The sequence below is a fragment of the Synechococcus sp. 1G10 genome (assembly GCF_002252625.1).
Classification (GTDB): Bacteria; Cyanobacteriota; Cyanobacteriia; order PCC-6307; family Cyanobiaceae; genus Regnicoccus_A.
Window position 1 is genome coordinate 52508 of the sequence record NZ_NQKW01000002.1, and the last position, 55566, is coordinate 108073.

The window sequence follows — 55566 nt, forward strand, 5'->3', positions numbered from 1 at the left end:
CGCCGTCGATCGCACCGGCAACGTCTGGCTGGTGACCGATCGCGGTGGCGGCAAGCCCGAGCTGGATCTGTTCGGCAACAACTCCTGCTGGGTGCTGCCCAGCCAGGGGGCCGCGGCGGGAAAGCCTTTCTGCTTCGCCACCGGGCCGATGGAGTGCGAGCTCACCGGCCCCTGCTTCGATGCGCCGGAGGCCACCCTGTTCCTCTCGGTGCAGCACCCGGGAGAGAGCAACGGCACCCGCTCCAGCGGGGCCGGTGAATGGCAGGCCATCCGCCTGCGTGACCGCGACGGCCAGGAGTTCGAGCAGCTGCGCTGGGTGCCCCTGGGCTCCAACTGGCCCTCGGGGGTGCCGGGGCGCAGCCCCCGCCCGGCCGTCGTGGCGATCCGACGCAGTGGGGGCGGCCCGCTGCTGTAGGCGAGTCGCCAAGGGCGCACCCACTTCATGCGTGGCCCGGCATACTTAAAAGAGTGTCAACCAGTCGCCATGGGCGCTTTCGCGGGTGGAGCCAGGCCCAGCCCGGAGCTGATGGAGGAAATCAGCCGCTTCTTCCGGCTGCTGAGTGAGCCGGCTCGCCTGCAGCTGCTCTGCCTGCTGCGCTCTGAGCCCACGGATGTCTCCAGCCTGATCAAGACCACCGGATTCAGTCAGTCGCACATCAGCCGCCAGCTGGGGCAGCTGCAGCGCGCTGGCCTGGTGCGCTGCGAGCGCGACGGCTCCCGCCTGATCTACTCCGCCGATGACGAGCTGGTGGAGGAACTCTGCGCTCTGGTGCAGGGACGCCTCAGGCAGCGGCTCGAGGCCCAGCTTCTGCAGCTGCAGGCGGCCTGAGCCGGCGGTTTCCTGCGCCGTTCGTGGCCAGACTGAAGCCATTCCCTGCACTGCACGCATGGGCAGGTCGCTGCCGCAACGACTCCAGGCCTGGGGTTTCAGCTGGCCAGGGCTGCTCGACAACCGCCACGGCGAATGGTGGCTGCTAGCCCAGATGGCCCTGATCACGGCTCACCTGCTGCCGGCATTCCCCAGCCCCGCCGCCCTCGGCTTCAGCTGGCCGCCCGTGTTGCGGGTGGTGGGTCTCAGCCTGTTTGCCGCCGGCCTGCTGCTGGCCGGCCAGGGAGCGCTGAACCTGGGCGAGAGCCTCACCCCCCTGCCTGAGCCCATGGCCGGCGCGCCCCTGGTGACGGCCGGGGCCTACGGCCGCTGCCGCCATCCCCTCTACCAAGCCCTGCTGGTCTGCTCCCTTGGGGTGACACTGGCGCGGGGAAGCCTGCTGCACCTGGCTCTGTTGCTCGCCCTGGCGCTGGTGCTGGGCTTTAAGGCCCGCCGCGAAGAGCTGAGCCTCTGCGCCGTCCATGTGGATTACGCCGCCTACCGAACCGCAACGCCGGCGATCGTGCCCCGCCTGCCCTGGCTCGACTGGCGCACAGGTCCCACCGCCCCAGCGACGGGCTGAGCTGAGCGGTGGATGATCGTGCTGGGCCCCACAGGCCCATAGTTCTGGCGGCGCAGCGCCTCGAAGCCGGTGAGCAGGGCCGAGCCGATCAACAGGCCGGCGAAGCCGAGCCGCAGTCTGCGCTCACTCAGGTGCTGGGACAGCCGCTGGCCCAGCACGGCACCCAGGGCGCCGCCGGCCAGCAGGGGCAGCATCAGAGCCAGGCTGGCGGCGGGCCAGTGGCCCAGCGCCAGCAGGGCCACCAGGCTGTTGGTGCTGATCAGCAGCAGGCTGGTGCCGCTGGCGAGATGCATCGGCAGGCCGGCCAGCAGCACCAGGGCGGGCACGATCGCGAAGCCGCCGCCCACCCCGGCGATGCCGGTGAGCAGACCCACCAGCACCCCCTGGGCCGCGAGGGCCTGGGGTGATCCGCCCCGGCCGGGTCTGGGCGGCCGCGTCAGCAGCCAGGAAGCCACCAGGGCCGCCACGGTGAACACCCCCAGTTGAACCGCCTCGGGGATCAGCCCGGCCTTCACCAGGCTGCCGCCGATCCAGGCACCTGCCAGGGCCGGCACCCCCAGGATCAACGCCGGCCGCACAGCCACCTGGCCGCGGCGGATGTAGGGCCCCACATTGCCCAGGGCCAGCAGGGTCACCACCAGGAGCGAGAGCGGAACGGCCTCCTTGGCGGACAGGCCCGCTCCGCTCACCAGCAGGGGCAGCAGCAGGATTGAGCCACCGGCACCAAGCACGGCGAGCAGAACACCGATCACGAGTCCGCCGCTGAGCATCAGCAGCACCGTGCTGATGCCGATGCCGAGGATCACGCCCGCACCCGGTTCCAGGGCATGGCCCCCAGCAGGCGGGCCATGCCGCAGAAGCCGCTGATGCCGGCAAAGATGAGGCCAGCCCCCACGAAGCCCGCCAGCCAGATCCAGCCCGGCGCCACGGTCTGGCTGAGGATCGCCCCCAGCAGCACGAGGCTGCCGGCGGCGATCTGCACCTGGCGCATCAGCGGCAGGGGTGCCCCCTGGCGTCGCGTCATCGGCAGGCCTGCCTGCTGCCAGGCACTCATGCCGCCGTCGAGGTCGGCGAGGGGATGGGGATGGCCCCTGCGCAGCAGGTCGGCGAGGCCCTTCTCGCTGCGGATGCCGCTCTGGCAGACCAGCACCAGCGGCCCTGAGGGGAGGGTGGCGCTGGCGAGGCGGGAGAGCGGGATGTTGTGGCTGCCGGGAATATGGCCGCCCACGTATTCCATCGGCTCGCGTACATCGATGACGCTGATCCGGCCGCTCTGAATCTGCTCGGCGAGTTCTCTGGCGTTGAGGTGTGCGCTGTTGGTGATAGCCATGGTTCAGGCCGGGGTGACGGTGACCAGCGGATACCCGGCGGCCTGCCAGCTCAGCAGCCCGCCGTGCAGGTTGGCCACCTGCTGGCGACCCGACCGCAGCAGTTGCTGGGTGGCCAGGGCCGAGCGGCTGCCGGAATGGCAGAGCACGACCGTGGGGGTGTCCGCCGGAATTTCGCCGGCCCGCTCCTCCAGCTCCGGAAGCGGAATCAGCAGGCTGCCGGCGATGTGACCATCCGGGCCTTGAAACTCCTCCACCGAGCGCACATCCACCAGGGTGAGCTCACCCTGGTGGGCGGCGACCCAGGCCGGGGCAAGTTCCGGCAGCCCTGCGTAGCTGCGCCGGGTCGGCGCCCAGGCGGCTGCCCCTTGGTCTGCGTCCTCCCGGGGCTTGCCGCTGCGCATGTTGGCCGGCAGGGCCTCGGCAATCCTGTGGGGATGGGGCAGCTTCATGGCCTGCATGTAGATCACGAAGTCGTGCTCATCGGCCTCTCCGCCGAGGCGGGCGTTGTAGGCCTTCTCCTCGGTCACGGAGGTGACGCTGCGGCCGGTGTAGTCGTGGGCGGGGTAGAGCAGACAGGAGTCGGGCAGCGAGAGAATCTGCCCAGTGATCGATTCGTACAGGGTCTGGGCATTGCCCTGCTGGAAATCGCAGCGGCCGCAGCCCCGCACCAGCAGGGCGTCGCCGCTGAAGGCCAGGCTGTGGTCGTCGAGCACAAAGGTGAGGCAGCCGTCGGTGTGGCCGGGGGTGGCGCGTACCTCCAGCGTGCGGCCGCCGAAGGCCACCCGATCACCGTGTCGCAGGGGCAGGGTCACGTTCTTTGCGCCGACAGTGGCGGCCAGGCCAATGGCGCTGCCGGTGGCGGCGTGCATCAGCCAGCTGCCGGTCACGTGGTCGGCGTGGGCGTGGGTGTCGAGGCAGGCCACCAGTTGCAGGCCCAGCTCCTGGATCAGGGCGAGATCACGGTCGTGCTGCTCGAAGACCGAATCGATCAGCAGGGCCTGGCCGCTGGCCACCTCGGCGATCAGGTAGGTGAAGGTGCCGGTGTCGGCATCGAAGAGCTGGCGGAACAGCAGGGGGTTGCCTCCAGCTGCGGCAGCGAGGGAAAAGGAACTGGCGGGAGCGACGGCCATGGGTGGGCTCGATCGACAACTTATATGAGCATAGCCGCATAGCAGGACGCAGGTCAGGGGGCCAGCCGCTCGATGCTCCAGGCCCCGCCGCTGCTCCCGCCCGCCTGCGGGTCAGCGGGCCTGTAGCGGAAGCGATCGTGGAGGCGGTTGGTGCGGCCCTGCCAGAACTCGAACTCGAACGGCACCACCCGCAGGCCGCCCCAGGACGGCGGCAGCGGCACCTCGCCATCGGCGAAGCGGCGCTTCATCGCCTCCCACTGCATCTCCAGGATCGAGCGGGAGCCGATCACGGCGCTCTGCTGAGACACCCAGGCCCCCAGACGGCTGCCGATCGGGCGCGAGAGGAAATAGCTGAGTGATTCGGCGGCGCTGATCCGCTCGGCCCGCCCCAGGATCGCCACCTGGCGCTCCAGTCCGTACCAGGGAAACAGCAGGCTCACCTCCTGGTGGGCGGCGATCTCGGTGGCCTTGCGGCTCTCGTAGTGGGTGAAGAACACGAATCCCCGAGCGTCGAACGCCTTGAGCAGCACGGTGCGGGCGCTGGGGCGCTGGCCGTTGCTGGTGCCCAGCACCATGGCGTTGGGCTCATCCAGCTGGGCGGCCACGGCCTGGTCGAACCAGCGCCGGAACTGCGCCACCGGATCGGCCGCCAGATCGGCCCGTCGCAGGTCCTCCCGGCGATAGTCGCGGCGGAGCTGGGCGGGGTCAGTGGAATCCATCAAGATCCTGCCGGCAGGCACAGGGTTTCTGGTTCCCTCAGGATCCTGTATCGGCAGTCGGAGACCAGCGCACTGACCAGGCACCACACCGAGCAGGAGGCATCGCCGTAGAGCAGGTGCAGGCTCAGAACAGCGCTGAGGACCGTTGCACAGAATCAGCGGCTGAGACGCCGGTGGCACTGGTCTGTGCAGCTGCTCCCTCCGCCTTGGCCACCCGCGCCGTCTACTCCTTCACCGGCTTTCCCGGCGCCGCCGTGCGCCATCTCTACCTCCACCACGACGGCTACCCAACCGGCGCTGCCTGGCGGTTCGCGTCCGCCCTGCGTCTGGGTGGTGATGCCGCCGACTTTCTGGCCTCCTTCCTGAGCAGCCAGCCCAGGGCGGAGGCCCTGACCCGAGCGGAAGAGGCCGCAGACGCCGACTATCGCTACGGGGTGCATCTGGTCGGAGGCGCGGATCCCCACCACCAAGTGGAGTGCTGGCGGCGGTTGCCGGGTGACACCTGCTGGCAGCACCGCTGCGGACCGATGACCCTTGAGCTGTTCATCCGGCGTTTCCTGCCCGGTGATCCGCTCTGAAGGCAGTCATGTCGGGGCAAGGGGGCGATCGGGTTCTGTCCCCGCGGGCCCTGCCAGCGCCCAAAAAAAAAGAGGTGGACCCAAGCCAGGCCCGCCCCTCGGAACGTCTAACAAAATGTAACGTCTCCGGCGGGTCCAGCGTGGATTTCCCTATGGGGATTTCTACTCAACTTTTTCGGCCTTAACCGGCAGCGCGCCCCCACTCAGACTGCGGCACCGGGCTTCAGGTCTAAATTGGGGCGGTTGCATCGGGCGCTCGCCTTGCCCTGGTTCGTGAAGCTGGAGCAGGGTCTGGTCGACCGTGCCCATTTTGATGAGCACCTGCGCGACCACCTCGACTGGGTGGCCGAGCTGCAGCGGCGCGGCCACCAGGCCAGCAGTGGCTACTGGCGCGAGCGCAAGGGCATGAACGGTGAAGGCGCCGGTGGAATGTTGCTGTTCCACGCCAGTGACTGGCAGGAGGCCGAGGCGATCGTCCAGAGCGATCCCCTGATTCGCTCCGGTTGCGTCAGCTGGGTGCTGCACGAGTGGCGGGTGGTGGCGGGTGCGGTACCGGCGGTTGCTCCCTCTCAGGCTCCCGCCCCATGGTGATCCTCTCGATCGCCAACACGATCAGCGACCTGATCCAGGGGGACGTGAACGAGCATCTGCCCCTGGAGCGGATTCCGCTCGAGGGCGATGTGCTCGGCCTGGGCACCACCACCAGCCTCGACAACGGCGAGCTCACCTTCCTGCACCAGCCCGGTGCTGCCCGCACCCACCTCTACAAATGCCAGGCCCTCGATGGCGGCATCCGGCGGCTGCGCCCCGGCGACGGGGCCTCCCACTTTCCCTATGTGTGCTTCAGCGGTGATGCCAGCGCCCTGCGCCAGCCGGTGGACCTTGCCGGGCTGGGCCCCAGCGCCGGGGTGCCGCTGCAGGAGCTGGTGGGGCAGGCGATCGCGGATTCGATCGCGTCGGGCCGGATGGAGCCTGCGCCGATCGTGGGGGTACGCCTGCGGGCGACCTGGAGCAGCCTGCTGATCACCGTAGCCTCCAAGCTCTGCATGGGCCAGCGCCGCCGCAACACGGACTCCGTGGATCCGGACGCGGGGGCAAGTCTCTACGCCAGCCTTCAGCACTACCGCCTGGCCCCGCGGGATCCAGGCGACCCCGCCGATCCGATCCATTACCTGGGCCGCAGCCTGGAGTGGGACTGCTGCGGCTTCTGGGACACCCGGCCCGAGAGCGGGCGCGTCACGGTGCCTCAGGCGGACGCCCATCTGCATCTGCACGGCTGCAGCAGCGACCTGCTCCACGGCGGCCATCTGCACCATGAGCACCCCGGCACCCAGCTGCTGCGACTGGAGTCCCTGGCCCTCTATCCACTTCAGGAGCTGCGCCACCTGGGCGCCGACCTGGCGGTGGAGCGGGCCAGCTACGATGCTGGCTTGCTGCGGTTTGCCATCACCAACCGGGGTACGCTCGATGTCAGCGATGTGGGAGTGGCGGTGGTGATCGACGACCGCTACGCCGGCCACCGCTACCTGCGCCTGCCCTGGCTGGCCGCCGGCGCCGAGGAATCCTTTGCCCTGACGCTCGAGCTGGCACCTGGAGCCCATGAACTCCTGGTGCTGGCGGATCCGGAGCGTCAGGTGCTCGAACCCCTCGCCCTGCAGGAGAACAACAGGGCCCGGTTGCAGGTGGTGGCTTGAGCAGCAGCATGGGTCCCTCAGGTCTGCGCCGCTGGTTGATTGGCGAGCCCCTGCCCACCAGCGCCCACGCCGAGGAGAGGCTGAGCAATGGCGAAGCCCTGGCGATCCTCAGCTCCGACGCCCTCTCCTCGGTGGCCTATGCCACCCAGGAGATCGTGTTGGTGCTCAGCCTGGCGGGTGCTGCCGCCCTCAGCGAAACGGTGCCGATCACCGGGCTGATCGTGGCGCTGATGCTCGTGGTGGCGATCAGCTATCGCCAGACCATCAAGGCCTATCCCCAAGGCGGCGGCTCATACCGGGTGTCCCACGACAATCTGGGGGTGGTGCCCGGTCTGATCGCTGGGGCCTCACTGGCCATTGACTACGTCCTCACCGTCTCGGTGAGTGTGGCGGCGGGTATTGCCGCCATCACCTCTTACTTGCCGGCCCTGGCCCCGGAGCGAATACCGCTCAGCCTGCTGGCAGTGGGTGTGCTGATGCTGGTGAACCTGCGCGGGGTGCGCTCCAGCGCACGCCTGCTCAGCCTGCCCACATTCCTGTTCATGGGAATGGTGGTCACCCTGGTGGTCCTGGGACTGGTGAAGCTCAGGCTTGGGCTGCTGCCACCGCTCGACGCCGCTGCCCAGACCCGTCAGCTGGCGGAGGTTCACGGCGGGGAGCTGGCGGCCCTGGGCCCGGTGCTGCTGATGCGTGCCTTCAGTTCCGGTTGCGCCGCGCTCACCGGCATCGAGGCCATCAGCGACAGCGTGATGGTGTTTCAGCCTGTGGAATGGCGCAATGCGCGTCGGGTGCTGACTGGGATGGTGATCGTGCTGGCAGTGATGTTCAGCGGCATCAGTGTGCTGGCCAGTCAGTTGGGCTTGGTGTATGTGGAAAACGGCCCCACGCTTCTGTATCAGCTGGGGGCCCGGGTGTTCAACAACGGCCCTCTGCTCACGGTGCTGCAGCTCAGCACGCTGTTGATCCTGCTGCTGGCGGCCAATACCGCCTACGCCGATTTCCCCCGCCTGGCTGCTTTCCTGGCCCAGGACGGCTACATGCCCCGCCAGCTCGCCTCTCTGGGCGACCGGTTGGTGTTCAGCAACGGCATCGCCCTGCTCAGCGGATTCGCCACGGTGCTCCTGGTGTTGTTCGAGGGGAGTGTCACCCGTCTGATTCCCCTCTACGCCGTGGGGGTGTTCACCAGCTTCACCCTGTCCCAGGCGGGCATGGTGATGCACTGGTGGAAGGAGCGAGGTGCCGGCTGGTTGGGCAAGGCCCTGATCAATGCTCTGGGCTGCCTGGTCACGGCGGTGGTGTGCGGAGTTCTGCTCTACAGCAAGTTCAGCCACGGCGCCTGGGTGATCGTGGTGGCGGTGCCCCTGCTGGTGGCGCTCCTGCTCACGATCAAGAGCCACTACCGGCTGGTGGCCCGCCGCTTGCGGTTGTCTGCGGAGGTGCGTCTGAAACTGCCGGAACCCCTTCGGGAGGGTGGCTCGCCCGTGGTGGTGCTTGTGGGACAGCTGCACCGTGGCAGTTTTGAGGCCCTGCGCTACGCCCGCACCATCGCCGACACCCTGGTGGCGGTGCATGTGGACCTCGGCGACGGCCGGGCCGAGGCTTTTCAGGAGCAATGGAAGCGCCAGCTGCCGGGAGTGGAGCTGGTGATCCTGGCTTCGCCATATCGCTCCTTGATCGATCCTGTCAAGGACTTCATTCACCAGTTCGAGCGTGATAACCGCAAGGATGGGGAGCACTTCTGCACCGTGGTGCTGCCGGTGTTCGTGACCCGGCACCGATGGCAGAACCTGCTGCACAACCAGTCCACCTACTTTTTGCGTAATGCCCTGCGCCGGGAAGGAACACGCGTTGTGACAACAGTCGGTTTCTATCTATGAGTTGACGCGGTCCCATAACCTAACTGCAGTTAATCAGTCCCTCCGTGGCTTTGTTGCTTCGTGAAATATACGCACAAAGTTTCTTGCTCGATTGAGTTCGAATTTGAGTCAGATCTGCAAGACTGGCGCTCCGCTCTTGATGAGGTCATTGTCGAGGAAATTCCCTTGAAAGATCTCACCACTGCCTAAAAATGGGAGTGGTTTGAAGAGCAGGCGCCTGGCAGTCTTGATGATTATCTTGTTTAGGTCGAAACCAGGCCGATGTCCGACTGATCGGGCTCAGATCAGTCGCGACCCACTGGCCTGGCGGCGCTGGCTGGGGTCGAACACCGCCGCGATCGTGCGGATCAACCAGCGGCCCACGTCTGTCACCTCCAGGCTGTTGGCCCCCAGCCGCACCAGGCCGTCGGCTTCGAGAATCTGCAGATCGGCCCACTCGCTGGCGAACTGGCGCTTCGCCTCAAGGGGTTGCCCCAGGGCGATGGTGTCGAAATCCACCGCGAAGTGGCACATCAGGCTCTGGATGATCGAGCGCCGCAGCAGCACCTCGGGATCCCGCACCACCAGGCCCCGCTCCACGGGCAGATGGCCCTCGTCGAGGGCCTGGACATAGCCCTTCAGTGAGCGCTGGTTCTGGCTGAACAGATTCTGGAACTGGCTGATCGCCGTCACGCCGATGCCGAGCAGGTCGCGCTCGCCGCCGGTGGTATACCCCTGGAAATTGCGGTGCAGCCGCTCCTGCCGCGCCGCCACCGCCAGGCTGTCGCTTGAAAGGGCGAAGTGGTCCATGCCGATGGCGTCGTAGCCATCGCCGGTGAAGGCGGTGAAGGCGTGCTGCAACATCCGGATCCGCTCCCGCTGGCTGGGGAGGTCGTCGGCGGCGATCTTGCGCTGCATGGGCAGCTGCTCGGGCAGGTAGGCGAAGCTGAACAGCGACACCCGGTCGGGCCTCAGCTCCCGCACCAGGGCGATGGTTTTGGCGAACCGCTCGGGGGTCTGCAGAGGCAGCCCGCAGATCAGATCGACGTTCACGCTCTCGAAGGCCGCCTCCCGCATCCACTCCATCACCCGCCGGAGCTGCTCCACCGGCACGATCCGGTTCACGGCCGCCTGCACGTGCGGGTCGGCATCCTGGATTCCGAAGCTGATCCGGTTGAAGCCCAGACGGCGCAACTCCAGCACCTGATCACGGCTGAGGAACTCCGGATTCACCTCGATCGAGGCCTCCAGGTCGGGCGCCAGATCCAGCTGCTCCCCGATCAGATCCCAGAGTTGGCCCTGCTCCTGGGAGTTGAGGTAGTTGGGCGTGCCGCCACCCCAGTGCAACTGCCCCAGCCGCCTGCGCCGGCCCGAGGCCTGGGCCACCAGCGCCAGCTCTTTGGTCAGAGCCTCTAGGTAGGGCCCCACCACGGCCGAGCCGGCCTGGGTGGTGATTCGGTTGCAGCCGCAGTACCAGCAGGCATGGCGGCAGAAGGGCACGTGCACGTAGAGCGAGAGATCGGCCGTGCTCGCCTGCCCCAGCTGGCTCTCCAGGTCGGCGGGACCCACGCCGTCGTGAAACGCCGCGGCGGTGGGATAGCTGGTGTAGCGGGGAACGGGCTTGTCGTACTTGAGCAGCAGGGGGAGCGGATCCGCTCGGGGCGTGGTGAGTTCGCCCAGCTCGGCCAGCAGGCTCTGGGTGTCGAGGAAGGCGGTCACCGCCTCTTCCAGCAGCTCCGCTTCCTCGGCTTCGTTGAGCTCGAGCTGCTCGAAGGCGTCGTGGAGGGCCTGCTTCAGTTCCGGGATCGGCCGCTCGAACTGCCAGAAGCGCAGGGAGGGCAGACCATGGGCGGCCAGGATCGCGTTGGCCTGCTGGGCTAGCTGCTGCCCGCCGGAGAGATCGCCGCCGTAGCGCACATACACATGGGCGAGGAAGCGGTGCGGTGCCTGCTGGGCGAGTTTGCCGAGGTGCTCCAGCCAGGCCTGGCCTGCGGCTGAGGGTCCGCTGGCTTCGATGCCGGCCAGCAGGGCCACGTCGTGGCGCAGGGCTTCGCTGCGGCTGAGGGCACCCCAGGGAAGGTCGGGGGCGCCAAGGGCTGCTGCCAGTTCGGGGCCGGTTTGCTCGATCAGCGCGTAGGCGGGGCCGAGGGCGCGGATCAGGCCCGCCAGCTGCAGTGGGCTGGCCTGACCTGCCAGGAGTGCACGGGAGAAGTCCATGCCCTCCGCCTTGTGGTGGGCGGCGCCGATGCGGGCGTGCAGACGCCGCACCCGGGGTCCGAAACCCTTGCGGGCGGCGACATCCGCTGGCCTGGCGTGGTCGGAAATGGCGCCGGAAACAGCTTCAGGGAGGGTGCTGGTCATGACGAAGGGTGCCGAAAAGGTGCCGAAATGAGAGCGGCACCCCGGGAGGGCGCCCTCGGCAAACGGTATAACGTTACTGTTGTCATGCTGTCCTGTCGTTGCGTTTTCGTTGCAACGCGCTCGCCACCCCTCACCCGCCATGACTGCCGCCCCCTTCACCCCGGCCGCTCCTGTTTCGGCCCGAAGCCTGCCGCTCCTGCTGGCACCGCTGGGCCAGCTCAGCGGCGATGGTCAGCTGCGCGAACTGATCGAAGAGCGCCGCGACCGCATAGGGCCTGACGTGGAGCTCTGGTACCTGGAGCCGGCGCTGGTGGACGAGCTCAACCTGCGGCAGGCGCTCAGCAACCCGCCAGAGCAAGGGCGCCCAACCCGCCAGCCAGGCGAGCTGAGCGCACTGCCGATCGAAGCGATCGTGGCTGGCGACTCAGCGGTGATCACCTGGTTGCAGCTGCGCTTCGGTGGGAGCACCGGGGCGATCGTCCTCTCGCCCACGCTGCTCCACGAGCGAGCGGGGGGATTGCCGCCGAAGGCACCACAGGCGGCTGTTGAACCCTGCCCAGCCTCGGCTGCGGTTGCTTAGTCACACCTGCTCACAGCTGATCGTGGCCGCGTCATGCCGCAGACACAGGCAGCAGCGATGGTGTGGGGACAGCCGGTCGTCCTCGCCGCCAAGCCACCTTGAATGCTGCAGACCGTCCTGCGCCGGATCCCCGTTCCTCCCTCCTCCGCTGAGCCCGGTGCTGATCCGGCCCGGCCTCGCCCGCGGCGGCTGGCTCCACACCGGTGGCTGATCGCCGCCGGTGCGCTGACCCTGTGCCTGGCCGGCGGCGGCTGGCTGCTCTGGCAGCAGGGCCAGACCCGTGCCCGGCAGGCCGCCCTGGCCGCCCAGACCGCGCCCGTGGAGCGCAGCAACGTGATCCTCAAGGTGACGGCTGCCGGCTCGATCCGCCCCACCACGCCTGTGAACATCAGCCCCAAGCAGCAGGGCCGTGTCACGGCATTGCTGGTCGATCAGGGGGATCGCGTCAGCGCCGGCCAGGTGCTGGCGCGAATGGACGACAGCAACCTGCGGGGCACCCTGCTTAAAGCCCAGGGAACGCTGGCGGCGGCGGCAGCGAACCTCAGCAAGCTGCAGGCCGGCAACCGGCCCCAGGAGATCGAGGCGGCCCGGCGCAATCTGCAGGCGGCCGAGGCCGATCAGATCGCGGTGCGCTCCGTCTTCCTCAGTAATCAGCAGTTGTATGGATCCGGCGCGATCGCCCGGGTGAACTTCGACGCCAGCCGATCGGCGTTCCTGGCCAGTGAGGCCCGGGTGAGTGCCTTGCGGGCCCAGCTGGATCTGGCCCGGTCCGGCAGCCGCGCCGAAGACATCGCCGCTGCCCGCGGCCAGCTGCAGCAGGCGCGGGGTGATCTCGCCTCGATCGAGGCCCAGCTGGAGGACACGGTGATCCGCGCTCCCTTCGATGGGGTGATCACCCAGAAATATGCCGACGTCGGAGCCTTCGTGACGCCCACCACCTCGGCCAGCGCCACCAGTTCGGCCACCTCCTCGTCGATCCTGGCCCTGGCCAGCACGCTGGAGGCGGTGGCCAACGTGGCGGAAGTTGATGTGGGGGCGATCCGGCCTGGCCAGCCGGTGGACCTGCAGGTGGATGCCTTCCCTCGCCAGGTGTTCCGTGGAACGGTGCGGCTGGTGGCCCCAGAAGCGGTGGTGGAGCAGAACGTGACCAGCTTTCAGGTGAGGATCGCCCTGCCAGGCGACGGGCCAGGCAAGCTGCGCTCCGGCATGAATCTCACCGCGAACGTGCTGGTGGGCCAGCGGCCCGATGCCCTGCTGATCCCCACACCCGCCATCGTGAGTGAACGGGGAGGCACCGGGGTGCTGGTGCCCGGCGCCGATGGCAAACCCATGTTCCGCCCGGTGCAGGTGGGCGCCACGATCGGCACCCGCACCGAAGTGGTGAGCGGCCTGAAGCAAGGCGATCGGGTGTACCTTTCCGCGCCCGGTGGGCGCCGTCCGAACAGCCGCCCGGTGACCGGCTCCTCGCCCTTCCAGCAACCACGCGGCCAGGGCAGGATGCCGCGCTGATGGCTGAGGCGATTGCAGGGCCGCGCCGTCGGCGAGGTCAGCTCCGCCGCGCTCACGCCGACGGCGCGGCGGAGCTGACCTCGCCGAAACGATCGCTCTGGCCTGGTCGTCGCTGCTGGCCAACCGGATGCGCTCCGCCCTGACGATGCTGGGGGTGATCATCGGCATCGGCGCCGTGATCAGCATGGTGACGATCGGCCGTGGCGCCCAGCTGCAGACGGAAAACCAGTTGAAATCGCTGGGTTCGAACCTGATTTTCGTGCAGAGCGGCGTGGCGGCCGGTGGTGGGCCCGCCTCACGCGGAGCAGGCTCGGCCACCACCTTGATCTGGGAGGACGCCAAGGCGATTGCCGCCTCCATTCCGGCCGTGGCGGATGTGGCCCCGAACCTGAGCCAGCGCACGCAGGTGGTGCTGGCCGATCGCAACACCAACACCACCGTGGTGGGCAGCACGCCGGCCTATGTGGCGGTGCGCGACTTCCTGCCACTGAGCGGGCGGTTCTTCAACGAGGCCGAACTTGATCAGTCCGCACGGGTGGCGGTGCTGGGGCAGACCGTGGTCGACAGCCTGGGGCTCACAGCCAGCAGCGCGCTCGACCGCACGATCCGCATCCGCGGTGAGACGTTCACGGTGATCGGCACCCTGGAGTTCAAGGGCAGCACCGGTTTCCGCGACCAGGACGATCAGGTGCTGATCCCACTCACGACGATGGCTTCGAGGATCGTGGGTGTGAACACGACAGCCGGCTTGTCGGTGGAGAGCATCGCGGTGTCGGCGCGTTCGGCCGCCAGCATGGAAGCGGCCGATTATCAGATCACCAATCTGCTGCGCCTGCGCCACCGGATCGTGCCCCCCCGGGAGGATGACTTCGTGATCCGCAACCAGGCCGATCTGGTCAACGCCTCCAATGCCGTCGCCAACGTTTTCACCGCGTTGCTGGGCGGATCGGCCGCCATCTCCCTGCTGGTGGGAGGAATCGGAATCATGAACATCATGCTGGTGTCGGTCACCGAGCGGACGCGGGAAATCGGCATCCGCCGCGCCATCGGCGCCCGCTGCAGCGACATCCTGCGCCAGTTCCTGATCGAATCGACGGTGCTCTCCCTGGCGGGCGGGCTGCTGGGAGTTCTGCTCGGGGTGGTGGCGTCGCTGGCGATCAACGCGGCCTTCGGCTGGAGCGCCGGGATCGCCCTCGATGCGGTGGGCTGGTCACTGGCCTTCTGCCTGGTGATCGGTGTGTTCTTCGGCGCCTATCCCGCCAACAAGGCCGCCCAGCTTGATCCGATGACAGCCCTGCGAAGCGACTGAACCATGCTGCAACTGCGCCGGATCACCAAGGCCTACCGGATGGGCGAGGTCGATGTTCCGATCCTGCACGGCATCGATCTGACCATCCTGCGGGGTGAATACACGGCGATCGTTGGAACTTCTGGATCGGGGAAGTCCACCTTGATGAATATCCTCGGATGCCTTGAGCAGCCGAGCAGCGGCCATTACTATTTCGACGCCCGCGACATCACCCTGCTGAGCGATAACGAACGTACCGACATCCGTAACTTCCAGATCGGCTTCGTGTTTCAGCAATTCAACCTCCTGCCGCGCCTCACGGCGCTGCAGAACGTGATGCTGCCGATGGTCTATGCGGGCTACGACCGGGCCGAGCGGCGCGAGCGGGCCATGGCGATGTTGGAGCAGGTGGGGCTGGCCGATCGGATGGCCAATCGTCCTAACCAGCTATCAGGCGGCCAGCAGCAACGGGTCGCGATTGCCCGCGCTCTGGTGAACCAGCCCGAGTTGCTGCTGGCCGATGAACCCACCGGCGCCCTGGATTCACGCACCGGCGAAGAAGTGATCGAGCTGATTTCCGAGCTCCACGCCGGCGGCCTCACGATCGTGCTGGTAACGCACGACCCCTCGGTGGCGCACAACAGCGGCCGGATCATCCAGATCCAGGATGGAAAGATCACTGCAGACAGCCTGCCGCGGCAGACACCGGTGCAGGCGCCGGCCTGACGGCGGATTCAGGTCTGGTTCCCGACAGCTCAGGGCGTCGATGGATTGGCCGATTGAAGCTCCTGCAACGCCGCGATGCGTTGCTCCAGCGGCGGATGGGAGGCGAACAGCCCCAGCAGGCTGGGCAGCCCCGCGATCTTGAACGAGGCCAGCGCCGTCCCGTCACGGGGTTCAAGGAGGTCCTGGGTCTGGCCCAGCAACTGGAGAGCTCCCACCATGGCGCCGGCCGCGGTGAGGCGGGCAGCACCGGCATCGGCGCGGAACTCCCGGTGCCGCGAGAACCAGGCGGTGACGAGGGAACCGGCTATCCCCAGCAACAGCTCCAGCGGCCAGATCAGCGCGGAGATCGGTGGCGGCTGGCGACCCTGGTCGTCGGAGCGGCGGGGCAGCAGCAGGGCGATGGCCCGGGCCAGGAACATCACGAAGGCATTGATCACCCCCTGCAGCAGGGCCATGGTCACCATGTCGCCGTTGCCGACGTGGCTCATCTCATGGGCCAGCACCGCTTCCAGCTCCGCCTGCGGCATGCCTTCGAGAATCCCGCTGGAGACTGCCACCAGAGCGCCCTCAGGCGAGGCGCCGGTGGCGAAAGCATTCCACTCCGGCGAGGCGTAGACCCCCACCTCGGGCATGGGCAACTCGGCCTTGTTCGCCAAGCGGGCCACCGTCTCGACCAGCCAGAGGGCACTGGCGCCCTCTCTGCCATCGACCAGTTGCACCCCCATCGCCTGAATGGCCGATTGCCGTGAGACCTGAAGTGAGATCCAGGAGCCAACGACACCCCAGCCGAAGCTGCCGATCAGAAGGGGTATCAGAGGAAGGTCAGGAGGCAGCCAGCCTGTGGCCACCCCCAGCCAGAGCAACAACGAGATCGTGGCGACGACCGCCAGGTTCGTGATCAGGAAGAGAACGGTTCGGAGCACCATGACTGCCGGGCCGGTGAATACTTTGAAGCTCTCTGGATCTACAACCGGCTGAGCAGTTCGGTCTTCTTGGCCGTGAACTCTTCATCGGTGAGGATTCCCTTTTGCTTGAGTTCACCGAGGCGCTCAAGGGCGCTCAGCACATCGGCTTCGCCGGACACTGCAGTTCCGCCGGGACGCTCGGGCGTGGCAGCCACGGGCCGCAGGCTCGAGAGGTTGAGCAGACCTTCCGGAGTGACGAACACAGGATCCCCCTTTGATGAGCCCTGGGCCAGCCCGGTGATCGGTTGGTCGTGAACGTCATAGAGGTTGACCGTGCCATTCAGGTCGACGGCGAGACGGCCCGGCTCGGAGAAATAGGCGTACCGAACTTCATCCTGGGATCCCGAGGCATTCGGTGTCCCCAGTTCCGCCGGCCACCAGGATGGTGTCGGCTGGATCGGCTGCATGGGTTGGAGGGGCTGCATCGGCTGCATCGATTGCATCGGCTGCAGGGGTTGCATCGGCTGCATGGCCTGAAACGCCTGCTGGCCCGCCACGCTGCTCTGCTGCTGGCTTCCTGTTCCCGAACTCTGGGCCTGCTGCGATCCAGCGGACATCGTCGAGAGGGACGTCAGGCTGACGCTGCCCGACGGTGTGCTGAACACCACTCCGCCGCTCCCTTGTTGCTGGGAGAACCCGCCGATCTGGTGATCTCCCGTTTCATAGACATCGACCTTGCCGTTCACGTCGACGGCGACGCGGCCGGAATCGGAGAAATAGGCATAGCGGACATTGTTCTGGGCACCGGTGGCATTGGGGGTGCCCAATTCGGGAGGCCACCAGGTGTCCCGGGGATCTGGCCTGAACAGACTGGGGCCACCCGCATGGCCACTGAAGCTCATCTGCTGACCGCCGCCGTTGATCTGCTGCTGGTGGCCGCTGCCGCTCTGGGACTGCGACTGAAAGCTTCCGAGCGGAAACAGCTCGCTCTGGGTTGACAGCACATCGGAGATGGCCTGACAGAGCCCATCCACCCTCGCCTTGAGCGTGTTGTTGAACATATCGCCAAGCATCATCATCCCGCCCTTCATCCACTGCCCTGACCCGGCGAATTCGGGGTGACTGAACTGGGCCATGCCGCCTCTGCCCTTGAGCATGGCGTACATCATGTGGCTGACGGCATCCTGGCTGAAGCCATAACGCTGGGCCAGGTCGTTTACGACCTTCAGGCCTTCGGCAGTGAGTTGTTCCATATCAACGGAGAGTGTTGATCCAGGCAAAAGCCCAAGCGGCCGAACCTGAAAGCAACGCGAAGGAAACAGACGATTTCTTATCTCTTGAACCTATCACTCACTCAGCCCTTACACGAGAGCAAGAGTGCCGCAGTGAACATTTCGGCGAAGCCCATCAAGGTTCTTCGTCGCAGAACCGCCAGCGCCGGGGGCTCCGCTCAGCTGTCCTTCGGCAGGGCCGACGCCGCCCGCAGGCTGCCCCACTCAAGTGTGCTGGCCAGGGGAATCGCGCGCTTGTGGAGTGCCTCCTCCAGGCGTCGCAGCAGTTCCCTCTTCATCGACCATTGCTGCCCCGGGGCCGTCTGAATCAGCACGCTGACCTCGATGCCCTGGGGATTCACAGCATCGACGGCCCTGAGCAGGGGGGGATCCAGCAACCGGCTCTTCCAGGGTGACTCCGCGGCGAAGGCCTCCAGTTCCTGCTGGATCACCCGCAGTGCCTGCCGCAACGAACCGATCCGATGGGAGAGGACCAGGGAGATCAGGGCAGCGGAGCGGAGCTTGGTGTGGTTGACCAGACGATCGACCAGTCCATGCGGAACCACCATCAGCCGCTGATCGACCGTGCGGAACTGGGCACTGAGGATGCCGATGTCGACCACCTCTCCGCTGGAGGAGCCCACTTCGACCCAGTCGCCGATGGCATAGCGATCCTCCAGAAGCACCACCAGGCCGGAAACAAAATCCCGCAGCAATCCCTGGAACACGAACACCAGGGCTCCGAGCAACGCGCCTCCGGCGAGCAGTCCGCTGGCGCTGATCCCACGGACGGCCTCCAGGTCGAAGGCCCACCACACCAGCAGAACAATCCCTGCAGCCAGGGTGATCAGCCGCTCGGTGACACTGCGCAGGGTTCGGTACCGTTGACGGCGGCGGGGAAGCTGGTCGGATGGCTGTCGGCCGCTCGACAGCCACTGTCGCAGCAGGAAGCTGGCCAGGGCCCGGACGATCAGCAGCACGACCGCCACCACCAGGATCTTGAAGAACAGCAGCCCCGGCTGCAGGAGAAGGTTCAGCCCGAGCGTGAACTGGCCGGGAAACGCCATCATCGCCAGCGCGCCCATCGACCTGGCGATCAAGAGAATGGCCACGAACAGGCCGACATTGATCAGGCTGGCGCTCTGGAGAAGCACGTCGAGGTGAACAGAGGTGCCCTGGTTGACCTGCTGGGCCTCCTGCAGACGGGCTTCCCAGCGTTGGGTCCGTTGCCAGAGTGCCAACAGCGCCACCATCAGAGCCACCAGCAGCAGCAGGGCCAGCGCCAGCAGGCTGAGGATGCGTGCACGCGACTCGGGCCGCAGCCACTCCCTGGCATGACGGAGGCGCGACTGGAGCGTGTTCCGCCATCGATCCGCCAGTTCAGCGGCGGGAAGGCCATTGAATCGGGAGTCCGCATCGGTGACCGTGAGCACGGGCATCGGGTCCCGTCCGGGAAAGCGGGCCTCCAGCACCGGAAGTCCCTCATTGCTCATGATCGTGGCCAGGTTCACCTCATCGGGATTGCTGCGAGATGACCAGCGATGGATGTCGCAGGCGGGCTGGCCGGGAGTTTCGACACCCTGCTTTGACCGGATGCTTCTGCTTACCCAGAAGTCGGCCAGCAATTCGCCCGGATTGCAGATCGCCTGGGGGGAATAGAGCAAGCGGAGGTTGTTCTCGATCAACCGTGCACGCAACTCAGCATCCGGCCCATCGGAATCGGTCAGCACCGGCACTGCCACAGTGATGGCCGGCACACCAAGAATCGACACCTTGGCGGTGTCGAAGCTTCCCACCTGTGTTGTGACTGACTTCGACGCTTCGGCTGCAGATCTCTCTGTGCTCTGCCCTTTGACAGCGGCGATGGCATCGCTGCTGCCAAAGGGCCAGCCCAGGATCAGCGTCAGGCTGAGGGTCAGCAGGGCGGCGAGAAGGCGCGGCATACAGGCCCGGCGAACAGGTTATTCGTTCTAAGACGCTTCACTCCTCCCCACGCTTCAGTTCGACTGCAGGTTGAACACAGGGGAGAACTCAGCCAGCTCCCGGATCCGCGGCAGATCTTCGGGGCGAGCGTTCACCCGGAAGCGGGGACGGATCTCGGTATAACTGTTAGGCACAGCAGCATTGAGAACGAGGAACCGATTGAGTCCTATGTCGCCCTCCAACTCGGGCTCAAGGGCTTAGTTCGCAATCCCACGCACGGCGGCTCATCGGCTCACTGCTCCGCCTGTTCCTGGAGGGCGAAGACCGCCACCAGCGAGCGCGGTTCAACCCGTTGATGGGTCGTCGTCAACGCAGGGGAGGACCCCCAGTCGTGAATGTCGTCAGGGCTGGGCTGGGCGGTGTCGATCCAGCATCGCCAGAGCGTGCCCCAACCCTCGACCGGCGGCAGCTCGAAGGAAAGAGCCTCCCAGAAGGCATTCACCATCAGGTGCACCCGGAACCGGTTGGCGATGCTGCGGATCGTCAGGGCGAAGGAGCGCGACTGCTCACTCCAGTCGGGCTGGTCCAGAGCCACCCCGTGCCAGTCGATCCGGCTTTCGCGCAGCAGGTCGTTGAGGCTGAGCCGGCGTTGATCGATCACCACATCTCTGTGCATCCGCGCAGCCACGAGCTGCTTCACGAAGCGATGGACGTCAGCGTGACGCTCCAGCAGCGACCAGTCGAACCAGCTGAGCGGATTGTCCTGGCAGTAGGCGTTGTTGTTGCCGGCCTGGCTGCGGCACACCTCATCGCCCATCGCCAGCATCGGGGAGCCGATGGCCAGCAGCAGCACAGCCAGAAAATTGCGGATCTGCCGCTGGCGCAGCGCTTGAACGCCGGGGTCGTCGCTGGGGCCTTCCACGCCGCAGTTCCAGCTGGCGTTATCGGTGGCACCGTCGCGATTGGCTTCGCCATTGGCATCGTTGTGCTTCTCGCTGTAAGCCACCAGATCGGCCAGGGTGAACCCGTCGTGGCAGGTGATGAAGTTGACGCTCTGTTCCGCCTCCCGCTCCTCGTGGCCGTAGAGGTCGGGGCTGCCCAGCAGCCGCAGCGCCGCCCTGGGCACCTGCCCGGGGTCCCCCTTGAGGAACCGGCGCAGGTCGTCGCGGAACTGGCCGTTCCATTCCTGCCAGCTGTCGCCGATGAAGCTGCCCACCTGATACAGCCCCGCCGCATCCCAGGCCTCGGCGATCAGCTTGGTTCCGGCGAGCACCGGATCGGTCTCGATGTCGAACAGCACCGGCGGCAGACGATGCGGCTGGCCGGTTTCATCGCGAGAGAGCACCGAAGCCAGATCGAAGCGGAACCCATCCACATGCATGCACTGCACCCAGTGGCGCAGGCTGTGGCGGATCAGACGGCGAACCACCGGGTTGTTGGCATTGAGCGTGTTGCCGCAGCCACTGAAATTGGCGTAGCGGCTGCGGTCGGCCTCCAGGTGGTAGTAAGACTCGTTGGCCAGCCCCCGAAAGCAGAAGCTGGGCCCGCGCTCATCCCCTTCAGCGGTGTGGTTGAACACCACGTCGAGAATCACCTCGATGCCGGCGCGATGCAGGGCCTTCACCATGTCGCGGAATTCGTCCAGCGGCGCCAGCGGATCCCGGCTGGAGCAGTAGCTGCTGTGGGGAGCCAGCAAGGAAACAGGTGAATAGCCCCAGTAGTTGCTGAGCCCAACGGGTGCATCGAGCGGATCGAACTGGAACACCGGCAGCAACTCCACCGCCGTGATGCCCAGATCCACCAGGTAGGGGATCTTCTCCACCAGGCCGGCATAGGTGCCTGCCCGCTCCGGGGCCACGCCGGAGCTGGGGTGACGGGTGAAGCCCCTCACATGCAGTTCGTAGATCACCGTCTCGGCATGGGAGCGCTGCAGCGGCCGGTCCCCCTCCCAGTCGTAGAGGGCGGGGTCGGCCACCACGCTCTTCATCGCGGTGGCATGACCATCGGCGCTGGAGCGGCCCTGGGTGCGCCTGTAACCAGGGGGGGTGACGACCGCCAGCCCATAGGGATCGAGCAGAAGGTTGCGCTCATCGAAGCGGAGCCCCAGGTCCGGCCGATGGGGTCCAGAGACCCGATAGCCATAGAGCTGGCCGGCGCCGATGCCATCGACAAGGCAATGCCAGTAGTGGTATGCGCGGTGACGGGTGGGATCCAGCCGCACCACCCGAGTGGCTTCCGCCGCATCCTCACGCTCAAACAGCAACAGCTCCACCGCAGTGGCGTATTTCGAATAGACGCTGAAGTTGACCCCACCCCCCAAGACCGTGGCGCCAAGGGGCGCGCTGCGGCCGTTCCAGATGGTTGTCGATCCCATGCCCTGAACCGTCGGCCGGTGAGTGAAGACTTCATCTTCTGACCTCAGCGGCGAGCTCGCCCAGAAGTGCTGGAATGCGGCCACTCCCTGAGCGCCGTCATGACCGCCACCATCACCAACCCATTCCCGATCGATCTGGATGCCTTCCAGCCGCTTGCTCTCGATCCTGATCAGCCCAGCCTGAGCGCCAGCCAGCGGGAGGCGCTGAAAGCCAACATCCAGCTCTGCCGAGACGCGATCATCTTCTTCACCGCCACCGGTGCGGCCCGGGGCGTGGGCGGTCACAGCGGCGGGCCGTTCGACACGGTGCCGGAGGTGATGATCCTCGATGCCTTCTTCCGCGGCAAGCCGGACCAGTTCCTGCCGGTGTTCTTCGATGAGGCCGGCCACCGGGTGGCCACCCAGTACCTGATCAGCGTGCTGCGGGGCGAGCTGCCGGCCGAGGCGCTGCTGCAATACCGCGCCGCCCACTCCAGGCTGCCGGGCCATCCGGAGCTGGGTTTCACTCCTGGTGTGCAGTTCAGCTCGGGCCGGCTCGGTCACCTCTGGCCGTTCGTGAACGGCGTCGCCCTGGCCCACCCCGGCAAAACCCTGTTCTGCCTCGGCTCCGACGGCGCCCAGCAGGAGGGCGATGACGCCGAGGCGGCCCGCTTCGCGGTGGCTCACGGGCTGAACGTGAAGCTGGTGATCGATGACAACGACGTGACGATCGCCGGGCATCCCTCCCAGTACCAGCCCGGCTACGACCTGGAGCGCACCCTCGCTGGCCATGGTCTCGCCACTCTCACCGGCGACGGTGAGGACCTCGACGATCTGTATGGCCGCCTCTGCCGCGCCGTGGGCACGAACGGCCCCGTCGCGGTGATCAACAAGCGGCCGATGGCGGTGGGAATCGAGGGTCTGGAGGGCACAACCCACGGCCACGACGTGATCCCGGTGGACCTGGCGATCGCCTACCTGGAGCAGCGCGGCCAGAACGGTGCCGCCACCTATCTCAAGGGCATCGTCAAACCCGCCAATCCCGCCACCTTCCTCGGTTCAGGCCAGCGGCTGGAGGCCAATCGCAACGTGTTCGGCGATGTGGTGGTGGAGATCCTGGGCGCCATGACGCCTGAAACCCGCAAGGACAGCGTGCTGGTGGTGGACAGCGACCTGGAGGGCTCCTGCGGCCTGGCCCAGATCCGCAAGGCCCATCCGGAGATCTTCGTGAGCGGCGGCATTATGGAGCGGGCAAATTTCTCGGCGGCCGCCGGATTCGGCATGGAGGCCGGCCGCCAGGGGATCTTCGCCACCTTCAGCGCCTTCCTGGAGATGATCATCTCCGAGGTCACCATGGCGCGGCTGAACGGGGCCAATGTGCTCAGTCACTTCTCCCATGCCGGCATCGACGACATGGCCGACAACACCTGCCATTTCGGTCTCAACAACTGCTTTGCAGACAACGGACTGGAGGAGAACGACAGCACCCGCCTCTATTTCCCGGCTGATGCGGCCCAGATGAAGGCCTGTGTGAAGGCCGTGTTCGCTGATCCCGGCCTGCGCTTCATCTTCTCCACCCGCTCGAAGGTGCCCAATCTGCTTGATGCCGCCGGCAATGAACTGCACGGTGAGGGCTACAGCTTTGAGAGCGGCAAAGATGAGCTGGTGCGGGAGGGCAGCGCCGGCTATGTGGTGAGCTTCGGTGAGTGCCTCTACCGCGCCCTTGATGCGGTGGAGCGGCTGCGGGCAGAGGGACATGATGTGGGTCTGATCAACAAACCCACCCTCAATGTGGTGGATGAAGCCATGATCGCCAGGGCGGGCGCCTCCCCCTTCGTGCTGGTGGTGGAATCCTTCAACCGCCGCACCGGCCTCGGCAGCCGCTACGGCACCTGGCTGCTGGAGCGGGGCTTCACCCCCCGCTACGGCCACCTGGGCACCCACAAGGAGGGCTGCGGCGGCCTCTGGGAGCAGTTCCCCCACCAGGGCCTCGATCCCGACGGGATCATCAGCCACGTCAAGGGCCTGCTGGGCTGAGGCCGATCACCCGTTCCTGCTGATGACAGGGGGATCAGGCGCTGAAGCGTGAGACGTGAATGGTGAAGGGGGTGCCACCAGGGGACGGTTCATGGCCTCGCGGGCCTCAAGCCAGCGTTGGGATTCGGGCATGTCCAGGCAGTCGTCGAACCAGGGGCCGCCGAGCGTGTAGTGCAGCACCTTCGCTGCAGCCGGAATCGGTTGCACTCCCACCAGCACGTTCCACTCCGGCGGCAGTTCGCCGATCTCCCGATCCGCCAGCCAGCGGAACTGGTGCAGCTCCAGCCCCGTGGCCGTGTTCACAAACTCCGGAGTCAGCGCCGTGCAGCGCTCGCAGTTGAACAGCACCACCGACGACCAGTTCTTGCGGCCATAGGGCGTCTGCGGCATGCCCTGGAACTTCAGCCCCTCCTCACACTCGTGCTGGTGCTTCACCACCTGAACCGCCATGCTCTCGTCGCGCAGCGCCCAGAGTTCGGCGATGTCGCCCAGGCAGAGCATGTCGGCGTCGATGAACAGGGCCCAGCCCTGGTAGCCGGCCAGCCATGGCACCAGGAAGCGGCTGAAGGAGAAATCGGTGCTCTGATTCGGGTCACGCTCCCGGGTGTACACGCCCCTGAGCTGATCGAGCCGCACCTGGCCGATCTGCACCGGGATGCTGGCGTGGGCCTGGAACGAGGCGGTGAGCACGTTCACGGCCACCTCTTCGCGGCGGTCGTAGCCGATGAACACCCGCGCCACTGGGGCGCCGTTGATGTCGTGGGTCATGCCGCTGAAGCCGGAACCATCGGCTGCAGGAATTGCTGGAGCAGCAGCTGCCCGAAGCGCAGCCGCCGACCCAGTTGCCTCAGGGGCCCGGCACCCTCGGCCTTGCCGGCCTGCAGCTCGCGGTGGCAGGCCACCATCCGGTCGCGCAGTTCCAGGTAGCGGCTGCCCTCAAGGTCGAACACCCAGGGGAAGGCGCGGCGGGCGGTGCGGTTGGTCTGGCGCATCACCTCGGCATCGAAGGCGGCGGGATCCATGCCCAGCAGACGGTAGAAGTCGCCCCGCTCGCACACCGTCAGGCTGTGGGTGAGGAACACACTCCAGAGGAAGAAGCGGCTGAGCAGCCGTCCGCGCAGGCCATGGCGCAGGCCGGGCCAGCAACGGATCAGCATGTTGAAGATGTCGCCGTGGCGGTTCTCGTCCTGGCACCAGGGTTCGAAGAAATCGAACAGCGGCGTAAAATTATTATCTGGGCTCGCCTTGAGATGGCGATCGATCAGAATGTAGCGCCAGTAGCCTATTTTCTCGGAGAGAAACACGCTGTAGAGCACCCAGCTGAGCGGGAACCAGGTGATCGGCCGCCTGGTGCTGAGCTTGGGCAGATCGAGTGTGATGCCCTCGGCGACCAGCGCCCGGTTGAGGAAGCCGGCATGGCGGGCCTCATCCCGCGCCATCAGCTGGAACAGGCGTCCGAGCTCGGGGCGCTCCGCCTGGAAAAGGCGCCTGGAGAGTTCCTTGAACAGCAGGAACCCCGAGAACTCCGACACGCAGGAGCGGACCAGGTAGCTCTCATAGGCCTCCTTCTCCTCCGGGCTGAGGTCCTTGAGACGATCCAGCGGTGCCTTGCGATCGAAGTGGTCGCGGTTGTAGTCGGCCTCCATTTCGTTGAGCATCGCCTCGAAGGCCGGCCGCTGGCCATTGATGTCGGTGCGGGCCGCCTTCTCGATCTCGGTGGTGTAGAAGCGCGGCGTGAGCAGGTCCTCGCGCAGGTGCGGGGTGGTGGCCGGGGCTGCAGTGGCGGTGGTCATCGGCAGGTGTGCGCTCTGACGCGAAATGCATAACGACAACATGATACTACGAAAGGCCGTCTTTGCATTCCAGCGTTGCTGCGGCAGCGCGCTAAAATCTCATTGCAGCCTGTGCTCCCGCGTGACGCCGCCATGGAAGCCCTTGCCGACTACTTCAAGGTGTTCTCCGAGCCCAACCGCCTCACGGTTCTGGAGGCCCTGCGCTCCGGAGCCCTCAATGTCACCGCGGTGGTGGAGAAGACCGGCCTCAGTCAGGCGCTGGTCTCGAAGCACCTCAAGTTGCTGATGATCGCCGGTGTGGTGCGCCGCCGGCCCGAGGGCAGCCTCGTCTTCTACGACGTGATCGACAAGGGGGTGTTCCGGTTGATGGCCCAGTCCGAAAAGCTGCTGCTGGCTGCCCGCCGCCAGCAACTCGATGATCTGGCGGCGATCTTCTGATGACCACAACAGCCACCCCGCCGCCGCCGCTGCCCACTTCAATCGAGGAGCTGCGCCAGGCCCTTGCCAGTGGCCGCCGCAGTTTCATCGGTCTGCGCCTGCCCGATGTCGACGGCCTCCACCTCGATCTTTCCGGCTGCGACCTGAGCCTGGGCTGCTTCCGCGAGGCGCGCTTCGGCCATGCCTGCCTGCGCGAGGCCCATGTGGAGGGCGCAAGCTTTCAGCAGGCCCTGATCTGGGGCGCCGACCTCTCCGGTCTGCAGGCAGCGGGTTCCAGCTGGCAGGAGGCCGACCTCTCGGGATCCCGCCTGCAGCGGGCCGATTTCAGCCGTGCCCTGCTCCACCGCTGCTGCCTGCGCGGGGTGGTGGCCGCCAACAGCCGCTGGCGCGAAGCTCGGCTGGTGGAGGCCGATTTCCGCTCCGGGCTCGACCAGCACACCGATCTGGGCGGTGCCGACTTCGAGGGGGCTGATCTCAGCTACGCCCACCTCCAGGGTGCCCAACTGCGGGGCGCCAGCCTGCGCGGGGCCTGCCTCTACGGCACCAACCTGCGCGAGGCCGATCTGACCGGTGCCGATCTCAGCGGTTGTGATCTGCGCGACTGCCAGCTGGTCGGCAGCGATCTCAGCGGCGCCTGCCTGGAGGGCAGCCGCCTGCCCGCCGGCGGCTCGGGGTGCGCCTGACGTTGAATCCCCTCGCCTGGCCCAGGCGGCAGCAGCTGCTGATCGGCGGCGGCCTGGCCCTTGCGGCCGCCGGCCTGGCGGGCTGGCTGTGGCTGGGACGATCCAGCGGTGGCCCCCTGAAGCTGAGCGGGCGGATCGAGGGCTACGAAACCGATCTCGGCGCCCGGATCGGCGGCCGCGTGGCTGAGGTCACGGTCCGGGAAGGGGAGCGCGTCAAGGCTGGGCAGTTGCTGGTTCGCCTCGATGACGAGGAGGTGCTCGCCCGCCTGCGCGGTGCCCAGGCACGGCTGGCCTCCGCTCGTCAGCAGCTGAACCAGAGCCGCTCCCAGATCGATGTGGTCGACAGCCAGATCCGCGAATCCCGTCTGACCGTGGCTCAGGCCGAGCAGGACAACCTGGGCCGGGTGGGTCAGGCCAGGGCCAACCTGGCGAGTGCCGAAGCCCAGCTGGCCCAGACCCAGGCCCAGCAGCGCCTGGCGAGGGTGACCCTGGGGCGCACCGAGTCGCTGGTGCGGCAGGGGGCGGCCTCACCCCAGTCGTTGGATCAGGATCGCACTGCCCTCGAAACCTCCGAGGCCGCGGTGACCGCCCAGCAGCGCCAGGTGGAGGCGACCCGCGGCGCCCTGGCCCTGGCGGCTTCGACGGGTCTCAATCCATCGATTCGCTCGGCCCAGCTCCAGGCCCTGAGCGAGCAGCGCAAGCGCGCTGTGGCCGGGGTGCGGGCTGCCCAGAGCGATGTGCGCAGTGCCCAGGCGGCCGAGCAGCAGGTGAAGGCGGAAGCCGCCTATCTGAGGATTCACTCGCCCCTGGCTGCCGTTGTGATCTCCCGCAGTGTCGAGCCCGGCGCCGTGGTGGCCAGCGGCCGCACCCTGCTCACCCTGCTGGATCCCGCCACGGTGTATCTGCGCGGCTTCATTCCCCAGGGGGAGATCGGGCGGGTGCGCCTGGGGCAGCAGGCCCGGATCTACCTGGATTCAGACCCCCGCCGGCCATTGGCGGCGCGGGTGGCGGAAGTCGATGCCCAGGCCTCCTTCACCCCCGAGACCATCTATTTCCAGCGCGACCGTGTCAGGCAGGTTTTCGGCCTGAAGCTGGCCATCGAGGATCCGGCCGGCTACGCCAAACCGGGAATGCCTGCCGATGCCGAGATCCTCACCCCCTGATCCCGCTCACAACAACGCCGGCCGCAGCGTGGCAAGTGTTGTGGTGAGCGTGGAGGGTCTGCACAAGTGCTACGGCAGCCGCCCGGCCGTGGCCGGCCTGGATTTCAGGGTGAGCGAAGGTGAGATCTTCGGCCTGATCGGCCCCGATGGCGCCGGCAAGACCACCACTTTCCACATCCTCGCCGGGGTGATCGAGCCCAGCGGCGGCCAGGTGCGGGTGCTGGGCAGCCCTCCCCGCGAGGCCCGCGAGCGGGTCGGCTACCTCACTCAGCAGTTCTCCCAGTACCCCGACCTCAGCGTCGAGGAAAACCTGCGCTACGTGGCCGGCCTGCGGCTGGTATCCCCAGCTCTCTGGCGGGAGCGGCGCACTCCCCTGCTCAGGCGCCTGGGTCTGGAGCCCTTCGCCGATCGCCTCGCCAGCCAGCTCTCCGGTGGCATGAAGCAGAAGCTGGCCCTCTGCTGTGCCCTGATCGACAGGCCACGGCTGCTGTTGCTCGACGAACCCACCACTGGAGTGGATCCGGTCTCCCGCCGCGATTTCTGGGACGTGCTCGCCACCCTGGCGGAGGAGGGGGTCACGATCGTGATCGCCACCCCTGATCTGGTGGAAGCCGAGCGCTGCCACCGCATCGCCCTGGTGCAGCAGGGGAGGATCGAGAGCCTGGGTTCGCCGGCCGCCCTGAAGCAGGGGCTGGGGCTGAGCCGGCTGGAGCTGAGGGGGGCCGCGTCGGCTGCGGCGGAACCGCTGCTCAGTGGTGGAGCGATCGTCGATGTGCAGACCTTCGGCGACCGGCTCGATCTGCTTGTGAACGATGCGGCCACGGGAGAAGCCCAGGTGCGGGAGCTGTTCCGCCGTCAGGGGTTGCCGCTTCAGGAGCTGCTGATCACCGCTCCCACCCTCGAGAACGTGGTCGTGATCAGCCAGCGCCGCCGCTCCGGGGAGCTGCCACTGCTGCCCTTCCCGGGGGTGCAGGGCAGCCGCCGGCGCCGCGCCGATCCCGCCATCGCAGCCCGGGGCCTCAGCCGCCGCTTCGGGGCTTTCGAGGCCGTGCGCCAGCTGACGCTGGAGATCCGCTACGGCGAGATCTTCGGTCTGCTGGGGGCCAACGGTGCCGGCAAGACCACCACGATCAAGATGCTCTGCGGCCTGCTGGCCCCCAGCTCCGGCGAGATCGTGCTGGCGGGGGAGTCGAAGTTGCTGCGTGGCCCGGATCTGCTGCGCCGGATCGGCTACATGAGCCAGAAATTCACCCTCTACGACGACCTCTCGATCCGGGAAAACCTGGAGTTTTACGCCGGCGTCTACGGCATCCCGGGTCCCCTGCGTCAGCCCCGCATCGACTGGGTGATCGCCAGCTGTGGGCTGCAGGGGCAGGAGCAGCTGCTCACCGCGAAGTTGCCCGGGGGCTGGAAGCAGCGAGTGGCCTTCGGCGCCGCCGTGCTGCACGATCCCGAGGTGCTCTTCCTGGATGAGCCCACCTCAGGGGTGGATCCCCTGGCGCGGCGGCAGTTCTGGAGCCTGATCAACGCCTTTGCCCGCCGGGGCACCGCCATCCTCGTGACCACCCACTACCTGGAGGAAGCGGAGCAGTGCAACCGGCTCTGCTTCATGGTGGCCGGCGAAAAAGTGATCGAGGGCAGCCCAGGCGCGATCAAGGCTGCCCAGCCGGGCCAGGTGCTTGAACTGGTGCTGCCGCAGGATCAGCTCCAGAGCGCCACTCTTCTGCTGCGGCGGCACTGGCAGCCCTGGCGGGTCAGTCGCTTCGGCGACCGCCTCCATCTGGTGCTGGATGATCCGGAGCGGGAGGTCGAGGGCCTGCAGCTGCTGCTGAGCCAGGCCCAGCTCAGCCTGGAAGGACTGCGCCGGGTGCCCCATTCCCTTGAGGATGCCTTCATCGGCACCGTGCAGCGGGCCCAGGCGCGAGAAGGGGAGGGCAGATGAGGCGAATCCTGGCCCAGTGCCGCAAGGAGTTGCTGCAGTTCCGCCGCGACCGGCTCACGCTGGGTCTGGCCTTTCTGCTGCCCCTGCTCACCCTGCTCATCTTCGGTTTCGCCATCCGCCTTGAAACCAAGGTGATTCCGATCGTGGTGCAGGACTTTGACCGCAGTCCGCTAAGTGCCGCTTACACCGACCGCCTCTTCGCCACCGATCAGTTCCGGCCAGCCCCCTGGCGGGGCGACGACCCGGTGGCCGACGCGATCGATCGGGGCCTGGCCAAGGCGGCAGTGATCATTCCGCCGGAGTTCAGCCGCCGCCTCAAGGCCGGCCAGCCGGTGGAGGTGCAGGTGCTGGTGGATGGCACCGACACCAACAATGCCCGGGTGATCCGCAACAGCATCCAGGGCACCACGGCGTTCTTTCTCTCCGAGAAGGAGCTGCTCACGAACCCGCCGCCGGTGCAGGCGCTGACGCGGTTGTGGTTCAACCCCGGTCGCAAGGAATCGCTGTACATCGTGCCGGGGGTCTATGCCGTGGTGCTCTGGATCTTTCCCTCCCTGCTGGCCGCGATCGCGATGGTGAAGGAGAAGGACAAGGGCACGATCCTGCAGGTCTATGCCTCGGGGATCCGTGCGCCCGAGCTGCTGCTGGGCAAGGCCCTGGCCTACCTGCTGGTGGGGGTGAGCATGGCCGTTGTGGTGATGGGGCTGGGGGGGCTGATCTTCCAGCTCGGCTTCGCCGGCGACCCGACGCCCCTGCTGGTTGGCACCACGATCTATCTGGCCGCCGCCGTGCTCTTCGGGCTGCTGCTGGGGGTGCGCAGCGCCAACCAGAATGCGGCTGTGCAGGGAGTGTCGCTGGTGGGGTTTCTTTCCGCCCTGCTGCTCTCGGGCTTCATCTATCCGCTCAGCAACATCCCCCCACCGCTCTCGCTGGTGTCGGCCCTGATCCCGGCGCGCTACTTCATCGTCATCAGCCGTGATGCCTTCGTCAGAGGAACGGGCTGGGCCGGTGTCTGGCTGGATGTGCTGATGATCCTGGCCCTGGCGGCGCTGCTCTATCTGGTCACGCTGCGCTCCCTTGGCTCCCTGCAGCTGGCCGATGGCGGTGGTGGCGGGCCGTGAGGATCCTGTGGCACGGCTGGCGAGTGCTGGTGGCCAGTCGCCTCTGGGCCCTGCTGCGCAAGGAGGTCCAGCAGATCCTGCGCGACCGGCAGCTGATCAAGTTGCTGATCATTCCCCCCACCCTGCAGCTGCTGATCTACGGCTTCGCCCTCAACCCAGAGGTGCACAACCTCAAGCTGGGGGTGGTCGATTACGCCCAGGTTGCGGCGAGTCGGGAGCTGGTGTCGGCCCTCACCGCCAACCGGATCTTCCTGGCCAGCTCCTATCCCAGCAGCGAACAGGAGCTGGCCCGGCAGGTGGAGCGCGGAGAGCTGACGGCCGGCCTGGTGATCCCACCGAACTTCAGCAAGCGGCTGGCCAGCGGTGACACCGCCCGGGTGCAGGTGTTCATCGATGGCGTCGACGCCAACAGCGCCGGCATCGCCAGCGGTTACATCCAGCAGATCCTGCGCCGGTTCCGGCCGGAGGCGGGGGTTTTGCCGCCCACACCGCCGGTGCGCACCCAGGTGCGCTTTCTCTACAACCCCGGTCTCACCAGCAGCTGGTTCTTCGTGCCCGGGGTGATCGGTCTGGTGCTCACCCTGATCGCCACCCTGGTGTCGGCGGTGACGCTGGTGCGCGAGAAGGACAGTGGCACGCTCGAGCAGCTGCTGATGACCCCAGCTGGCGCCTGGGAGATCCTGCTGGCCAAGATCCTGCCCCTGGTCGTGTTGCTGATGGGGGATGTGCTGCTGGCACTGGCCCTCGGCCGGCTGGTGTTCGGTGTGCCCATCCGGGGCGATCCGTTTTTGCTGCTGGCCCTCTCGGGGCTGTATCTGTTCGTGGGGATCGGCGTGGGGATCATGCTGGCCACGGTCTGCCGCTCCCAGCAGCAGGTGATGCTCACGGCCTTCTTCATCACCTTGCCGATGGTTCAGACCTCCGGCGCGATCGCGCCGATCGAGAGCATGCCGGCCTTCTTTCAGGCCCTCTCCCTGCTCAATCCCCTGCGCCACTACATCGCCATCCTGCGGGGGCTGCTGCTCAAGGGTGTCGGTCTCGAGGCACTCTGGCCCCATGCCCTGGCCTTGCTGGTGATGGCGCCGCTGTTGATGGCCATCAGTGTCTCGCGCTTCCGCAGCCAGCTGAGCTGATCGGTGCTTTTGATCGGCGCCATATCCCCTTAGGCGTTGCGTTGCTTCACCTGGGCCTCAGAGGGGCGTGCGGGGCGCAGGGCTGGGGAACAGGGACAGGAAGCCCTCGCGGCGCAGGTTTTCGGCTTCGGCGGTGGCATTCCAGAGCGATTCGAAATAGAAGAACGCCACCCCCATGCCCCTTTGCCGGGCCGTCTGCACCTGATCCTGAATCAGCTGCATCGGTGCGGGCTTGGTGCGCAGGCCTGTCATCACGCCGATCGCGGTGGGGATTTTCTTCCGGGTTTCCGCGAGCTCGGGGCGCGCCACCTCGGCCGCAAAGCTGGCGACGTCGGGGCGGTAGAGCTGCACGATCACTTCATCGACGATATTGCGCCGCACCCAGCCTAGCCAGTCCTGCAGCTGCAGCTTGTAGGCGAAGTCGTAGTAGTTGGGGGAAACGGAGACGATCGACCTGGGCTTTTTGGCATTCACGGCCTTGTCCAGCTCGACCATGAAGGCCGTGATCTTGTCGGCTCGCCACTTGATCCAGGCCTGATCCATGGGGTTGCTTGGCACCGGACGATTGGTCTCCTTGGTGTAGAGCGCTTTGGTGTAACTGTCGTAGCCGAATTCATTGGGCAGGCTCATGTGGTCATCGAACTGGATGCCATCGCCGTCGTAGTTGCCCACCACTTCCAGCACCAGCTCGGTGATGAACTGCTGCACCTCCGGCCTGAAGGGGTTGAGCCACACCACTTCTCCGGCAGCGCTGATCGATGTGCGGCTGCCGTCCTGCCGCTGGGTGAGCCAGCTCGGATGTTGCTGGGCCAGCTCCGAAAAGGGTGGAGCCATGAAGCCGAATTCGAACCAGGGGATCACGAGCATGCCTTTTGCATGGCCCTCACTGATCACATCCGCCAGGATGTCCTGGCCTTCAAGGCCCTTGTAGGAAAACGACTGAATCTTTCGCCTACGGGTCACCTCACTGGTATGAATCGCATAGCCGGAATTCCAGACCACCGGATAGACGGTGTTGAAATGCATCTCCTTCAGCTGGTCCATCGCGGCTCGCAACTTGGTGCGATCGCGCATGGTGCTCATGTCGTTGGTGGTCATCCACACGCCGCGGATCTCGCTGCGGCTGGCCTGGGCGGCACTGGGGGCGGGCAGGGCCTGCACCATCGCCAGCAGCAGTCCGCAGAGCATCAACACCGGCAGCAGCCATCGCGTTCGTCTCAAGGTGCCGTTCGGATCACAAGCCGGCCGACGTTAGCGGCAGTTTCCGCAGCTCTCCAGCGATCGCGGCAGGAGAGCGTGCAGGCAACGGAGGGGGCGGGATTCGAACCCGCGGAAGGTTTCCCTTCGCCGGTTTTCAAGACCGGAGCCATCAACCACTCGACCACCCCTCCAGGGCGCTGCCATCGGCCCGAGAACCGCTGACCTGGACAGTTTCCCATGGAACCCGGGACGAGGCGGCGGGGGCTGAGGATGGATCGCGCCACGGCAGTGCCGACCATGGCCTCCAGCAGAGCATCGTCGGATCCAGCGGCTGAGCCGGCGGGGTCTGATCCAGTTCAGCGAGGGGGCGCTCTCCCCTGGGGCTTGCGCACCTACGTGATGGGGGTGATCAATCTCACCCCCGATTCCTTCAGTGATGGTGGCCGCTACCCCACCCCCGCTGCCGCCCTGCGTCAGGCCCGGGCGATGGTGGCCCAGGGGGCTGATCTGCTCGATCTCGGCGGCCAGAGCACCCGGCCGGGGGCCGCTGAGATCAGCGCCGAGCAGGAACTTGGGCGGGTGCTGCCGGCCCTGGAGCTGATCCGCTCTGCATGGGCCGATACAGGAGGCCCACTGATCTCGATCGACACCTTCCGGGCCCCGGTGGCCGCGGCTGCTCTGGCGGCCGGCGCCCACTGGATCAACGACGTGAGCGGCGGTCGCCGCGACCCCGAGATCCTCTCGGTGGTGGCGGAGTTCGGCTGTCCCTATGTGCTGATGCACAGCCGCGGCGACAGCCGCAGCATGGATGGGCTGGCCGCCTACGCCGATGTGGTGGCCGAGGTGCGTGAGGAGTTGCTGCGCGCCAGCGAGGCGGCGCACTCGGCGGGGATCCGGGCTGATCAGCTGATCTGGGACCCGGGCCTGGGCTTCGCCAAAACCACCGAGCACAACCTGGCGCTGCTGCGGGGGCTGGCAGACCTGCGCCGCGAAGGTTTCCCCCTGCTGGTGGGGCCTTCGCGCAAACGCTTCATCGGCGCGGTGCTCAACGAACCCAGACCCCGCGCGCGGCTGTGGGGCACGGCGGCTGTCTGCGCCCAGGCGATCACGCAGGGTGCCGATGTGCTGCGGGTGCACGATGTGGCGCCGATTGTGCAGACCGCCCGGATGGTGGATGCGATCGTTCGCTCCTCGCCGCCTGTGCCGGCTCGTGAAGGACCCGAAGCTCCGGTAGGCGGTTTTTCCGCAAACTCTTAGGAGAAGCGATCGAGCGTCATCACCTTGTTCCAGGCCGAAACGAAATCGGTCACGAACTTGGCGGGTCCATCGTTCTGGGCATACACCTCCGAGAGGGCCCGCAGCTGGGAGTTGGAGCCGAACACCAGATCCACCCGGGTGCCGCTCCAGCGCAGCTCGCCCGTGCGGCGGTCGCGTCCTTCGAAGCTGTCGCCGGCCTCTGAGCTGGGCGTCCACACCGTGTCCATGTCGAGCAGGTTCACGAAGAAGTCGGTGCTGAGGGTGCCGACGCGGTGGGTGAACACGCCATGGGCCGAGCCGCCGGTGTTGGCACCCAGCACCCTCAGGCCGCCGACCAGCACCGTCAGCTCCGGTGCGCTCAGGCCCAGCAGCTGGGCCCGGTCGATCAGCAGCTCTTCCGCCCGCACCTTGAAAGCCCGCTTCTGGTAGTTGCGGAAGCCGTCGGCCTGGGGCTCCAGCACCGCGAAGGAGGCGGCATCGGTCTGCTGCTGGGAGGCATCTGTGCGGCCTGGGCTGAAGGGCACCTCCACGGCATGGCCAGCGGCGGCAGCGGCGGCTTCCACCGCCGCGCCACCGGCCAGCACGATCAGATCCGCCAGCGACACCCGGGTGCCATCACCCTGGGCCGCGTTGAAGCTCTGCTGAATCCCTTCCAGCACTGCCAGCACCCGCGCAAGCTGCTCGGGCTGGTTCACTTCCCAGTCTTTCTGGGGCGCCAGGCGCAGGCGGGCGCCATTGGCACCGCCGCGCTTGTCGGAGCCGCGATAGGTGGAGGCCGATGCCCAGGCCGTCGCCACCAGCTCCGGCACCGTCAACCCCGAAGCCAGCACTCGGGCCTTGAGCTCGGCGATGGCAGCGGCGCCGATCAGGGGATGGTCAGGGGCGGGGATCGGGTCCTGCCAGATCAGATCCTCATCCGGTACTTCGGGACCGAGGTAGAGCACCTTCGGGCCCATGTCCCGGTGGGTGAGCTTGAACCAGGCGTGGGCAAAGGCATCGGCGAAGGCCTGCTGATCCTGGTGGAAGCGGCGAGCGATCGGTTCATAGATCGGATCGAAGCGCAGCGAAAGATCCGCTGTGGTCATCATCGGCCTGTGCCGCCTCGTGGGGTCGTGGGCGTCGGGGATCAGGTGCTCCTCGCGTACATCCTTCGCCCGCCACTGCCACGCGCCGGCCGGGCTCTTCTCCAGTTCCCACTCGTAGCCGAAGAGCATCTCGAAGTAGCCCCGGTCCCAGGTGGTGGGATTGGGCTTCCAGGCCCCCTCGATGCCGCTGGTGGTGGCATCGGCGCCCTTGCCGCTGCCGAAACGGTTGTGCCAGCCCAGCCCCTGCTCCTGCAGGCTGGCCCCTTCCGGTGCGGGTCCAACCAGCTCCGGACTGCCGGCCCCGTGGGCCTTGCCGAAGGTGTGGCCGCCGGCCACCAGAGCCACCGTTTCCTCGTCGTTCATGGCCATGCGCGCGAAGGTTTCGCGCACGTCCCGCCCGGAGGCCACCGGGTCGGGAACGCCACCCGGGCCTTCGGGATTCACGTAGATCAATCCCATCTGCACGGCGGCGAGGGGGTTCTCCAGCTCCCGATCGCCGCTGTAACGCTCATCGCCGAGCCAGGTTGTTTCGCCGCCCCAGTAGATGTCTTCCTCCGGCTGCCAGATGTCGACGCGGCCGCCGCCGAAGCCGAAGGTGGCAAAGCCCATTGATTCGAGGGCGCAGTTGCCGGCCAGAATGATCAGATCGGCCCAGGAGAGCCGGTTGCCGTAGGTCTGCTTGATCGGCCAGAGCAGCCGCCGGGCCTTGTCGAGGTTGCCGTTGTCGGGCCAGCTGTTGATCGGCGCGAAGCGCTGGTTGCCCGTGCCGCCGCCGCCGCGGCCATCGCCGGTGCGGTAGGTGCCGGCGCTGTGCCAGGCCATGCGGATGAACAGACCGCCGTAGTGGCCCCAGTCGGCCGGCCACCAGTCCTTGGAGTCGGTCATCAGCGCGTTCAGATCACGCTTCACGGCGGCGAAATCCAGTTCGTTGAACGCCTGGGCGTAGTTGAACTCAGCCCCGAGCGGATTGGAGGCCGGCGCGTGCTGGTGAAGGATCGAAAGGTTGAGCTGGTGGGGCCACCAGTTGCGGTTGGATTGATCCCCGGCGGTGGTGGGGGCCCCGGAGCGGCCTGCGAAAGGGCACTGGCTGATGGCCGTCATCGTCCGTCTCCTCTTGGTGCCTGGAAAGACTTCACCTGTTCGGAACCTAGGCAGACGATCGCCCTGCGGAACCACTGCGTCATATCCCTTAGGGCTTGCACCTTGACGTAGGCTCAGCCATCCAGGACTTTCCCCCGCGAGCTGATGAGGGTGCTGCCTGTCTGCTCGGAAAATCAGGTTTTGGGGTGTATTTATCGCTCGGAAATGATCATTACCTGGATATGATCTTCACCAAGATATGATCTTCTTGCAGATATTGTCTTCGTGTAGATATGATGTTTGCTCGGATATGAGCTTTGTTAATCGACTTCTTCCGCATGGAGTAGTTTCGGCGGGAGAGCCAGCCTGCGCAGGCCATAGTCCTGTGATCCCAACAGGTGTAGGAATTGCATAATCAGGCCTGGGAATTGCATCTTGAGGTCAACTGGAGCCTGGTTTCAGTCGAACCGTCAATATCTGAATTGATGTCTTGTTGCTCCGATGAGTCCAGCAACGTGGCGACTCAGGCGCTGCTGGGCTCGATCGCGGCTGAGATAAAAACCGCCATCCCAGGCGCTGAGTTGCGCCTGTACCTCAACCCAGTTTCCCGAGCAGAGCATGCCCGCATTTATATCCACTCCAGGTTCATCAGCAAGCAGCAGTTCTTTCTGGATAAGGAGCTTGGTCAGAACAAGCTTACCCCGTTTCTGCGTATCCGTTGCCAGAACGCTATTGCCGATCTTGTGGCTGATCTCTGCAAGCCGATGTGCCTGTTCCATCTGCTCTGGCTTGCTGACACGGCTGCCATCTTCTGGCAGGAAGGTGATCGGAGTCGATAGTCTGCCATTGCGAATGTCGCTTTTGTTGTTGCGTCTGGCTCGCTGGTCCCTGTGACACTTCATACAACTCACCATCAGCCTCAACTCAAGTTGTTGGGGCAACCTGCGGAGCAAAGCCGATGGCTTCTTATTCCTTTTGGAATCATTATTCTGCTTTGCTTGGGAAGTGTGTATTCCTAGAGTATTTTCAGGACTCCCTTGGAAGGGGAGCTTGGAATCAGTGCCACACAAAGCCTGCTTCCATTTACATTTGGTTTGGTCTTTTATGCTGGCATGATGCCAATTGCGGGTTTTTGTATTCCTCGTATTGGTACTCGCGTCACGACAGTTATCGGAGGTATTGTCGTAGGCTTGGGCTATATACTTGCCAGTTTTGCTACTCATGTTGGAGCTCTTGTTGTCACCTACGGGATGATCGCTGGAACAGGTGTGGGCATTGTCTATGGTGTCCCCATAGTGGTCGTCTCTCGCTGGTTTCCTGATAAGAAAGGCCTCGCCGTGGGCTTGACGATTATTGGTTTTGGGCTTTCGCCCTTGATTACGGCTCCTCTTGCCAATCAATTGATTGAAGCCTACACAGTTCGCCCCACCTTGCGCCTGCTTGGCATTGCTTTTACGTTCATCATCCTGGCTCTTTCTCTGGTGATGAAGTTGCCGCCTAAGGGCTGGCAGCCTCGGCACCATGCTGCTGCTGTTGCTGGCTCAGCCCTGGTCAATACCCGAAACCTATTCCATCATCGATCGTTTTATGGGTTATGGCTCTGCTACGCGATCGGAACCCTGGTCGGCTTGACCGCGATTGGTATTTCCAGTTCAGTCGGGGAGGAAATAATTGACATCAATCCTACTGTGGCAGCCTGGAGCGTGTCTTTATTCGCTTTGTTTAATGGCGTCAGTCGTCCGCTGTTTGGCTGGTTAAGCGATCGGTTCAAGCCCCACTATGTTGCCATATTGTCCTATGCGCTGATCCTTATTGCCTGCGTGCTGATGATCAATGCTGAAGCTGGCCAGGTTGCCACATATCTGGCTGCCTTCTGCTTGTTCTGGTTCTGTCTTGGCGGGTGGTTGGCCATGGCTCCAACCATTACTCTCCGCTTTTTCAATCCCGAAAAGTATGCCCAGAATTATGGAATTGTTTTTACTGCCTATGGAGTTGGTGCCTTGATTGGTACTTTATTAGCTGGTCATATTCGAGATCTGTTCGGAAGTTATGACCTTGTCTTCTATCCGATGGCAGTTCTGGCTATGATTGGTGCCGTTATTGCTTGCCTGCTGCTTAAGCGAGAGCGATCTACTGCCTGACAAGTTTGCATTGACATCTTGTAAGTCTAACCTGCGGTGACTAGTGGATCATGTTTGCTATCTGCAGCGCCCTCTGTCCATGAATGATGATCACATCCTGCTGTTGTGCATCGCCATCGGTGGGGTGGCGTTTTTGTACTCATCTGTTGGTCATGCAGGCGCTTCCGGCTATATCGCCGTCTTGTCGCTGGCCGAGTTGTCACCCAGTGCCATCAAGCCAACCGCGCTGATGCTCAATATTCTTGTGGCGACGATTGCCACATGGCAGTTTGCACGACGCGGCCACTTTTCATGGTCACTATTTTGGCCATTTGCTGTGTTGGCAGTGCCCATGGCGTTTGTTGGTGGCTACCTCAATCTTCCAGTAACCGCATTCAGGCTCATTGTCGGAGTCGTGCTTGTTCTGTCGGCTGTGAGATTCATTGTTGGTCAAAGTGCTGATACGGCAAGCTCGCCACCGGCAATTGCCTGCGCAATTCCAATCGGTGCTGGGCTCGGATTGTTATCAGGGCTTACGGGCACGGGTGGCGGTATTTTCCTCACCCCTTTGCTGCTGATGATGCGGTGGTCAACAGTCAAATCTGCTGCAGCCGTGTCTGCACTGTTCATCTTGCTGAATTCTGTGGCTGGTTTATTGGGCAATGTCAGCAGCACGAAAAACTTCCCGACTTTCGCGATCCCTCTGGCGATTGCCGCTGTCGCGGCAGGTTTTGCTGGAGCCCATTTCGGCAGTCACCGATTTCCTCACACCACCATCAAGCGCATTCTCGCCGCTGTGTTGTTGATTGCTGGCGGGAAACTGCTCATGACCGCCGCGACGTGACGCTGACCAGGGCGGTCGGTCACCACGGCTCTCAATTGGAGCCGCAGCTGGTTTTAATTGGTTGGTGGTATCAGCACGTTCTCCGATTCCGAGTCCCCCCCTGGTTCTGGTTCATGGGCTGCTCGACAGCCCAGCGGTGTTCAACAAACTCAGGCGTGAGCTGGCAGAACGACGGCCCCATCTGCTGATCCCTGCCCTGCCCCTGCGCCTCGGACTCACCCCGATCGAACAGGCTGCTGAGCTGCTCGGTGGCCACATCCGGGCGAGTCTGGGGCTGGAGGAGCCGATCGACCTGCTGGGCTTTTCGATTGGGGGCGTCATTGCCCGCACCTGGATTCAGCTGATGGGAGGGCACCAGCGCACACGGCGCTTCATCAGCGTGGGCAGTCCCCAGCAGGGAACGCTCACGGCCCAGCCCTGGCCTGGGCGCGTCTTCAAGGGCATCGCTGGTCTGAAGTGGGGCAGCGGCCTGCTGAAGCGCCTGAACGGCAACCTCGACACCCTGCACCGGATCGAGTGCCACAGCTTCTATTCCGCCATTGATCTGGCCGTGCTGCCGGGATGGCGCGCCGTGCTGCCCATCGGCGCCCGCACGGAGCTGCCGGTGGCGACACACCCCCAGCTGTTGCGTGATCCGGCTGCCATCGGGCCACTGACCAGGGAATTGCTCAGGCCGTGATCCCGTGCGTCTGAGGCCTGTTGCCCATAGCGTTAGTGGTTGCAGGACTGGTGCGCAAGATGGGCTGGGTTGGCGTTTCCATGCTGGTGCGCTGGCTGCTGGGCTGGGTCCTGGGCCTGCGCCTACCCCTCCTCCCAGCCGCCTCACCTGTTGAACCGCCCACGGTGTCGGTGCTGATCCCCGCTCGCAACGAGGAGTCGACGCTTCCCCATCTGCTCGATGGGCTTGCTCGCCAGAGCCTCAAGCCCCTGGAGGTGATCGTGGTGGATGACCACTCCAGTGATCGCACGGCCGCCATCGCCGCTGAGCCCCGAGCTGGCCTGCCGGTGGCCGTGCTCGCCTCGCTGCCATTGCCCCAGGGCTGGTGCGGCAAGACCTGGGCGCTGCACAACGGTGTGCTGGCCAGCCGCGGTGAGCTGTTGGTGTTCCTCGATGCCGACACCGAACCCGGTCCTGACTTCCTGGAGTGCCTGGTGGCGGCGCACCAGCAGCTCGGTGGACTGGTGTCGGTGCAGCCATACCACCGCACCGAGAAGCCCTACGAACAGCTCTCGCTGCTGTTCAACATGGTGGGGCTGATGGCCGTGCCCCTTGGGCCCGGTTGCGGCGTGGCCTTCGGGCCGGCGCTGGCCACCAGCCGCGCCGACTACGACCGCAGCGGCGGTCACGCGGCCGTTGCCGGCAAGGTGGTTGAAGACTGGTTCCTCGCCCATGCCTACGAACGGGCCGATCTGCCGGTGAGCGCTTTTCTCGGCTTCGGCCGGATCGCTTACCGCATGTACCCGGGCGGACTGCGCGACATGGTGGTGGGGTTCAACAAAAATTTCGCCACCGCTGCAGGTGAGGTGCGCTGGAGCTGGATGCTGGCCGTGCTGCTCTGGCTCTCCGGCCTGTTCTGGGCCGCCTGGTGCCTGCCGGCCTCGCTGCTGGGCTGGCCGCTGGTGGGTGATCGCGCCGTGCTCAGCAATGCGCTGGTCTACGGGGCCTATGCGCTCCAGCTGCTGGTGATCACCCGCCCCGTGGGTCGCTTCGCCTGGATCAACCTGCTGTTTCCCATTCCGGTGCTGTTCTTTCTCGGGGTGTTTCTGCTGGCGATCCTCAACCTCGAGCGCGGCAAGGTGCAGTGGAAGGGACGCACGTTCAGCACCCGCTGATGGCCAATTCCGTCGTTGTGGGTAACTCACATTTCAGTTGCTCACCCGCGCCGCTTCCATCTCCAGCGCAACCGCCAGGCCGACGTCCTCCACGTGCCTGGCCACCACCAGCCGGTGGGTGCCTTCCTCGGTCACGAAGCCATCCTGGGCTGGATCAAACCTGGCGAGGCTGCGCAGGGGGACCGCCAGCGTGATGCGCCTCGCTTCCCCGGCGGCCAGGTGCAGGCGCTGGAACGCCACCAGGGTTCGAGCCGGTCGCTCCAGCTCCCGGGCTGGGGGCTCCAGATAAAGCTGCACCACCTCGGCCGCCTCCATCTCGCCGGTGTTGGTGATCGTGACGCTCGTCTGCAGGTGATCGATCCGGCCATCAGCGCGCTGGAACTCGGCCGTCAGCTCGGAAGCCGTGAACTGGCTGTAGGAGAGCCCGAAGCCGAACGGAAACGCCGCGGCATGGCCGTCACGCTGGAGGCGCCGGTAGCCATGCCAGAAGTCGTAGACGACCTGCCGAGCTCGGGGTTCGAAGGGCGGCAGGTGGCAGGCCTGAGTCGGCATTGAGAAGGGCAGGCGGCCGGAAGGTGACACCCGACCGAGCAACACATCAGCCAGGGCAGCACCCCCTTGCTCTCCGGGATACCAGAGCAGCAGCAGGCCCGGAACCAGCTGCCGCCAGTCCTCGATCAGCATGGCGCCACCGCCCATCAGCACCACCACGGTGCGTGGATTGGCGCTGGCGACCTGGCGGATCAGGGCCACCTGATCCGCGGGCAGGTTCAGATCGGTGCGATCACCGGCGGCAAAGTCGCCGCCCTGCCGGGCTGAGGCGTAGCTGGTGATCCAGGCGAGCAGGTGGGCCAGGGGTCGCCAGAACGGCATCAGCCTGCGCCGCCCCACCAGGCGCAGCAGCCAGTCGGGTGGAGGAATCAGGCGCAGGATCGGGGCGATATCGCCCGGATGGATGTGCTCCCCTTCCAGGCGCCAGTCCAGGCCGGCAACCACCACAGCGGCGTCGCAGCGGGCCGCCAGTGCGGCCGCTGCCAGGGGGCTGCTGCCGCTGGCCTGCTCGATGCGCAGGTCGGGAGCCGCGGCCCGCAGCCCATCCAGCGGTGTCACCACCGTTCCCGGCAGTGGCCGGGTGTCCGAGGATCCACGATCCCCCAGGTTGGGTATCGACGCCAGCCGGCCGATCAGCGCCAGGGAGCTCAGGCCTTTGAAGGGCAGCACCTGCCCCTCGTTGCGCAGCAGCACAATCGAGCTGGTGGCCGCCTCGCGGGCCAGGGCACGGTGCGTCTCGCAGGAGCGAAGCGACGCCGGGTAAGCACCTGCAGGCACCCTCAGCTGCACCTGCAGCAGTCGCAGCACGGCCTCATCGATGCAGCCCATCGGCACCCGGCCGTCGGCGACGGCCTCCGGCAGGCATCCTGCGAACACCATCCGGAACGGCATTTCCAGGTTCTGGCCCGCCAGTACGGCGGCGACGCCATCACGCACGCCGAAGATGAAATCGCTGACCACGAAGCCGCGGAATCCCCAGCGCTGCTTGAGGATCCGTCGCAGCAGCTCCGGGTGCTGGCCGCACCAGTGGCCGTTGACCTGGTTGTAGGCGCTCATCATCGAACCGGCCCCGGCTTCCACGCAGTCCCGGAAGTGGGGGAGATAGAGCTCATGCAGCACCCGCTCGCTGACCTGCACGTCGACCAGGAACCGGGAGCTGTCGATCGAGTTGAGGGCGAAGTGCTTGACGCAGGCCACCGCATGGCGTTCCAACCCACGGGTCATGGCGGCCCCCAGGGCTCCCACGTGCACCGGGTCCTCCCCATAGGTCTCCTGGGCCCTGCCCCAGCCAGGGTGGCGCAGGAGGTTGATGCAGACCCCGGCCACCCAGTTGGCGCCGAAGGATCGGGCTTCACGAGCGATGGCCTCCCCGATGCGTTGCTCCAGGTCGGGATCCCAGCAGGCCCCCCGGGCCATCGGCACGGGGAATGTGGTGGCTCCACCCTCGAGCACCACGCCGCGGGGGCCATCGACGAACTGAAGGCCCGCCAGGCCAAGACGGGGCACCTGCGCCGCCGGCCAGGGATGGCGGTGGGAGGCCTGATGGAGGGCGATGTCCGCCATGCCGGACCAGAACGGGGTGTCACCGTCGAGCAGCTCCAGCTTCTCGGCCGTGGTGAGTTCGGCAAGCAGCTCCAGAGACTTCTCCTGGCTCGAGGATCCGCGCTCGTGCATGGTCACCCCTTCAACGGAAGGACCCTCTCAGGATCGCAACGCCCGGGCCAATGGCAGCAGATCAAACGGCTCCACGAGCTCCGGAGCCATCCCAGCATCAACCCGTCCGGCGTGATGCCGAACGGGTTCAGTGATCAACTGGCTTCAGCAGTGGTGACACCTTCAATCCGGTCTTCGATCTCCTGATAGATCTCCTGCAGCTGGGCGATGTTCTCATCGCTGGTGTCCCAGTAGCCGCGGCCGTTCACTTCCAGCAGGGTGCCAACGATGCGGCGGAAGCTGTGAGGGTTGAGCTCCATCAGCCGCTTGCGCATCTCGGGATCGTTGATGAAGGTGTCGTTAGCCTCTTCGTACACGAAGTTATCCACAGCGCCGCTGGTGGCGCTCCAGCCCAGGGTGAAGTTGAGCCGTTTGGCCACCTCGCGCACCCCCTCGTAGCCGGAATTGAGCATGCCCTCGTACCACTTGGGATTGAGCAGCTTGGTGCGGGAATCCAGGCGGATCGTTTCGCTCAGGCTGCGCACCTGGGCATTGGCGGTGGTGGTGTCGGCGATGTAGCTGGTCGGGGCCTTGCCGTCATCGCGCAGGCCGGCAATCAGCTTGGTGGGATCGGAATCGAAATAGTGGCTCACATCTGTGAGCGAAATCTCAGCCGAATCCAGGTTCTGGAAGGTCACATCGGCGGTTTTCATCGCCGACTCGAACACCTCACGGTTCTGGTTCATCTCACCGGGGTTGTCGGCGTTGAAGGCGAAGGTTTTGCGCGACAGATACATCTCCTGCAGGTCGCCCTCCTCCTCCCAGGTGCTGTTCTCCACCGCCAGGTTCACGTTCGAGCTGTAGCTGCCGCTGGCATTGGAGAACACCCGGGTGGCGGCCTCGCGCAGGCTGATGCCCTGTGCCGCCGCCTGCTCCTGGGAGTGCTTGCGCACGAAGTTCAGCTCCAGAGGCTCCTCGGCCTCAGCCGCCATCTTCACGCCCTGGTCAATCAGGCCCATCTGGTTGATGAACAGATCGCGGAACACCCCGGAGCAGTTCACCACCACGTCGATGCGGGGACGGCCCAGCTCTTCGAGCGTGATCAGCTCCAACTTGTTGACCCGCCCGAGCGAATCGGGCACGGGGCGCACACCGATGAACCAGAGAATCTGGGCAAGCGATTCGCCGTAGGTCTTGATGTTGTCTGTGCCCCAGAGCACGCAGGCGATCGTTTCCGGCCAGGTGCCCTGCTCGGCCTTCTGACGCTCGATCAACCGATCCACCACCACCTTGGCCGCGGCGATGGCGGCGCGGGTGGGAATCGCCTGGGGGTCGAGGGCGTGGATGTTCTTGCCGCTGGGCAGCACACCTGGGTTGCGGATCGGATCGCCACCGGGGCCAGGAATCACGTATTCGCCATCAAGCGCCCGCAGCAGGCTCTCCATCTCCATGTCGGCGCAGATCTGCTCCAGGCAGAAGCGCAGGTAGCCGAACAGTTTGTCGAGCTCGGTGGGCTCCACCGCGGCGAAGCCCGAGGCACGGCAGGAACTCAACCAGGGGCTGGGCCGCTCGTAGCCAAAGCGCTCAAGCAGGGCGAAGAACCAGCCGAAGCGGCCTTTGAGATCCACCCGACCATCACTGCCCGTGACTGCGCGCACCATCGAGGCCACGGCGGCGCGGCAGGCCTCGGTGATCCGTTGGTTCAGCTCCACATCGACCAGCACCCCGGCGTCGTTGCCGCGATACACCTCATCGATCGTGCGGCCCAGGCTTTCAGCCAGCAGAGCAGGCAGGCTGCGGTACCCCTCCTCCTCCCGCTCCAGGGCGGCGATGTTCACCAGGGTGGCAATCGCCTCCTCGGCTGTGGGCGGCTTGCCGATCGTGTGCAGGCCGCAGGGCAGCAGCCGACTCTCGATCTCCATCAGCTGGCTGTAAAGAGCACCCACCACCCCGTCACGGCCGTCGAGGTCGAGCTCGCTGGCGTCCACCTCCGGCAGGATCACGTCCTTGTCGAGGTTGCACTGGCGGGCGGTTTCCACGATCGCGTTGACGATCTGCACCCCACGGCTGCTCTCACGCAGCTGCTGGTAGGAGCCCACGAGTTCGCCCAGTTCCTTGAGGCCCCTGTAAAGGCCAGCGTTTTCGGCCGGTGGTGTGAGGTAACTGATCGTGGCGGCGTAGCCCCGCCGCTTGGCGATCGTGGCCTCCGAGGGATTGTTGGCCGCGTAGTAGTAGAGGTTCGGCAGGGCGCCGATCAGGGAATCGGGGTAGCAGGTGTCACTCATGCCCATCTGCTTGCCGGGCATGAACTCCAACGAGCCGTGGGTGCCGAAATGCAGCACCGCGTCGGCACCCCACACCTTCTCCAGATAGGTGTAGTAGGCGGCGAAGCCGTGGTGGGGGCTGGCGCTGCGGGAATAGAGCAGCCGCATCGGATCCCCCTCGTAGCCGAAGGTGGGCTGTACCCCCACGAACACATTGCCGAAGTGGCGGCCGTAGATCAGCAGGTTTGTGCCATCACTGTTGAGGTTGCCGGGAGGCTTTCCCCAGTTTTCTTCGAGCCGCTCGGAATAGGGGGTGAGCCGCTCGTATTCCTCCACGCTCATCCGGTGGGCGATCGCCAGCTCCGGTGCCCCTTGGAGCGCCTCCGGGTCGTTGATCACAGCCTCCATCAATGCCTTGGAATCCCGCGGCAAGTTCTGCACGTCGTAGCCCTTGCGCTTCATCTCCTCCAGCACCCGGTGGATCGAGCCGAACACATCCAGGTAGGCGGCGGTGCCCACGTTGCCCTTGTCGGGCGGGAAACTGAACACTGTGATCGCCAGCTTCTTCTCGATGCGGGGTTTGGTGCGCAGCGAGGCCCAGCGGATCACCCGCTCGGCGATCGCCTCCACTCGGTCCTGGAGGGTGTGGGCTTTGCCGGTGGCGTCGTCGCGGCCGCTGAGCACGATCGGCTCGATGGCGCCATCGAGCTCGGGAATGGCGATCTGCAGTGCCACCTGCACCGGGTGCAGCCCCAGGTCGCTCTCCTCCCATTCCTGGGTGGTCTGGAACACCAGTGGCAGGGCCACCATGTAGGGCCGGTTCAGCTTCGAGAGCGCCTCGATGGCGCGGGGATGGTCCTGGCGGGCTGGACCACCGATCAAGGCAAAGCCGGTGAGGCTCACCACCCCATCCACGATCGGTTGGTCGGGGTCGAGCGGGTCGTAGAAGAAGGCCTTGACCGGTTTGGAGAAATCGAGCCCGCCGCAGAACACCGGGATCACAGTGGCGCCGCGGTATTCCAGTTCCTGGATCACCGCCACGTAGTGGGCCTCATCGCCGGTGACGATGTGGCTGCGCTGCAGCACCAGACCGATCACCGGACCGCTTCTGGCCTTCTCGCTGAGGTCGGCGCGGCTGGCGTTCCAGTTCAGGTATTCCTTGAGGTCCTCGAACATCCCGGGAGCCATGGGGTGCCACAGGCCCAGATCCGGAAACACAACAGGTTCGGCCACCTGAAGTTCGGGTCGGCCGCTGTCGCCCCGGGGGAACACATATTTATCGGCCAGCATCAACAGGAAGTTGCGCAGGTTGTCCGGCGTTCCCCCCAACCAGTACTGAAAGCTGAGCATGAACGAGCGCGCATCCTGCGCCTTCTCCACCGGCAGATACTTCAGAACCGTGGGCAGGGTGTTGAGCAGTTTCAACATGGCGTCCTGGAAGCCGGCCCCATTGGCCTCCTTCCGCTTCTTCATGAAGCTGGCGATGGCGCTCTTGCTCTGGCCCAGCTGGGCCATGGAAAACGTGCCGAGCTTGTTGAGCCGCATCACCTCCGGCATCGAGGGAAACACCACCACCGCTTTCAGCCGGTCGCGGTGGGGTGCCACAGCTTCCACCACTTTCTGGGCCAGGTCTTCGATGAAGATCAGCGAGGCGATGAACACATCGGCTTCGGCCACATCGGCGCAGAAGGCGGCGTAATTCTCTGGGTCGCGCAACTCCTCGATCAGGTAGCCGCTCAGGTCCACCGCCAGGGCCGGGTTGGTGGCGTTGAGGCTGGTGGCCGCCTGGGTGAGGGCGTTCTGGTACTGGGGCTCAAGCACCACGTACACAGCGCGCATCACAGCCCGACCCTCACTGCCGGCGGGAGCCTCGCCGTTGCCAGGGGTGACCCGGCGGTTGGCGGAGCGAACCTGCGTGAACATCGGCGCTGGGGTTGAGCAATGTGAAGGAGCCTACGAAACCTGCCCCAGCCGCGCGACTTTGCGCCCCAAGGCGTTACAGGAGCGTGGCCGGGGCAGGAATCGCCGCCATAGGCTCCCCCCACGTCGCGATTCCGCCCGGCCCATGCCCCCCACCGATGCGCTCCCTGCTTCGATCCCGGTGGTGGTGGCCGGTGCCCTGGGCCGGATGGGGGCTGAAGTGGTCAAAGCCGTCACCGCGGCTGGGGATTGCCGCCTGCTCGGCGCGATCGATACCACTCCCGGCAAGGAGGGGGCGGACGTGGGGCTGGAGCTGGGACTGGGGGAACTGGAGGTGGCGATCACCGCAGACTTCGAAGGCTGCCTCTGCCAGGCCAGCCAGGCGGTGCGGAGTGATGGCCCAGGAGCTGGCGCAGTGCTGGTCGACTTCACCCATCCCTCGGTGGTCCACGAGCACACCCGTGCTGCGATCGCCTATGGCGTCCATCCGGTGATCGGCACCACTGGCCTGAGCCCCAAGCAACTGGGCGAGCTGGCGGTGTTTGCCGAGAAGGCCGGCATCGGCGGTGCCGTTATTCCCAACTTCTCGGTGGGCATGGTGCTGCTGCAGCAGGCCGCCGCCGCCGCCGCCCGCTTCTACGACTTCGCCGAGCTCACCGAGCTGCACCACAACCGCAAGGCCGATGCCCCCAGCGGCACCTGCATCAAGACTGCCGAGCTGATCGAGGAGCTGGGCAAGACGTTCAACGAGCCCCAGGTGGAGGAGCACGAAACGCTGGCGGGCTGTCGCGGTGGTCAGCGGGAGAGTGGTCTGCGGCTGCATTCGCTGCGGCTGCCCGGGCTGGTGGCCCACCAGGAGGTGATGTTCGGCGCCCCAGGGGAGACCTACACCCTGCGCCACGACACGATCGAGCGCTCCGCCTACATGCCCGGCGTGCTGCTGACCCTGCGCCGGGTGCGCCAGCTCCAGGGTCTGGTGTATGGGCTCGAGCGCCTGATCTGAAGCGATGCTGATCCCACTCAAGCCAGGTGAACTGCAGCGCCTGATTCCGGCGGTGGCCACCGGGCCCCAGTTCAGTTTCTGCAGCGGCAATCCCCAGAAGATCCTGCAGCGGGTGCTGATCTCGGTGATCGGCGGAGTGATCTCGCTGCTGATCGCCCAGAGCCAGTTCTCCTATCGCTTCGGTTCGGTCTGGCTGGTGGCGGGTTTTGTCCTGCTGCTCTACGTGCTCTGGGGCCCGATCCTGGAAGCGGGACGACGCAACGCCACCCTGCGGCGCTACCCGCGGGCGGCGATCTTCGAGGCGCGGGTGGGTGATCTGTTCACCAAGGAGCTGGTGGAGCAACGCAAGGAGCAGGCGGATCAGCGCGGCCGTCTGGAGCTGGTGGAGAACCGCCGCACCTGGCTGTCGCTGGAGCTGGAAGACGACGACGGCTACCTGGGCTCAGTGCGCTTCCCGATGGAGAAGAAGCACCAGACGATCCGCCGCGGCATGGTCATTCGCGGTCTGGTGCTGAGCGAACGGCCTGATTTTTCGCGGATCGATGCCATGAGCGACGCCTGGATCCCGCAGCTCAAGGCCTGGGTGGGTGAGTACCCCTACCTGCTGCGGCCCGCATTCGAGGAGCTCTGCCTGCGACGCCTGCGCTGAAGCGGCTTTCAACCGGGCTCGCCCTGGAGTTGCTTCCGCCAGCGGGCGTTTACGTTCCGCAACAATGTGTTACATTCAATTCATCAACCCAGGAGACCTCATGGCCCAAGCCACCGCCACCGCCCCCAGCTCGGCTCCTGTCAGCGCAAGCGAGCGCGCCACCATCCGCGGCGCCACCGTCACCACTGAAGACGGCGGTCGCCTCAATGCCTTCGCCACCGAGCCCCGCATGGAAGTGGTGAGCGCCGAGAGCGGCTGGGGTTTCCACGAGCGCGCCGAGAAGCTGAATGGCCGCATGGCGATGCTCGGCTTCATCGCCCTGCTGGCCACCGAATTCGCCCTGGGTGGCGAGGCCTTCACCCGCGGCCTGCTCGGCATCGGCTGAGCCCTGTCTCCGCATTCCCCATCCCGCCGCAGCAGAATTTCTGTTGCGGCTTTTTTGTGGCCGCAGCTGAGCACATGAGCGTTCTTGCCCCGGCCCCTGCGGCGGCCCCAACTCGTCCTCTGATTTCCGAGTGGTCGACCATGCCTAGGGCCCACGTGCTCGGCGGGGGACCCACCGGTGCCTTGACGGCCCTGGCCCTGGCCCAGGCGGGCTGGCGGGTGCAGCTCACTGATCCGCTCAGCGGTGCTCAGCTGCAGGCCCGCCGTCGCGCTTATGCCCTCAGCCATTCCAGTCGCCTGTTTCTGCAACGCCTGGGCCTCTGGCAGCAGCTGGCGGAGCTGGCGATTCCTTTCCGCTCGCTGCGGCTCTGTGATCTGGAGGCGGGGCGAGCGATCGGTTTCGGCCCGGCCGAGGTGGGCTTCGGCTCCGCCAGCCCCGCCGAGGCGGGTGCCGTGGGCTGGATCCTGCAGCATCAGCTGCTGATGCGATCTCTGCTCGAGCGCCTCGAGGCTCACCCCGCCATCAGCCTCAGGCTGGGAGAGGCCGAATCCCGTGGGGTGCCATCCCTTGATCCCGACTGTCTTGGCCCGCCTGATCTGGTGGTTGCCGCCGATGGCAGCTCCTCGCCCACCCGGGAGTCGGCTGGGATAGGGCACTGGCGTCTGCCCTATGGCCAGGGCTGCCTCACGGCCCAGGTGCGCCTGCGCAGCTCGGCCCCCGATCAGGCCTGGGAGCTGTTTCGTCGTGAGGGTCCATTCGCCGTGCTCCCCCTCGGCGATGGCACCGCCCAGATGGTCTGGAGTGCTCCTGCCGGGCGGCTGCGACAGCTGGAAGCGCTTGATCCCGTCGCCTTCCTCGATGCCCTCGCCGCCACACTTCCGGACAGCCTGCAGCCCGAGGCCCTGCTCGAGCGGCCCCGGGCCTTCCCGGTGGCCCTCGAGCTAGCCCGCAGCTTCCACCGCGGCTCGCTGGCGCTGGTGGGGGAGGCGGCCCATCGCTGCCATCCGGTGGGCGGCCAAGGGATGAATCTCTGCTGGCGGGATGTGGAAGAACTGCAGCGTCAGGCCCTGCGGGCGGCCGCTGGAAAGCTCTCGCCTGCCGCGGTGGCCGCAGCCTATGGACGCCGCCGCTGGCCTGATGTGCTGCTCACCCTGCTGAGCACCGACTTGCTGGTGCGGATCTTCTCCAACCGGCAGCCGCTGCTGCTGAGGGGCCGCCGCCTGGCTCTCGGCCTGATGGGCCGCTCCAGCACTTTGAGGCACCTCAGCCTCAAGGCCATGACCCTGGGTCCTTGCCGCCTCGCGGCTCTCTGGTCAGAGTGAGCACAGCCCGGCTTCGGCCCCATTGAGTCTGAGCATTCCAGTGATCCGATGGTGATCAGCACCTCGCCCCAGCCGATTCCTTCCTCCGCCCTGGTGCGTTATCTGCGCCATGAGCAGGGTCTGAGCGAGAGCGCCCTGGCGCTGGGGATTCGCCAGGCCGATCAGGAGCAGGCTCCCCTGCCGGTGATTCTCTGGCGCTTCGGGCTGATCAGCCTGGATCAGTTCGATCAGGTGCTGGCCTGGCAGGACCAGCAGACTTGATCGTCGACAACCGAGCTCAGGCGTAGATGATCAGGGATTCCACCGGATGCTCACCCGGCAGGCGTGCCCGTCCGCCCAGGCCCGCCAGCTCCGCCACGAAGCCATAGCCGCAGAGGTCGCCGCCGGCTTCAAACACCAGCTGGGCACAGGCAGCAGCGGTTCCGCCGGTGGCCAGCAGGTCGTCGATGATCAACACCCGCGGGCCGCCGGAAAGGGCATCGTGCTGGATCTCGAGGCGGTCGTGGCCGTATTCCAGGGCGTACTCCACGGCACGCACCTGGCCGGGCAGCTTGCCGGGCTTGCGCACCGGCACGAAGCCGATCTCAACGGCCGTGGCCAGGGCCGTTCCCACGATGAAGCCCCTCGATTCGATACCCACGATCAGATCGGGGCGCAGCTGCTCGCAGAGTCCCGAAAGCTGGCGCACCACTTCCTTCCAGCCGCGTGGGTCGCGCATCAGCGGGGTCAGGTCGCGGAAGAGGATGCCGGGCTTGGGGAAATCGGGCACATCCCTGACCAGCTCCCGCAGATCAATGGGCTTGCCCAACTCGGGAGATGCGTTGCTCAGGGCCATGAAGGAGCGATCGGGTGACGGATCGGCGCAGGCGCTGGCATCATCGCAGCCATGGCCGACGTCACGATCACCGCTCCAAACGCTGAAGCCGCCGTGGTGCAGTCCCCACCACCACGGCCTTCTGCCCGCCTCTCTCGCCGGGGACTCGAGCGGCTCGACCTGATGCTGCTCAGCGTCGAAGCGCTTGATCTCAACGGAGGCGAAGCCATGGTCTGGATGGCCAATCAGCTCGGCTTCGGCTCCCTTTTCCCCAATCGTGTGGAGCTGTGGAAGCGGCGCTGCTACAACCCGTTGAGGTTGGCCTGCCGGCGGGGCGTGCTCAGCGAAGCTGAAACCGATGCCCTGATCAGCCTGCTCTGTGCCATGGCCGATCGGCTCTATCCGATGTTGCGCCAACTGCTCTCGGCTTCTGAGCCGGAACCGGTCACCCAGCAGCGCTGGCAGCTGTTCCGCAGCCGGCTCGATGAGCTGGTGCGCGAGCGCCTCAATCCCCGTCGCGGCGGCGTGCAGAAGTTGCTGGATCCCCAGGAGGGTCCCAGTCTGCAGCGGCAGTTGGTGCAGGGTCTGGCCTTCGGCTCCGGCCGGGGTGGCTTCGATCGTCTCAAGGCCAGCCTGATGGATGCCGCGGCATGAAACTCAGCTATCGCTTCGAGCAGACCAGCTGCCGTCTGCGCATCGACGGACTCCCGGATCTGTCCGCCGGGCATGGCCCTGAGGTGATCGGCATCCTCTCGGCCTGGGAGCTTGATCTGGCAGGTCATCCCACTTTGGAGGGCAAACGTGATCACCTCCAGGCCCTGCTGGCCGCGGTGCTGCCCTATGCCCGCCACCTGGTGAGTTCCGTGCCACGGCCGATGGGGGTGGCGACTGATCCGGTGCAGATGGAGCCGATCTCCTCCACGAGGGCTGGCCTGCGCAACCGACTGGCCCACCGCCTGCGCCTGCTCAGCAGCCAGCCCGACACCCAGCCCCTGGAGCTCAGCTTCGACGACGCCGAGTTGGCGGACCTGGTGCGCTGTCTGGATCAGCTCCGCCTCGATCCCCGCGTTCAGCTGGGGTTCAGCCTGCCTCCAGATCGCCCCCTCCACCGCCGCGAAATCCTGGAGCGTGTGCCCCTGCGCCAGCGCCTGGCCCCCCCTGCCGCCGGTCTGGCCGCCCTGGCCATCACTGCTGCGCTGGGCCTGATGGTGCCTCTGCCGCGCCCCACGGCCACACCGGCTGCCAGCCCCGCAGCCACGCCGACCTCGCCCCTCACCCCTCCCCGCTAGGTGACTGGCCCATTGACGATCGAGAACCTGTGGCCACACTCAATGGGAGAGTCCCCTGGGGTTGATTCGTTTGGCGTTGATCCGGTTGCCGATGATCCCGCGCTCCATGGTCCCGCTGCGATGACGACGAAGCCATGACCACCAGCTGGTCTGAACTGCGCCGACGGGTGAATCGGCTGGGGGCCTCCCTCGATGTGGTCGTGCGCAGTGATCCCGAGGTCTGTGGCCTCAGCGGCAAGGACTTTCACCTCTCGCTTCACCACGGCGGCCAGGGGGATTGCACCGTGGCGGGTCTCAGCCTGGTGGATTGCCCCAATGAACTGGTGCTGCTGGAGTTCGAGCGTTGGATGCGCGGCGCGGGCTACAGGCTCGATTGAGAAGCCGTCGCCATGAAGACGCACCTTCCCGATCCCGGCCGCAAGAGCCCGTTGCCTCGCAAGGTGTTCGCGCGCCAGCGGCGGAGTGGTTCGGCCTGGCGGGAGGGGGGCCTGGCTCTGCTGAACGGGGCGGCGGGAACGGGGCTGCTGCTGCTGCTGATGCAGCTCCCCAGCCGCCTGGATTCGCTGCTGGTGATCAGCAAGGTGATCAGCGCCCTGATCCAGGGGCTGAGCCAGATCGGCATGGGTCTGATCAGCCTGCTGGTGGGCCTGCTGCAGGCTTTTGGGGTGTTGCTCCTGCTGGGGCTGGCGATTGCCGCACTGCTGTTGCTGATCAACGGGGTGTTCCGCCTGCTGCGTCTGGCCATACCGGGGCTGGGCGGGGTCATGGCACTGCCAGCTGGTCTGGCTCGACTCGTCTGGTCGGTGGTGCGAATCCGGCCGCCGGATCGCCCCGAGCGTTGAGCTCAGGGCCGGGGCGCCAGCGACCGCCGCGACTCCCACAATTCCTGCAGGCTGATGGAGCCATTGCTGTTCAGGTCGATCTTGGAGAACCGCCGGTTCAGCCAGCGAAAGGAACTTGCCTCCTGGCGGCTGAGCTGGCCGTCACCGTTGCGGTCGGCCTGGATGAACACCGTCTGCAGTCTCACCCCCAGGAAGGCCGGCTGACTGGGGGCCAGGTCGGTGGGCAGCAGGTAGCCCCGGCCCCGCTGATCCAGCCGCTGGAAATTGGTCTCCAGATAGGGCTGGCCCCGGCTTTCCTGGGGAGTCACTCTGCCGTCGCGGTTGCGGTCCAGTCGCTCGAACCAGGCCTGCTTCTGCTGGTGGTACAGCTGCAGCGAGCGGGTGTCCTGAGCGAGGCCTGGACCAGCCTGGTTGAGCAGGAGCAGGGAGGCCATCAGCGGCAGCAACGTGCTACGGCTGGTGCTGCTGCTGATGGCCTTAGCCAGATTGGTCCTCGTTCTGGAGCTGGTGGGCGACGCCATGGCCATCACCTTATGGAGGTGCGCGGGCCAGGTCAGCCTCTGCGGCGGCGGTTGCAGGGGCCAAGACATGACCGGACCTGTCTGCAGGGCCGGCCAGTCACCTTTGGCAAGGCGCCCCGAGGGGGTGCCCCCTGGGCGCGGTGGGTTCCGCTCCATACAGTCAGGCCAGCTGCGGCCCCCCCTTGAGCCGAACCCACACGATCTGGGTCGTCGATGACGACCCAGAATTGCGCCAGTTGTTGGGTACCTACCTCACCGATCAGGGCTATGAGGTCCGCTGTCTCACCGACGGCCGCCAGCTGATGGCCCGGCTGGAGTTCCAGCGTCCCGATCTGGTGGTGCTCGATCTGATGCTGCCGGGCGACGACGGCCTGACCCTGCTGCGACGCCTGCGCGACGCCAGCGACGATCTGCCCGTCGTGATGCTCACGGCCCGCGGCGAGGCGGTTGACCGGATCATCGGCCTTGAGCAGGGCGCCGATGACTACCTGGCCAAGCCGTTCCTGCCCCGGGAGCTGATGGCCCGCATCGAAGCGGTGCTGCGCCGCCGCGGCTCCCTGCCGGCCGGCACTCCCCTCGCCGATGGCGAGCTGGTGCACTTCGGCGACAACGTCCTGGATCTCTCCGCCCGCACCCTGGAGCGGCAGAATCAGGCGGTGACGATCACCAGCGGTGAATTCAGCCTGCTGGCCGCCTTCGTGCAGCATCCGCACCGTCCTCTTTCGCGGGAGCGGCTGATCGAGCTGGCCCGGGGTCCCGCCAGCGACACCGACACCCGCAGCATGGACGTGCAGGTGTCGCGGGTGAGGCGGCTGGTGGAGCCCGATCCGAGCCGGCCGCGCTATCTCCAGACGGTCTGGGGTTATGGCTACGTCTTTGTTCCCGACGGCCAGCCCCGCAACCGCTGAGCCATGGCCCCCGCGATGCGCCCAGCTGCCCTGTCGTTGC

At 66.1% G+C, this 55566-nt stretch carries 52 protein-coding genes and 1 tRNA gene (2 of these 53 only partly in view); 35 read left to right on the top strand and 18 right to left on the bottom strand.

The window, feature by feature from the left end:
- From CJZ82_RS02295 to CJZ82_RS02305, 3 genes are all read left to right on the top strand, one after another.
- A protein-coding gene (locus CJZ82_RS02295; protein WP_094554202.1) for a PhoX family phosphatase crosses the window boundary here: on the top strand, nt 1-415 show its end. It extends 1721 nt beyond the left edge of the window; 415 of the gene's 2136 nt are visible here — the last part of the coding sequence; the start codon falls outside the window, past its left edge; its stop codon occupies nt 413-415.
- Between the two features lie 69 nt (nt 416-484).
- Nucleotides 485-829 carry a helix-turn-helix transcriptional regulator gene (locus CJZ82_RS02300; RefSeq protein ID WP_094554203.1) on the top strand — a complete coding sequence of 115 codons (345 nt, stop codon included), beginning with the start codon at nt 485-487 and terminating at the stop codon, nt 827-829.
- A 58-nt stretch (nt 830-887) separates the two neighbouring features.
- Nucleotides 888-1451: an isoprenylcysteine carboxylmethyltransferase family protein gene (locus CJZ82_RS02305; protein ID WP_094554204.1), complete on the top strand. Its 564-nt coding sequence runs from the start codon at nt 888-890 to the stop codon at nt 1449-1451.
- Here the strand turns inward: CJZ82_RS02305 and CJZ82_RS02310 are convergent.
- The 4 genes from CJZ82_RS02310 to pdxH are packed head-to-tail and all read right to left on the bottom strand — an operon-like array spanning nt 1367 to nt 4631.
- Nucleotides 1367-2257: a sulfite exporter TauE/SafE family protein gene (locus CJZ82_RS02310; protein WP_369820009.1), complete on the bottom strand. Its 891-nt coding sequence runs from the start codon at nt 2255-2257 to the stop codon at nt 1367-1369. The two genes, CJZ82_RS02305 and CJZ82_RS02310, sit on opposite strands and share 85 nt — an antisense overlap.
- The gene (locus tag CJZ82_RS02315) at nt 2254-2781 is read right to left on the bottom strand and encodes a rhodanese-like domain-containing protein (RefSeq protein ID WP_094554205.1); all 528 of its coding nucleotides are present in this window, start codon (nt 2779-2781) and stop codon (nt 2254-2256) included. Before CJZ82_RS02315 ends, CJZ82_RS02310 begins: the two co-directional genes overlap by 4 nt.
- 3 nt (nt 2782-2784) lie before the next feature.
- Entirely contained in the window at nt 2785-3912 is a 1128-nt protein-coding gene (locus CJZ82_RS02320) for a rhodanese-like domain-containing protein (protein WP_094554206.1), read from the bottom strand.
- Nucleotides 3913-3965: 53 nt separating this feature from the next.
- Nucleotides 3966-4631, bottom strand: coding sequence for a pyridoxamine 5'-phosphate oxidase (gene pdxH / locus CJZ82_RS02325; protein ID WP_094554207.1), 666 nt, complete (start codon nt 4629-4631; stop codon nt 3966-3968).
- Nucleotides 4632-4837: 206 nt separating this feature from the next.
- On the opposite strand from pdxH, the gene CJZ82_RS02330 reads away from it, so the two are divergent.
- The 4 genes from CJZ82_RS02330 (at nt 4838) to CJZ82_RS02345 (ending at nt 8780) form a co-directional block, all read left to right on the top strand.
- Nucleotides 4838-5209, top strand: coding sequence for a hypothetical protein (locus CJZ82_RS02330; RefSeq protein ID WP_094554390.1), 372 nt, complete (start codon nt 4838-4840; stop codon nt 5207-5209).
- A gap of 261 nt (nt 5210-5470) precedes the next feature.
- Nucleotides 5471-5800 carry a YciI family protein gene (locus CJZ82_RS02335; RefSeq protein ID WP_094554208.1) on the top strand — a complete coding sequence of 110 codons (330 nt, stop codon included), beginning with the start codon at nt 5471-5473 and terminating at the stop codon, nt 5798-5800.
- The gene (locus tag CJZ82_RS02340; RefSeq protein ID WP_094554209.1) at nt 5794-6903 is read left to right on the top strand and encodes a CARDB domain-containing protein; all 1110 of its coding nucleotides are present in this window, start codon (nt 5794-5796) and stop codon (nt 6901-6903) included. The genes CJZ82_RS02335 and CJZ82_RS02340 overlap by 7 nt, the downstream gene beginning before the upstream one ends.
- 8 nt (nt 6904-6911) lie before the next feature.
- A complete protein-coding gene (locus CJZ82_RS02345; protein ID WP_094554210.1) occupies nt 6912-8780 on the top strand; it encodes an APC family permease in 1869 nt (622 codons plus the stop codon).
- A 279-nt stretch (nt 8781-9059) separates the two neighbouring features.
- Here the strand turns inward: CJZ82_RS02345 and hemN are convergent, their stop codons facing one another.
- Entirely contained in the window at nt 9060-11120 is a 2061-nt protein-coding gene (hemN, locus tag CJZ82_RS02350) for an oxygen-independent coproporphyrinogen III oxidase (protein WP_158218474.1), read from the bottom strand.
- A gap of 139 nt (nt 11121-11259) precedes the next feature.
- Between hemN and CJZ82_RS02355 the strand changes: the two genes are divergently transcribed.
- From CJZ82_RS02355 to CJZ82_RS02370, 4 genes are all read left to right on the top strand, one after another.
- The gene (locus tag CJZ82_RS02355; RefSeq protein ID WP_094554212.1) at nt 11260-11700 is read left to right on the top strand and encodes a hypothetical protein; all 441 of its coding nucleotides are present in this window, start codon (nt 11260-11262) and stop codon (nt 11698-11700) included.
- Between the two features lie 102 nt (nt 11701-11802).
- The gene (locus tag CJZ82_RS02360; RefSeq protein ID WP_094554213.1) at nt 11803-13209 is read left to right on the top strand and encodes an efflux RND transporter periplasmic adaptor subunit; all 1407 of its coding nucleotides are present in this window, start codon (nt 11803-11805) and stop codon (nt 13207-13209) included.
- A gap of 127 nt (nt 13210-13336) precedes the next feature.
- Nucleotides 13337-14518 (top strand): ABC transporter permease, encoded by a 1182-nt coding sequence (locus CJZ82_RS02365; RefSeq protein ID WP_233129986.1) that lies wholly within the window; start codon nt 13337-13339, stop codon nt 14516-14518.
- A gap of 3 nt (nt 14519-14521) precedes the next feature.
- Nucleotides 14522-15223, top strand: coding sequence for an ABC transporter ATP-binding protein (locus CJZ82_RS02370; RefSeq protein WP_094554215.1), 702 nt, complete (start codon nt 14522-14524; stop codon nt 15221-15223).
- Between the two features lie 29 nt (nt 15224-15252).
- Here the strand turns inward: CJZ82_RS02370 and htpX are convergent, their stop codons facing one another.
- The 4 genes from htpX to glgX form a co-directional block, all read right to left on the bottom strand.
- Nucleotides 15253-16149 carry a protease HtpX gene (gene htpX, locus CJZ82_RS02375; protein ID WP_094554216.1) on the bottom strand — a complete coding sequence of 299 codons (897 nt, stop codon included), beginning with the start codon at nt 16147-16149 and terminating at the stop codon, nt 15253-15255.
- 38 nt (nt 16150-16187) lie between these two features.
- A complete protein-coding gene (locus tag CJZ82_RS18815; RefSeq protein ID WP_094554217.1) occupies nt 16188-17381 on the bottom strand; it encodes an SHOCT domain-containing protein in 1194 nt (397 codons plus the stop codon).
- Between the two features lie 197 nt (nt 17382-17578).
- The gene (locus tag CJZ82_RS02385) at nt 17579-19342 is read right to left on the bottom strand and encodes a mechanosensitive ion channel family protein (protein WP_094554218.1); all 1764 of its coding nucleotides are present in this window, start codon (nt 19340-19342) and stop codon (nt 17579-17581) included.
- 272 nt (nt 19343-19614) lie between these two features.
- Nucleotides 19615-21696, bottom strand: a complete 2082-nt coding sequence (glgX, locus tag CJZ82_RS02390) for a glycogen debranching protein GlgX (RefSeq protein WP_094554391.1) — start codon at nt 21694-21696, stop codon at nt 19615-19617.
- A 99-nt stretch (nt 21697-21795) separates the two neighbouring features.
- On the opposite strand from glgX, the gene CJZ82_RS02395 reads away from it, so the two are divergent.
- Nucleotides 21796-23712 (top strand): transketolase C-terminal domain-containing protein, encoded by a 1917-nt coding sequence (locus CJZ82_RS02395; protein ID WP_094554392.1) that lies wholly within the window; start codon nt 21796-21798, stop codon nt 23710-23712.
- A 6-nt stretch (nt 23713-23718) separates the two neighbouring features.
- Here CJZ82_RS02395 and CJZ82_RS02400 read toward each other — a convergent pair whose 3' ends face one another.
- Nucleotides 23719-24480 (bottom strand): glycosyltransferase, encoded by a 762-nt coding sequence (locus CJZ82_RS02400; RefSeq protein WP_143593515.1) that lies wholly within the window; start codon nt 24478-24480, stop codon nt 23719-23721.
- On the bottom strand, nt 24477-25505 hold the full coding sequence (gene acsF, locus CJZ82_RS02405; protein WP_094554219.1) for a magnesium-protoporphyrin IX monomethyl ester (oxidative) cyclase: 1029 nt from the start codon (nt 25503-25505) through the stop codon (nt 24477-24479). The genes CJZ82_RS02400 and acsF overlap by 4 nt, the downstream gene beginning before the upstream one ends.
- Nucleotides 25506-25637: 132 nt before the next feature.
- Between acsF and CJZ82_RS02410 the strand changes: the two genes are divergently transcribed.
- Genes CJZ82_RS02410 through CJZ82_RS02435 form a run of 6 tightly spaced genes read left to right on the top strand, consistent with a single transcriptional unit; the run spans nt 25638 to nt 31985 of the window.
- Entirely contained in the window at nt 25638-25943 is a 306-nt protein-coding gene (locus CJZ82_RS02410; protein ID WP_094554220.1) for a helix-turn-helix transcriptional regulator, read from the top strand.
- Complete coding sequence (locus tag CJZ82_RS02415; RefSeq protein WP_094554221.1) at nt 25943-26626, top strand: pentapeptide repeat-containing protein; 684 nt, start codon at nt 25943-25945, stop codon at nt 26624-26626. Before CJZ82_RS02410 ends, CJZ82_RS02415 begins: the two co-directional genes overlap by 1 nt.
- 2 nt (nt 26627-26628) lie before the next feature.
- Nucleotides 26629-27789 carry an HlyD family secretion protein gene (locus CJZ82_RS02420; protein ID WP_143593516.1) on the top strand — a complete coding sequence of 387 codons (1161 nt, stop codon included), beginning with the start codon at nt 26629-26631 and terminating at the stop codon, nt 27787-27789.
- Complete coding sequence (locus tag CJZ82_RS02425; protein ID WP_094554223.1) at nt 27767-29731, top strand: ATP-binding cassette domain-containing protein; 1965 nt, start codon at nt 27767-27769, stop codon at nt 29729-29731. The genes CJZ82_RS02420 and CJZ82_RS02425 overlap by 23 nt, the downstream gene beginning before the upstream one ends.
- Entirely contained in the window at nt 29728-30852 is a 1125-nt protein-coding gene (locus tag CJZ82_RS02430; protein ID WP_094554224.1) for an ABC transporter permease, read from the top strand. Before CJZ82_RS02425 ends, CJZ82_RS02430 begins: the two co-directional genes overlap by 4 nt.
- Complete coding sequence (locus tag CJZ82_RS02435) at nt 30849-31985, top strand: ABC transporter permease (protein WP_233129987.1); 1137 nt, start codon at nt 30849-30851, stop codon at nt 31983-31985. The genes CJZ82_RS02430 and CJZ82_RS02435 overlap by 4 nt, the downstream gene beginning before the upstream one ends.
- 57 nt (nt 31986-32042) lie before the next feature.
- On the opposite strand, the gene CJZ82_RS02440 is transcribed toward CJZ82_RS02435, so the two are convergent.
- Nucleotides 32043-33206 carry a glycoside hydrolase family 10 protein gene (locus tag CJZ82_RS02440; RefSeq protein ID WP_094554225.1) on the bottom strand — a complete coding sequence of 388 codons (1164 nt, stop codon included), beginning with the start codon at nt 33204-33206 and terminating at the stop codon, nt 32043-32045.
- Nucleotides 33207-33291: 85 nt separating this feature from the next.
- Nucleotides 33292-33376: transfer RNA gene (locus CJZ82_RS02445), tRNA-Ser, on the bottom strand.
- Between the two features lie 208 nt (nt 33377-33584).
- On the opposite strand from CJZ82_RS02445, the gene folP reads away from it, so the two are divergent.
- A complete protein-coding gene (gene folP, locus CJZ82_RS02450) occupies nt 33585-34442 on the top strand; it encodes a dihydropteroate synthase (protein WP_094554394.1) in 858 nt (285 codons plus the stop codon).
- On the opposite strand, the gene katG is transcribed toward folP, so the two are convergent.
- Nucleotides 34439-36628, bottom strand: a complete 2190-nt coding sequence (gene katG, locus CJZ82_RS02455) for a catalase/peroxidase HPI (RefSeq protein WP_094554226.1) — start codon at nt 36626-36628, stop codon at nt 34439-34441. The two genes, folP and katG, sit on opposite strands and share 4 nt — an antisense overlap.
- Before the next feature lie 386 nt (nt 36629-37014).
- Here katG and CJZ82_RS02460 point away from each other — a divergent pair, with 386 nt between their 5' ends.
- From CJZ82_RS02460 to CJZ82_RS02480, 5 genes are all read left to right on the top strand, one after another.
- Entirely contained in the window at nt 37015-37446 is a 432-nt protein-coding gene (locus tag CJZ82_RS02460) for a hypothetical protein (protein ID WP_143593517.1), read from the top strand.
- A gap of 198 nt (nt 37447-37644) precedes the next feature.
- Nucleotides 37645-38748 carry an OFA family MFS transporter gene (locus tag CJZ82_RS02465; protein WP_233129988.1) on the top strand — a complete coding sequence of 368 codons (1104 nt, stop codon included), beginning with the start codon at nt 37645-37647 and terminating at the stop codon, nt 38746-38748.
- A 79-nt stretch (nt 38749-38827) separates the two neighbouring features.
- Nucleotides 38828-39571: a sulfite exporter TauE/SafE family protein gene (locus tag CJZ82_RS02470; RefSeq protein ID WP_094554228.1), complete on the top strand. Its 744-nt coding sequence runs from the start codon at nt 38828-38830 to the stop codon at nt 39569-39571.
- A 64-nt stretch (nt 39572-39635) separates the two neighbouring features.
- Nucleotides 39636-40250, top strand: a complete 615-nt coding sequence (locus CJZ82_RS02475; protein ID WP_369820011.1) for an esterase/lipase family protein — start codon at nt 39636-39638, stop codon at nt 40248-40250.
- 35 nt (nt 40251-40285) lie between these two features.
- Nucleotides 40286-41404 carry a glycosyltransferase family 2 protein gene (locus CJZ82_RS02480; protein ID WP_233129989.1) on the top strand — a complete coding sequence of 373 codons (1119 nt, stop codon included), beginning with the start codon at nt 40286-40288 and terminating at the stop codon, nt 41402-41404.
- 33 nt (nt 41405-41437) lie between these two features.
- Here the strand turns inward: CJZ82_RS02480 and CJZ82_RS02485 are convergent, their stop codons facing one another.
- Nucleotides 41438-43630, bottom strand: coding sequence for a beta-glucosidase (locus tag CJZ82_RS02485; RefSeq protein WP_094554230.1), 2193 nt, complete (start codon nt 43628-43630; stop codon nt 41438-41440).
- Nucleotides 43631-43764: 134 nt separating this feature from the next.
- Nucleotides 43765-47796, bottom strand: coding sequence for a magnesium chelatase subunit H (locus CJZ82_RS02490; protein WP_094554231.1), 4032 nt, complete (start codon nt 47794-47796; stop codon nt 43765-43767).
- A gap of 142 nt (nt 47797-47938) precedes the next feature.
- Between CJZ82_RS02490 and dapB the strand changes: the two genes are divergently transcribed.
- The 5 genes from dapB (at nt 47939) to CJZ82_RS02515 (ending at nt 51413) form a co-directional block, all read left to right on the top strand.
- Nucleotides 47939-48796 carry a 4-hydroxy-tetrahydrodipicolinate reductase gene (dapB, locus tag CJZ82_RS02495; RefSeq protein WP_094554232.1) on the top strand — a complete coding sequence of 286 codons (858 nt, stop codon included), beginning with the start codon at nt 47939-47941 and terminating at the stop codon, nt 48794-48796.
- A 4-nt stretch (nt 48797-48800) separates the two neighbouring features.
- Nucleotides 48801-49445, top strand: coding sequence for a hypothetical protein (locus CJZ82_RS02500; protein WP_094554233.1), 645 nt, complete (start codon nt 48801-48803; stop codon nt 49443-49445).
- A 100-nt stretch (nt 49446-49545) separates the two neighbouring features.
- A complete protein-coding gene (locus CJZ82_RS02505; protein ID WP_094554234.1) occupies nt 49546-49830 on the top strand; it encodes a high light inducible protein in 285 nt (94 codons plus the stop codon).
- Between the two features lie 74 nt (nt 49831-49904).
- Nucleotides 49905-51152, top strand: coding sequence for an FAD-dependent monooxygenase (locus CJZ82_RS02510; protein ID WP_094554235.1), 1248 nt, complete (start codon nt 49905-49907; stop codon nt 51150-51152).
- A 48-nt stretch (nt 51153-51200) separates the two neighbouring features.
- A complete protein-coding gene (locus CJZ82_RS02515) occupies nt 51201-51413 on the top strand; it encodes a DUF2949 domain-containing protein (protein WP_094554236.1) in 213 nt (70 codons plus the stop codon).
- Between the two features lie 16 nt (nt 51414-51429).
- Here the strand turns inward: CJZ82_RS02515 and CJZ82_RS02520 are convergent, their stop codons facing one another.
- Nucleotides 51430-51987 (bottom strand): adenine phosphoribosyltransferase, encoded by a 558-nt coding sequence (locus CJZ82_RS02520; RefSeq protein ID WP_094554237.1) that lies wholly within the window; start codon nt 51985-51987, stop codon nt 51430-51432.
- A 51-nt stretch (nt 51988-52038) separates the two neighbouring features.
- Between CJZ82_RS02520 and CJZ82_RS02525 the strand changes: the two genes are divergently transcribed.
- From CJZ82_RS02525 to CJZ82_RS02540, 4 genes are all read left to right on the top strand, one after another.
- Nucleotides 52039-52620, top strand: a complete 582-nt coding sequence (locus CJZ82_RS02525; RefSeq protein WP_094554238.1) for a DUF3038 domain-containing protein — start codon at nt 52039-52041, stop codon at nt 52618-52620.
- A complete protein-coding gene (locus CJZ82_RS02530) occupies nt 52617-53255 on the top strand; it encodes a DUF4335 domain-containing protein (RefSeq protein WP_094554239.1) in 639 nt (212 codons plus the stop codon). The genes CJZ82_RS02525 and CJZ82_RS02530 overlap by 4 nt, the downstream gene beginning before the upstream one ends.
- A 134-nt stretch (nt 53256-53389) precedes the next feature.
- Nucleotides 53390-53632 carry a hypothetical protein gene (locus CJZ82_RS02535; RefSeq protein ID WP_094554240.1) on the top strand — a complete coding sequence of 81 codons (243 nt, stop codon included), beginning with the start codon at nt 53390-53392 and terminating at the stop codon, nt 53630-53632.
- Between the two features lie 12 nt (nt 53633-53644).
- Nucleotides 53645-54097 carry a hypothetical protein gene (locus tag CJZ82_RS02540; RefSeq protein WP_094554241.1) on the top strand — a complete coding sequence of 151 codons (453 nt, stop codon included), beginning with the start codon at nt 53645-53647 and terminating at the stop codon, nt 54095-54097.
- 2 nt (nt 54098-54099) lie between these two features.
- On the opposite strand, the gene CJZ82_RS02545 is transcribed toward CJZ82_RS02540, so the two are convergent.
- On the bottom strand, nt 54100-54618 hold the full coding sequence (locus CJZ82_RS02545) for an EF-hand domain-containing protein (protein WP_158218476.1): 519 nt from the start codon (nt 54616-54618) through the stop codon (nt 54100-54102).
- Between the two features lie 182 nt (nt 54619-54800).
- On the opposite strand from CJZ82_RS02545, the gene CJZ82_RS02550 reads away from it, so the two are divergent.
- Nucleotides 54801-55526 (top strand): response regulator, encoded by a 726-nt coding sequence (locus CJZ82_RS02550; protein WP_094554243.1) that lies wholly within the window; start codon nt 54801-54803, stop codon nt 55524-55526.
- A gap of 3 nt (nt 55527-55529) precedes the next feature.
- Nucleotides 55530-55566, top strand: partial view of an ATP-binding protein gene (locus CJZ82_RS02555; RefSeq protein WP_094554244.1) — the start only. The gene runs 1328 nt beyond the window's last position; the window shows 37 of its 1365 coding nt (coding positions 1-37); its start codon is at nt 55530-55532; its stop codon lies off the right edge, out of view.

What these genes read in the sequence shown, in the direction of transcription:
- CJZ82_RS02300 (WP_094554203.1), top strand. Translation starts at nt 485, where the DNA reads ATGGGCGCTTTCGCGGGTGGAGCCAGGCCCAGCCCGGAGCTGATGGAG.
- CJZ82_RS02305 (WP_094554204.1), top strand. Translation starts at nt 888, where the DNA reads ATGGGCAGGTCGCTGCCGCAACGACTCCAGGCCTGGGGTTTCAGCTGG.
- CJZ82_RS02315 (WP_094554205.1), bottom strand. Translation starts at nt 2,781, where the DNA reads ATGGCTATCACCAACAGCGCACACCTCAACGCCAGAGAACTCGCCGAG.
- CJZ82_RS02320 (WP_094554206.1), bottom strand. Translation starts at nt 3,912, where the DNA reads ATGGCCGTCGCTCCCGCCAGTTCCTTTTCCCTCGCTGCCGCAGCTGGA.
- pdxH (WP_094554207.1), bottom strand. Translation starts at nt 4,631, where the DNA reads ATGGATTCCACTGACCCCGCCCAGCTCCGCCGCGACTATCGCCGGGAG.
- CJZ82_RS02340 (WP_094554209.1), top strand. Translation starts at nt 5,794, where the DNA reads ATGGTGATCCTCTCGATCGCCAACACGATCAGCGACCTGATCCAGGGG.
- CJZ82_RS02345 (WP_094554210.1), top strand. Translation starts at nt 6,912, where the DNA reads ATGGGTCCCTCAGGTCTGCGCCGCTGGTTGATTGGCGAGCCCCTGCCC.
- hemN (WP_158218474.1), bottom strand. Translation starts at nt 11,120, where the DNA reads ATGACCAGCACCCTCCCTGAAGCTGTTTCCGGCGCCATTTCCGACCAC.
- CJZ82_RS02355 (WP_094554212.1), top strand. Translation starts at nt 11,260, where the DNA reads ATGACTGCCGCCCCCTTCACCCCGGCCGCTCCTGTTTCGGCCCGAAGC.
- CJZ82_RS02360 (WP_094554213.1), top strand. Translation starts at nt 11,803, where the DNA reads ATGCTGCAGACCGTCCTGCGCCGGATCCCCGTTCCTCCCTCCTCCGCT.
- CJZ82_RS02365 (WP_233129986.1), top strand. Translation starts at nt 13,337, where the DNA reads ATGCGCTCCGCCCTGACGATGCTGGGGGTGATCATCGGCATCGGCGCC.
- CJZ82_RS02370 (WP_094554215.1), top strand. Translation starts at nt 14,522, where the DNA reads ATGCTGCAACTGCGCCGGATCACCAAGGCCTACCGGATGGGCGAGGTC.
- htpX (WP_094554216.1), bottom strand. Translation starts at nt 16,149, where the DNA reads ATGGTGCTCCGAACCGTTCTCTTCCTGATCACGAACCTGGCGGTCGTC.
- CJZ82_RS18815 (WP_094554217.1), bottom strand. Translation starts at nt 17,381, where the DNA reads ATGGAACAACTCACTGCCGAAGGCCTGAAGGTCGTAAACGACCTGGCC.
- CJZ82_RS02385 (WP_094554218.1), bottom strand. Translation starts at nt 19,342, where the DNA reads ATGCCGCGCCTTCTCGCCGCCCTGCTGACCCTCAGCCTGACGCTGATC.
- glgX (WP_094554391.1), bottom strand. Translation starts at nt 21,696, where the DNA reads ATGGGATCGACAACCATCTGGAACGGCCGCAGCGCGCCCCTTGGCGCC.
- CJZ82_RS02395 (WP_094554392.1), top strand. Translation starts at nt 21,796, where the DNA reads ATGACCGCCACCATCACCAACCCATTCCCGATCGATCTGGATGCCTTC.
- CJZ82_RS02400 (WP_143593515.1), bottom strand. Translation starts at nt 24,480, where the DNA reads ATGACCCACGACATCAACGGCGCCCCAGTGGCGCGGGTGTTCATCGGC.
- acsF (WP_094554219.1), bottom strand. Translation starts at nt 25,505, where the DNA reads ATGACCACCGCCACTGCAGCCCCGGCCACCACCCCGCACCTGCGCGAG.
- CJZ82_RS02410 (WP_094554220.1), top strand. Translation starts at nt 25,638, where the DNA reads ATGGAAGCCCTTGCCGACTACTTCAAGGTGTTCTCCGAGCCCAACCGC.
- CJZ82_RS02415 (WP_094554221.1), top strand. Translation starts at nt 25,943, where the DNA reads ATGACCACAACAGCCACCCCGCCGCCGCCGCTGCCCACTTCAATCGAG.
- CJZ82_RS02425 (WP_094554223.1), top strand. Translation starts at nt 27,767, where the DNA reads ATGCCGAGATCCTCACCCCCTGATCCCGCTCACAACAACGCCGGCCGC.
- CJZ82_RS02430 (WP_094554224.1), top strand. Translation starts at nt 29,728, where the DNA reads ATGAGGCGAATCCTGGCCCAGTGCCGCAAGGAGTTGCTGCAGTTCCGC.
- folP (WP_094554394.1), top strand. Translation starts at nt 33,585, where the DNA reads ATGGGGGTGATCAATCTCACCCCCGATTCCTTCAGTGATGGTGGCCGC.
- katG (WP_094554226.1), bottom strand. Translation starts at nt 36,628, where the DNA reads ATGACGGCCATCAGCCAGTGCCCTTTCGCAGGCCGCTCCGGGGCCCCC.
- CJZ82_RS02470 (WP_094554228.1), top strand. Translation starts at nt 38,828, where the DNA reads ATGAATGATGATCACATCCTGCTGTTGTGCATCGCCATCGGTGGGGTG.
- CJZ82_RS02485 (WP_094554230.1), bottom strand. Translation starts at nt 43,630, where the DNA reads ATGCACGAGCGCGGATCCTCGAGCCAGGAGAAGTCTCTGGAGCTGCTT.
- CJZ82_RS02490 (WP_094554231.1), bottom strand. Translation starts at nt 47,796, where the DNA reads ATGTTCACGCAGGTTCGCTCCGCCAACCGCCGGGTCACCCCTGGCAAC.
- dapB (WP_094554232.1), top strand. Translation starts at nt 47,939, where the DNA reads ATGCCCCCCACCGATGCGCTCCCTGCTTCGATCCCGGTGGTGGTGGCC.
- CJZ82_RS02500 (WP_094554233.1), top strand. Translation starts at nt 48,801, where the DNA reads ATGCTGATCCCACTCAAGCCAGGTGAACTGCAGCGCCTGATTCCGGCG.
- CJZ82_RS02505 (WP_094554234.1), top strand. Translation starts at nt 49,546, where the DNA reads ATGGCCCAAGCCACCGCCACCGCCCCCAGCTCGGCTCCTGTCAGCGCA.
- CJZ82_RS02510 (WP_094554235.1), top strand. Translation starts at nt 49,905, where the DNA reads ATGAGCGTTCTTGCCCCGGCCCCTGCGGCGGCCCCAACTCGTCCTCTG.
- CJZ82_RS02515 (WP_094554236.1), top strand. Translation starts at nt 51,201, where the DNA reads ATGGTGATCAGCACCTCGCCCCAGCCGATTCCTTCCTCCGCCCTGGTG.
- CJZ82_RS02520 (WP_094554237.1), bottom strand. Translation starts at nt 51,987, where the DNA reads ATGGCCCTGAGCAACGCATCTCCCGAGTTGGGCAAGCCCATTGATCTG.
- CJZ82_RS02525 (WP_094554238.1), top strand. Translation starts at nt 52,039, where the DNA reads ATGGCCGACGTCACGATCACCGCTCCAAACGCTGAAGCCGCCGTGGTG.
- CJZ82_RS02530 (WP_094554239.1), top strand. Translation starts at nt 52,617, where the DNA reads ATGAAACTCAGCTATCGCTTCGAGCAGACCAGCTGCCGTCTGCGCATC.
- CJZ82_RS02535 (WP_094554240.1), top strand. Translation starts at nt 53,390, where the DNA reads ATGACCACCAGCTGGTCTGAACTGCGCCGACGGGTGAATCGGCTGGGG.
- CJZ82_RS02540 (WP_094554241.1), top strand. Translation starts at nt 53,645, where the DNA reads ATGAAGACGCACCTTCCCGATCCCGGCCGCAAGAGCCCGTTGCCTCGC.
- CJZ82_RS02545 (WP_158218476.1), bottom strand. Translation starts at nt 54,618, where the DNA reads ATGGCGTCGCCCACCAGCTCCAGAACGAGGACCAATCTGGCTAAGGCC.